The 57671-nt window shown below is 50.3% G+C and carries 50 protein-coding genes, 1 pseudogene and 1 CRISPR repeat array (2 of these 52 cut by a window edge); of the genes and pseudogenes, 8 read left to right on the forward strand and 43 right to left on the reverse strand.

Features of this window, described 5'->3' with window-relative positions:
* The 4 genes in view from LIZ87_RS01585 to LIZ87_RS01600 are tightly spaced (at most 33 nt apart) and all read right to left on the reverse strand, a layout consistent with a single transcriptional unit that may run on beyond the window.
* On the reverse strand, positions 1 to 931 hold the 5' portion of the coding sequence (locus LIZ87_RS01585; protein WP_178315243.1) for an NAD(P)-dependent oxidoreductase. 38 nt of this gene lie to the left of the window's left edge; 931 of the gene's 969 nt are visible here — the first part of the coding sequence; its start codon is at positions 929 to 931; the stop codon falls past the left edge of the window.
* 1 nt (position 932) lies between these two features.
* A complete protein-coding gene (locus LIZ87_RS01590) occupies positions 933 to 1328 on the reverse strand; it encodes a RidA family protein (RefSeq protein WP_178315241.1) in 396 nt (131 codons plus the stop codon).
* A 4-nt stretch (positions 1329 to 1332) separates the two neighbouring features.
* Complete coding sequence (locus tag LIZ87_RS01595; protein ID WP_178315238.1) at positions 1333 to 2529, reverse strand: MalY/PatB family protein; 1197 nt, start codon at positions 2527 to 2529, stop codon at positions 1333 to 1335.
* A 33-nt stretch (positions 2530 to 2562) separates the two neighbouring features.
* Positions 2563 to 2964: a PPC domain-containing DNA-binding protein gene (locus tag LIZ87_RS01600; RefSeq protein ID WP_227144980.1), complete on the reverse strand. Its 402-nt coding sequence runs from the start codon at positions 2962 to 2964 to the stop codon at positions 2563 to 2565.
* Positions 2965 to 3264: 300 nt separating this feature from the next.
* Here LIZ87_RS01600 and LIZ87_RS01605 point away from each other — a divergent pair, with 300 nt between their 5' ends.
* Positions 3265 to 3930 (forward strand): GntR family transcriptional regulator, encoded by a 666-nt coding sequence (locus LIZ87_RS01605; RefSeq protein WP_227144982.1) that lies wholly within the window; start codon positions 3265 to 3267, stop codon positions 3928 to 3930.
* Between the two features lie 13 nt (positions 3931 to 3943).
* Here LIZ87_RS01605 and LIZ87_RS22530 read toward each other — a convergent pair whose 3' ends face one another.
* The 3 genes from LIZ87_RS22530 to LIZ87_RS01620 all read right to left on the reverse strand — a co-directional run bounded on the left by LIZ87_RS22530 (position 3944) and on the right by LIZ87_RS01620 (position 8389).
* A complete protein-coding gene (locus LIZ87_RS22530; RefSeq protein WP_227144984.1) occupies positions 3944 to 5074 on the reverse strand; it encodes a M24 family metallopeptidase in 1131 nt (376 codons plus the stop codon).
* Between the two features lie 119 nt (positions 5075 to 5193).
* On the reverse strand, positions 5194 to 6768 hold the full coding sequence (locus LIZ87_RS01615) for an AbgT family transporter (protein ID WP_227144986.1): 1575 nt from the start codon (positions 6766 to 6768) through the stop codon (positions 5194 to 5196).
* Positions 6769 to 6949: 181 nt separating this feature from the next.
* Positions 6950 to 8389 carry a YfcC family protein gene (locus LIZ87_RS01620; protein WP_227144988.1) on the reverse strand — a complete coding sequence of 480 codons (1440 nt, stop codon included), beginning with the start codon at positions 8387 to 8389 and terminating at the stop codon, positions 6950 to 6952.
* 444 nt (positions 8390 to 8833) lie between these two features.
* On the opposite strand from LIZ87_RS01620, the gene LIZ87_RS01625 reads away from it, so the two are divergent.
* The 3 genes from LIZ87_RS01625 (at position 8834) to LIZ87_RS01635 (ending at position 12877) form a co-directional block, all read left to right on the forward strand.
* Positions 8834 to 10267, forward strand: a complete 1434-nt coding sequence (locus LIZ87_RS01625; RefSeq protein WP_227144990.1) for an amidohydrolase — start codon at positions 8834 to 8836, stop codon at positions 10265 to 10267.
* A gap of 73 nt (positions 10268 to 10340) precedes the next feature.
* Positions 10341 to 11381: a zinc-dependent alcohol dehydrogenase gene (locus LIZ87_RS01630; RefSeq protein ID WP_227144992.1), complete on the forward strand. Its 1041-nt coding sequence runs from the start codon at positions 10341 to 10343 to the stop codon at positions 11379 to 11381.
* A 209-nt stretch (positions 11382 to 11590) separates the two neighbouring features.
* Complete coding sequence (locus tag LIZ87_RS01635; protein WP_442912176.1) at positions 11591 to 12877, forward strand: S8 family peptidase; 1287 nt, start codon at positions 11591 to 11593, stop codon at positions 12875 to 12877.
* 134 nt (positions 12878 to 13011) lie between these two features.
* Here the strand turns inward: LIZ87_RS01635 and LIZ87_RS01640 are convergent, their stop codons facing one another.
* The 5 genes from LIZ87_RS01640 to LIZ87_RS01660 are packed head-to-tail and all read right to left on the reverse strand — an operon-like array spanning position 13012 to position 18370.
* The gene (locus LIZ87_RS01640; protein WP_227144996.1) at positions 13012 to 14424 is read right to left on the reverse strand and encodes an oxaloacetate decarboxylase subunit alpha; all 1413 of its coding nucleotides are present in this window, start codon (positions 14422 to 14424) and stop codon (positions 13012 to 13014) included.
* A gap of 39 nt (positions 14425 to 14463) precedes the next feature.
* On the reverse strand, positions 14464 to 15609 hold the full coding sequence (locus LIZ87_RS01645) for a sodium ion-translocating decarboxylase subunit beta (protein ID WP_227144998.1): 1146 nt from the start codon (positions 15607 to 15609) through the stop codon (positions 14464 to 14466).
* Between the two features lie 50 nt (positions 15610 to 15659).
* A complete protein-coding gene (locus LIZ87_RS01650) occupies positions 15660 to 16043 on the reverse strand; it encodes a biotin/lipoyl-containing protein (RefSeq protein WP_227145000.1) in 384 nt (127 codons plus the stop codon).
* Between the two features lie 39 nt (positions 16044 to 16082).
* Complete coding sequence (locus LIZ87_RS01655) at positions 16083 to 16901, reverse strand: OadG family protein (protein WP_178313721.1); 819 nt, start codon at positions 16899 to 16901, stop codon at positions 16083 to 16085.
* Positions 16902 to 16918: 17 nt separating this feature from the next.
* A complete protein-coding gene (locus tag LIZ87_RS01660; protein WP_227145002.1) occupies positions 16919 to 18370 on the reverse strand; it encodes an acyl-CoA carboxylase subunit beta in 1452 nt (483 codons plus the stop codon).
* Between the two features lie 218 nt (positions 18371 to 18588).
* On the opposite strand from LIZ87_RS01660, the gene LIZ87_RS01665 reads away from it, so the two are divergent.
* On the forward strand, positions 18589 to 19281 hold the full coding sequence (locus LIZ87_RS01665; protein ID WP_227145004.1) for a Crp/Fnr family transcriptional regulator: 693 nt from the start codon (positions 18589 to 18591) through the stop codon (positions 19279 to 19281).
* Positions 19282 to 19385: 104 nt separating this feature from the next.
* Positions 19386 to 20372: a D-isomer specific 2-hydroxyacid dehydrogenase family protein gene (locus LIZ87_RS01670; RefSeq protein ID WP_227145007.1), complete on the forward strand. Its 987-nt coding sequence runs from the start codon at positions 19386 to 19388 to the stop codon at positions 20370 to 20372.
* A gap of 179 nt (positions 20373 to 20551) precedes the next feature.
* On the opposite strand, the gene LIZ87_RS01675 is transcribed toward LIZ87_RS01670, so the two are convergent.
* From LIZ87_RS01675 to LIZ87_RS01780, 23 genes and pseudogenes are all read right to left on the reverse strand, one after another.
* Positions 20552 to 21766, reverse strand: coding sequence for an aspartate kinase (locus LIZ87_RS01675; RefSeq protein ID WP_227145009.1), 1215 nt, complete (start codon positions 21764 to 21766; stop codon positions 20552 to 20554).
* Between the two features lie 591 nt (positions 21767 to 22357).
* A CRISPR array of direct repeats spans positions 22358 to 22655; the repeat unit is 32 nt; unit sequence ATTTCTATTCACGCTCCCACGAGGGGAGCGAC.
* A gap of 208 nt (positions 22656 to 22863) precedes the next feature.
* Positions 22864 to 23154 carry a CRISPR-associated endonuclease Cas2 gene (gene cas2 / locus LIZ87_RS01680; RefSeq protein ID WP_178315560.1) on the reverse strand — a complete coding sequence of 97 codons (291 nt, stop codon included), beginning with the start codon at positions 23152 to 23154 and terminating at the stop codon, positions 22864 to 22866.
* Positions 23155 to 23165: 11 nt separating this feature from the next.
* Positions 23166 to 24197, reverse strand: a complete 1032-nt coding sequence (gene cas1c, locus LIZ87_RS01685; protein ID WP_227145011.1) for a type I-C CRISPR-associated endonuclease Cas1c — start codon at positions 24195 to 24197, stop codon at positions 23166 to 23168.
* The gene (gene cas4 / locus LIZ87_RS01690; RefSeq protein WP_178315556.1) at positions 24194 to 24859 is read right to left on the reverse strand and encodes a CRISPR-associated protein Cas4; all 666 of its coding nucleotides are present in this window, start codon (positions 24857 to 24859) and stop codon (positions 24194 to 24196) included. The genes cas1c and cas4 overlap by 4 nt, the downstream gene beginning before the upstream one ends.
* On the reverse strand, positions 24859 to 25749 hold the full coding sequence (cas7c, locus tag LIZ87_RS01695) for a type I-C CRISPR-associated protein Cas7/Csd2 (protein ID WP_178315554.1): 891 nt from the start codon (positions 25747 to 25749) through the stop codon (positions 24859 to 24861). Before cas7c ends, cas4 begins: the two co-directional genes overlap by 1 nt.
* Before the next feature lies 1 nt (position 25750).
* A complete protein-coding gene (gene cas8c, locus LIZ87_RS01700) occupies positions 25751 to 27538 on the reverse strand; it encodes a type I-C CRISPR-associated protein Cas8c/Csd1 (protein ID WP_178315552.1) in 1788 nt (595 codons plus the stop codon).
* Positions 27535 to 28194, reverse strand: a complete 660-nt coding sequence (gene cas5c, locus LIZ87_RS01705; protein ID WP_178315549.1) for a type I-C CRISPR-associated protein Cas5c — start codon at positions 28192 to 28194, stop codon at positions 27535 to 27537. The genes cas8c and cas5c overlap by 4 nt, the downstream gene beginning before the upstream one ends.
* A gap of 234 nt (positions 28195 to 28428) precedes the next feature.
* Entirely contained in the window at positions 28429 to 29916 is a 1488-nt protein-coding gene (cas3, locus tag LIZ87_RS01710) for a CRISPR-associated helicase Cas3' (RefSeq protein WP_330664516.1), read from the reverse strand.
* Between the two features lie 150 nt (positions 29917 to 30066).
* Positions 30067 to 30639: pseudogene (locus tag LIZ87_RS23045) on the reverse strand (CRISPR-associated endonuclease Cas3''); the annotation flags it as partial.
* Positions 30640 to 30871: 232 nt separating this feature from the next.
* Positions 30872 to 31534, reverse strand: coding sequence for a GntR family transcriptional regulator (locus tag LIZ87_RS01715; RefSeq protein WP_227145013.1), 663 nt, complete (start codon positions 31532 to 31534; stop codon positions 30872 to 30874).
* Positions 31535 to 31699: 165 nt separating this feature from the next.
* Positions 31700 to 32659: a transketolase family protein gene (locus LIZ87_RS01720; RefSeq protein ID WP_178315543.1), complete on the reverse strand. Its 960-nt coding sequence runs from the start codon at positions 32657 to 32659 to the stop codon at positions 31700 to 31702.
* Between the two features lie 14 nt (positions 32660 to 32673).
* Positions 32674 to 33531, reverse strand: a complete 858-nt coding sequence (locus LIZ87_RS01725; RefSeq protein WP_178315542.1) for a transketolase — start codon at positions 33529 to 33531, stop codon at positions 32674 to 32676.
* Positions 33532 to 33655: 124 nt separating this feature from the next.
* On the reverse strand, positions 33656 to 34315 hold the full coding sequence (locus tag LIZ87_RS01730) for an aspartate/glutamate racemase family protein (protein ID WP_227145015.1): 660 nt from the start codon (positions 34313 to 34315) through the stop codon (positions 33656 to 33658).
* 154 nt (positions 34316 to 34469) lie between these two features.
* Entirely contained in the window at positions 34470 to 35438 is a 969-nt protein-coding gene (locus LIZ87_RS01735) for a transketolase family protein (protein WP_178315914.1), read from the reverse strand.
* A gap of 13 nt (positions 35439 to 35451) precedes the next feature.
* The gene (locus tag LIZ87_RS01740; RefSeq protein ID WP_227145017.1) at positions 35452 to 36303 is read right to left on the reverse strand and encodes a transketolase; all 852 of its coding nucleotides are present in this window, start codon (positions 36301 to 36303) and stop codon (positions 35452 to 35454) included.
* Positions 36304 to 36411: 108 nt separating this feature from the next.
* Positions 36412 to 37431: a zinc-dependent alcohol dehydrogenase gene (locus LIZ87_RS01745; protein ID WP_178315912.1), complete on the reverse strand. Its 1020-nt coding sequence runs from the start codon at positions 37429 to 37431 to the stop codon at positions 36412 to 36414.
* Positions 37432 to 37458: 27 nt separating this feature from the next.
* A complete protein-coding gene (locus tag LIZ87_RS01750) occupies positions 37459 to 38418 on the reverse strand; it encodes a sugar phosphate isomerase/epimerase family protein (RefSeq protein ID WP_178315911.1) in 960 nt (319 codons plus the stop codon).
* Positions 38419 to 38491: 73 nt separating this feature from the next.
* Positions 38492 to 39778: a TRAP transporter large permease gene (locus tag LIZ87_RS01755; protein WP_178315910.1), complete on the reverse strand. Its 1287-nt coding sequence runs from the start codon at positions 39776 to 39778 to the stop codon at positions 38492 to 38494.
* Positions 39775 to 40272, reverse strand: coding sequence for a TRAP transporter small permease (locus LIZ87_RS01760; protein ID WP_227145019.1), 498 nt, complete (start codon positions 40270 to 40272; stop codon positions 39775 to 39777). Before LIZ87_RS01760 ends, LIZ87_RS01755 begins: the two co-directional genes overlap by 4 nt.
* A 119-nt stretch (positions 40273 to 40391) precedes the next feature.
* The gene (locus LIZ87_RS01765) at positions 40392 to 41456 is read right to left on the reverse strand and encodes a TRAP transporter substrate-binding protein (RefSeq protein WP_178315908.1); all 1065 of its coding nucleotides are present in this window, start codon (positions 41454 to 41456) and stop codon (positions 40392 to 40394) included.
* 56 nt (positions 41457 to 41512) lie between these two features.
* A complete protein-coding gene (locus LIZ87_RS01770) occupies positions 41513 to 41869 on the reverse strand; it encodes a cupin domain-containing protein (RefSeq protein WP_178315907.1) in 357 nt (118 codons plus the stop codon).
* A gap of 3 nt (positions 41870 to 41872) precedes the next feature.
* Positions 41873 to 42685, reverse strand: coding sequence for an SDR family NAD(P)-dependent oxidoreductase (locus LIZ87_RS01775; protein ID WP_178315906.1), 813 nt, complete (start codon positions 42683 to 42685; stop codon positions 41873 to 41875).
* Positions 42686 to 42996: 311 nt separating this feature from the next.
* Positions 42997 to 43782 carry a nuclear transport factor 2 family protein gene (locus LIZ87_RS01780; RefSeq protein ID WP_178317263.1) on the reverse strand — a complete coding sequence of 262 codons (786 nt, stop codon included), beginning with the start codon at positions 43780 to 43782 and terminating at the stop codon, positions 42997 to 42999.
* A 155-nt stretch (positions 43783 to 43937) separates the two neighbouring features.
* On the opposite strand from LIZ87_RS01780, the gene LIZ87_RS01785 reads away from it, so the two are divergent.
* Positions 43938 to 44837, forward strand: a complete 900-nt coding sequence (locus LIZ87_RS01785) for a LysR family transcriptional regulator (RefSeq protein WP_227145021.1) — start codon at positions 43938 to 43940, stop codon at positions 44835 to 44837.
* A 150-nt stretch (positions 44838 to 44987) separates the two neighbouring features.
* On the opposite strand, the gene LIZ87_RS01790 is transcribed toward LIZ87_RS01785, so the two are convergent.
* The 7 genes from LIZ87_RS01790 to LIZ87_RS01820 all read right to left on the reverse strand — a co-directional run bounded on the left by LIZ87_RS01790 (position 44988) and on the right by LIZ87_RS01820 (position 55719).
* Entirely contained in the window at positions 44988 to 47258 is a 2271-nt protein-coding gene (locus LIZ87_RS01790) for a glycoside hydrolase family 2 protein (protein ID WP_227145023.1), read from the reverse strand.
* An 11-nt stretch (positions 47259 to 47269) separates the two neighbouring features.
* On the reverse strand, positions 47270 to 48097 hold the full coding sequence (locus LIZ87_RS01795) for a carbohydrate ABC transporter permease (protein WP_227145025.1): 828 nt from the start codon (positions 48095 to 48097) through the stop codon (positions 47270 to 47272).
* Positions 48094 to 48990, reverse strand: a complete 897-nt coding sequence (locus LIZ87_RS01800) for a carbohydrate ABC transporter permease (protein ID WP_227145027.1) — start codon at positions 48988 to 48990, stop codon at positions 48094 to 48096. Before LIZ87_RS01800 ends, LIZ87_RS01795 begins: the two co-directional genes overlap by 4 nt.
* Before the next feature lie 10 nt (positions 48991 to 49000).
* Complete coding sequence (locus LIZ87_RS01805) at positions 49001 to 50398, reverse strand: ABC transporter substrate-binding protein (RefSeq protein ID WP_227145029.1); 1398 nt, start codon at positions 50396 to 50398, stop codon at positions 49001 to 49003.
* Positions 50399 to 50509: 111 nt separating this feature from the next.
* The gene (locus tag LIZ87_RS01810) at positions 50510 to 52060 is read right to left on the reverse strand and encodes a response regulator transcription factor (RefSeq protein WP_227145031.1); all 1551 of its coding nucleotides are present in this window, start codon (positions 52058 to 52060) and stop codon (positions 50510 to 50512) included.
* On the reverse strand, positions 52032 to 53876 hold the full coding sequence (locus LIZ87_RS01815) for a sensor histidine kinase (RefSeq protein WP_227145033.1): 1845 nt from the start codon (positions 53874 to 53876) through the stop codon (positions 52032 to 52034). Before LIZ87_RS01815 ends, LIZ87_RS01810 begins: the two co-directional genes overlap by 29 nt.
* A gap of 118 nt (positions 53877 to 53994) precedes the next feature.
* Positions 53995 to 55719 (reverse strand): DUF5722 domain-containing protein, encoded by a 1725-nt coding sequence (locus LIZ87_RS01820; RefSeq protein ID WP_227145035.1) that lies wholly within the window; start codon positions 55717 to 55719, stop codon positions 53995 to 53997.
* 199 nt (positions 55720 to 55918) lie between these two features.
* Between LIZ87_RS01820 and LIZ87_RS01825 the strand changes: the two genes are divergently transcribed.
* A complete protein-coding gene (locus tag LIZ87_RS01825; RefSeq protein ID WP_227145037.1) occupies positions 55919 to 56965 on the forward strand; it encodes an acyltransferase family protein in 1047 nt (348 codons plus the stop codon).
* A gap of 89 nt (positions 56966 to 57054) precedes the next feature.
* Here the strand turns inward: LIZ87_RS01825 and LIZ87_RS01830 are convergent, their stop codons facing one another.
* Positions 57055 to 57671, reverse strand: the 3' portion of a protein-coding gene (locus tag LIZ87_RS01830; RefSeq protein WP_178315294.1) for a MurR/RpiR family transcriptional regulator. The gene runs 238 nt beyond the window's last position; the window shows 617 of its 855 coding nt (coding positions 239-855); its start codon lies beyond the right edge, outside the window — the gene reads right to left on this strand; it ends in the stop codon at positions 57055 to 57057.

A 57671-nucleotide genomic window follows, 5' to 3' on the forward strand; every position in this document is an offset into this window, starting at 1 on the left:
ATCTTGGTTCATTTCCATCCAGCATGACATTGCAGATCTCGCGGTAGCAGTTTGCACCTGATTTTTCCAGAGACTTGTCGGAAAATGCCATGGCATGGGGAGTATTTACAAAGTTCTCCAGCTCAAGAAGCTTCTTGCCCTCCGGGTATTCCTCGTAGTTCACATCTGCTGCTGCTCCCGCAATGCGGTTGTTCTTTAAGGCATCATACAGATCATCATTATTTACCAGAATATCCCTTGCCGTGTTGACAAAGTAGGCCGTTGGCTTCATCTTGTCAAAGTAGTATTTGTTGATCATGTCCTTGTTGGTCTTTTCCCCCGGAATATGGAGGGAAACCACATCGGCCTGCTCGAATACCTCTTCCATGGTATCCACCATCTTGATAAAGGAGGGAACAAATGCCCTCTCAATGTAGGGATCGTAAGCAATGACCTCCATGTCCATTCCATAGTGCATCTTATGGGCAAAGGAACGTGCGATATTTCCCAGCCCCAGCAAGCCCAGTGTGGAGTTTTCCAGTTCAATGGCCATTTTCGCCCTCATGCCGCCGGGCTTTCTCACACCGATGTTATACTCACAGATATGCTTTGTCAGGGACAAGGTGAGAGCAACTGCTCCCTCTGCCACCGTGGTGTGATTTCCATAAGGAGAATATGCCACATAGATCCCGCGCTCTGCTGCCTTCTTACAGTCAACGTGGTCCTGATATCCAACTCCATGTACCTGAAGGAGCTTTAAATTCTTCGCAATGTCAAGAAGCTCCTCATCAAAGTAATGTACCCTGGCGATCGCCACATCAGCTTCTGCCATATACTTTTTCATCGCCTCCCTGGAATCCTCCCAGATACCGATGAACTCAAATCCCTTTTTCCTAAGATTCTCCATCGCCGTCTCACTCATTGGCTTCGGACAATAGATCTTATATCCCATTCTATTCCTCCTCCCTGCAGACAACGCCCAAGGCGTCGATCTCCACATCATATGGCCCTAAATTTACCACTCTGGCTGTGCGGGGCGGATAGGGCGCCGGCATGATCTCTGCATATGCCTCATTTAACAGAGGGAACTGGCTCACATCTGTCATATAGACATTGATCCGGAGCACATGATTTAGATCAGAGCCTGCTGCCTCCAGAATATTCTTCACATTGATCAGGGCCTGCTTTACATGGTCCTGGAAATCTCCCGGTGCCACCTCTCCTGTTGCAGGATCCAAAGGAAGCTGGCCTGCCACATATACCAGGCCGTCATGTACAAATGCCTGGCTGTAGGCACCCTTAGGCTGTGGTGCATTGGGTGTATCGATCACTTTAATTTCCTTGCTCATTCTTTTATTCCCCTTTCCTTTTATCAACTGCTGCCTTCAGCTTCTGGAGAGCATCCATAAGCATTGTCTTCGGGAAGGCGTATGCAATCCGGATAAAGCCCTTTCCCAGCTCCTCATCGTATTCAACCCCGTTGCCCATGAGGACCTCAGCGTCATTGGCAAAAAAGTCCATCATCTCCTTCTGGGACTCAAAACCCAAAGCGCTGCAGTCTGCCCAGCATACAAAGCTTGACTGCGGCTTTAATATCTTGATGGAAGGAATATTTTCCTCAAAGAAGCTGCAGAGCATCTCCCTAAGCTCTGCCACATAGGCCTTTGCCTGGTCCGCATAGTCGTCACAGCTTCCGTCATAGCAGGCCTCAAATGCTGCCACACCGGTGATCGTGCGGCTGATGCCCTTTACTGCTGCGATCCTTCTGTTGATCCTTGCCCTGGCATCGTCTCCCGGAACAATGATAGCGCCAGTGCGGAAGCCAGCCACATTAAAAGTCTTGCTGGGGTTCATGGTAAGGGCGGAATGGTTCTTTGCGTACTCGCCTACACTGGGATATGGAATGTGCTTTGCACCCTCGAACACGAAATCTGCGTGAACCTCATCAATGATGACAAACACGTTGTATTTCTGGGACAATGCCTCGATCTTCTTCAGCTCTTCCATGGTGCAGCATTTTCCTGTGGGATTCTGAGGATCGCACAGGATAAATGCGGTTGCCATGGGATCGCTGAACTTCTTTTCCATGTCCTCCCAGTCAAACTCTACCACACCTGTCTCCATGTCGATCTTTAAGGGGGAGGTGGATATCCGGCGGTCATTGTTCTCAATACAGCCTCTGAAGGGGCTGTAGGCCGGCGTATTGATGATGACCTTGTCGCCAACGCTTGTCATAGCCTGGATCGCAAAGGCAATGCCCGGCACGATGCCGTTTACAAACTCTACCCACTCCGGCTTCACATCCCAATCATGCCTGCGCTTCATCCAGCCGGCAGCTGCATTTGAAAAATCATCGGTAAAATAGGGATAGCCATAGATCTGGCACTCAGAGACCTTTCTGACTGCATCCAGCACCGGCTGGGGGCAGGTAAAATGGGTCTCTGCGCCGTGCATCGGCACCTGGCCCGGCTTTAAGGTACGGAAATCCCAGGTTTTTGAACGCTCCTTTGTCCTGTCAAGTATCTCGTCGAAATTATATGTTATTCCCATCTTCCTTTTCGCTCCTTCACATTCAAATATCATTTAGTCATTCTCTATTACGTAAACATTTAAAGCTCTCAGCACTGTTGCACTCCTGAAGCCTCCGCCGCACACGGTTCCGTTGGTGTGGGAGCAGGTCATATGGATATGTACGATGTAGTCAGAGGGCGTGTCCGTAAAAATACAGGGCATATTGGCCGGAGCGTTTTCCTTCTTGGTGATCTCTCCCATGAAGCTTGTCACCTCGCAGAGCTCGTCAATATGAGTCATCTGAAGTTTAGGCGGCACATCGTGGGAGATGGGATTGTTGAGAGTCACGTTCGTAATGGAACCGACTCCTGCTACAATAACGGCGCTCTCCCATTTTTTGTCCATCAGATACTCATGGATCCCCATGATGACATCCTGGCCTTTCTTTAACGAAATCGTATGAAATTTTGACATATTTTCTCCTTCCTTGTAATGTAAAACCACCCATTATACTCACTTTTTAATTGTAATGTTTTGTATACAATCTACAATACATTTCTAATTTTATCATCTGTCTTTCTCGCTGTCAATCATTTCTCGCCTTTTCTTTTTTCAATTTTTTCTGTCCCCCTTCTCTTCCTTTTGACAGGAAATTAACACTTATTTTTTTCAATAAACTGCTTTCCTTTTTTCTCAATATCTGTAATAATAAGGATACACATATAGATTACAAAGGCGCATTTATGTACTACGCCTTTTAGGAAGGATGCTTTTATGAGAACCCGCAAAATTGTTACAGATTCCATCAAGGACCAAATTTACGAACTGTTGAAGGAAGAGATCCTTACATGCAAAATCAAATCAGGAGAACGGCTTGTGGAGCAGACGATAGCAGATCGGATGCAGGTCAGCCGTTCTCCTGTACGTGAGGCCATCCAGCTGCTTGTAGGCGATGGGCTCGTAGTAAACATCACCAACCGCGGCGCATTTGTAAAAATGCCTTCCTTTGAAGAGATCAGCGATATGCTGGAAATGCGGCAGCTTTTGGAGATTTATTCCCTGCAGAAGGTAAACGAAAACATGACCGAGACAAAACGGAAAAAGCTTCTCTCCTTAAGGGATGAAATGACCCGCAGCAAGGACAGGGAGAACTACTTCATGACAGAGAAAAAGCTGTGGACCACCCTCATTGCCATGGCCGGCAATTCCTACATCATCAGCACCTATGGCAACATCTACACCATGCTTGAGAATTTCCGGGCCAGCATCTTCAAGCTGACTCCTGATTCCTATCTGTTCAACCTGAGGGAGCGCACGGTTATCATCGATGCCCTCCTGGAGGGAAACATCGATGAGGCCTGCAGACTGACCAAACTGCACATCCAGCATGCCGCCCAGATCATCCGGGAGGCCATGGAGCAGAAACAGAAGGCAAAATAGCGGTCTTCCCGTATCAGCCAAAGTTCAGCTCCCTGAAGGTCTTCGGGAAATCTGTCACATTCTCATACCCATTCTCTGTCACGATAACCGTATCTGAATGGCGGAAGCCTCCTACTCCCTCAATGTAGATACCGGGCTCAATGGTAAATACCATATCCTTTTGAAGCTCCAGATCCGAGTTGAAGATGAGATAGGGCTCTTCATGCCTGCCCAGACCCTGGCCATGTCCGATCCTGTGGATCGCATATTCCTCATAGCCGTACTTTCTCAGAACATCGCGCCCTGCTTTGTCAAGCTGGGCCGCGGTGATACCTGGACGCACCTTTTCCAGCACGGACAGCTGTGCCTCCAGCATAGCCTCAAAGGCCCTTCTCGCCTCCTCCTTTGGTCTTCCCACAAAAAAGGTCCTCTCCAGCTCCGCATAGTATCCGTTGATCGCAGGCTTCCTCACATGGATCACCATATCCCCCTCCTCGAACTTCCTCGTAGAGGAAAACACATGGGGCATCACCGTGCGTTCAGGCCCCGAGGGCGTGATACAGGCGGGAGAGGAAAAGGCATAGGGGTAATCCTTTCCCAGCATCTCATACAGAGCCTGGGTGCCGTACTGCTCAAATTCCATCTCGCTGATGCCCGGACGGGCGTGCTCTAGAGATTTTTCAAAGGCATAGCAGCAAAGGCGTCCCGCCTCCCTGATGTATTCCTTTTCCTTCTCCTCTTTCACATAGCGCATCTGCACCAACAAGCCGCCGATATCGGACAGCTCCATCTTCTTTTCCTTCAGGGCCAGGGCGACCTTAAGGGACAGGCTTCCATACTCCACTCCCAGACAGCTTCCGGGCTTTAGAATCTGTCCCAGGCACTCCAGAGCAGAGGCGGCTCCCTCTGCCATTTCCGGGTGCTCATAATAGACGTGAAGATGCTCCACGCTGGTGGAATCTAAGTGGGCGTGGGCCTTTTCCAAAGCCGGAATGATCAGATGGGTTGTCTCATGGTCGATGACGAACATGATGGGCCTTGAGTATGTGATCGCCTGGAAACCGCTCAGATACTGCATATTTTCAGGGCTGCACAGGATGCAGACATCCAAACCGTGCTCTCCCATGTACTTTCTTATATTTTCAATTCTGTGGAACGTATTCACCGCTTACCACTCTCCTTTCAATCCGGCAGGCGTGTATGCCGCCCAGTGACGGATATTCTTCTAAACAACCGTATCTGTAATAAAACAGCCGCCGCAAATGCCGCGGCGGCCAATTCCTTTTACACGAACAGGTTTGCTCCCGGGCCTATAGGAAGTCCAATGAGCAGCCATATAACAGCTACCAGAGACCATACGATCAGGAATACGATGGAGTATGGAAGCAGTGTTGCCACATAAGTTCCGATACCGCTGTCCTTCTTGTACTTCTGCATGAACAGCAATATAACAGGCAGGAAGCTGTTAAGAGGTGTCACACTGTTAGTGCAGCTGTCACCGATACGGTACATGAGCTGAGTCAACTCAGGTGCAATGCCCAGCTGGATGAACATCGGCACGAATACAGGTGCAAAGATGTACCATTTTGCAGTACCGGAGTTCATGAAAATATTCAGGAATGCTGTGATGATAACGAAAATCAGCAGCAGGACAATGTAATGGATATTCAGCCTTCCAATGAGCGCTGCTCCCTTAAACGCAAGGATCGATCCCAGGTTTGACTTTGCAAACCATTTCATGAACTGGCCTGCTGTCAGTGCAATCGCAAATACAGAGGATAACGAGCCAAAGGATTTGTAAATCTGTGCCACTACGTCCCTCTCTCCCTTAAAGATGCCTGTCTTAAAACCGTATACAAGAGACGGAATAAAGAACATCAGTGAAAGGATAGGGATCAAGGCGGACATCAGCAGAGAGCCGTTGATCAGGCTTCCTGTGTCTGGATTTCTGAAAATGGAGTTGCTTGGGATACAAAGTACCACAAGAATTGCCAGCATAGCGAACAGTGTAAGGCCAGCTGCCTTAAATGCCTTCTCCTCCACCGGAGAAACATCCTCAAGCTTTGTCTGGCTCAGATCCTCACCTGCATCCTTTGGATCATAAGTACCTAACATAGGCTCAACGATCTTCTCTGTTACCAATGTACAGGTAATTGCCAGTATGATAGCTCCTGCAAACATGAAATAATAGTTTGCCATAGGAGTTACCGTATAATCCGGAATCATGATATGGGATGCTTCCTGGGTAATGGCAGACATTACCGCATCTGTGTCTGTCAGGATCAGGTTTGCCGAGAATCCGGCTGTAACTGCTGCAAGAATACCCATCATACCTGCGATCGGGTGCTTGCCATAGTTCAGGTAAATAACGCCTGCAATGGGAACCAGGACCAGGGTTGCAGAGGAGGAAGCCAGGTTTCCGCAGACACCTACCAGCATCAGGATCGGGATCAGCAGCTTCTCAGGAGCTGACTTTACGATCTTTCTGATTGCCACTGCAATAAGGCCGGATCCGTCTGCCAGCCCAATTCCTAAGAACATCACCAGCATTACGCCCAGAGGAGCGTATGTGATCGTATTGTTCACGAAGTTGTTCAGCATATAGGTGATACCGTCTCTGCTTAACAGGTTGTATACGGTCACAGTGGACTCTTCCACTGCCTTTGTCTGGGCATTGTACATCTCTCCGGTTGCACTCCAGCCCAGTACGGAGCCGATGAAGGATAAGAGAACTACGATGATACACAAAATTCCAAACAGAGTAACCGGCTGCACCATCCTATTGCCGACAGTTTCAACTGTCTTTAAAAATTTGCTGTTTTTTAGTTTTAAACCTTTTTCTTCTGCACTACTGCTCATTAGCTTTTGAGTTGGCATTTGATATCATGCTCAACTCATACTCACCACCTTTCAAAATCACTTTTCATGCCTTTTTGACAGGGCATCTTCATCGCCCCATCCGCAATTATCCCTTTCCTCCTTTCACCTCTATGTACCAGCGGGCAGCGCCCGCAAATACTCTCTGCCTCTCATCAGGCCATCAAAAGCCCATCCAGCCCACATACTGTAAGCCCATGGTGACAAGGACTCCCACTGCCACCTCGATGGCAACAAACTTGAATGCCCACTTGAAATATCTGGAAAAGCTGACTCCTGTGATCGTCAGGCACCCCACCATAAGGCCGTTTAAGGGAGTGGCCAGATTACTCAGGCCGTCCCCAAACTGGAACGCCTGGACTGCCACCTGCCGGGTGATTCCCACAAGGTCCGCCATGGGTACCATAATGGGCATTACCACAGCTGCCTGACCGGAGCCCGATGGAATTAAAATATTGATCAGCGCATTGATGATAACCATGAAGCCTGCTCCCAGCACAGCTCCCATCTGCTCCAGAGGCTGGCTGAGGGCATTGATGATCGTATCCATTACCTGGCCCTGTGCCAGGATCAGGGACACTGCCGTACAGATGCCCACTACAAAGGATGAGAATACCATGGAGCCGCAGCCTTTGATGAACTTTTTTGCGATCTCATTCATGCTGAATCCGGAAATGATACCTACGATGACAGCCATTCCCAAGAACCAGGATGCGATCTGCTTTGCCGCCCAGCCAAACTTGATCGTCAGTCCCACACATACCGCAACTCCGGCCATGAAGAACAGAACGATTATCAGCTGGCGGTTTGTCAGCTTCTGTGTACTTCCATCATCTGTACTTCCGTCTGTATTTCTTATTCCCATATATTGGGATGGAACCAGGCCTGGCTTGTAATTTAAGCTCTTTGTCGGGTCCGCCTTAATTCTCTTGTAATAGCATGCTGTGACACCATACAAAAATGCGATGTTGGCGATGCAGCAGATAGCCCGTGGCAGGGTACCGGAAAAAATGGGCACCTCCGCCAGAGTTTGTGCCACGCCTAAGATGCTGGGATTGGCAAAACCTACGGAAAAACCTGACATCAATCCAAAATAGATCATTAGAAATCCCAGGAAATCATCTCCGCCCATAGCCCGTGCCAGAAAAACACCGATGGGAACAAGGGCAATGCCCAGGTTTCCAAACACACCTGCTGAGTTTCCTAACCCCAGTCCGAACATGATGACCGCAATGGAAAGGACTTCTTTTCCATGGAGCTTCTCCACCATTGCGCAGAAAGCCGTTGACAGGGACTTTGTCTCCTCCAACATCTTGATGGAAGCACCGCAGAAGAAGATCATAAAGATGGTGCTGGAACTGTTGATAAAGCCCTGGTATATACATTGCAGCAGATCCCACGGTGTTTGGGGAGAACTCTCTATGTAAGTAAAGCTCCCTGCCACCACGCGGTTGATTTTTCCTTCTGCCACACGTTCAAATGTACCTGCCGGAATGATCCAGGTCAGCACCATGGCAACGATACATATAAGGAACATCAACGCGTAAACATCCGGAAATTGTTTTACTTTTCTCTTATCTTTTACATTTGCTTCTGTTTTCATGGGTATTCCCCTTTCTTTGCAGGCGGAAGCTCCCAACTGATTACTGCCCGTTAAACAGGCAGACCGACCACTGCAGCCTCCTATTTTCGCTTGGAAGATCATTGAGACATGTCGTAATTGCAAAAACAAATTTCATTTTGTAGATTGTATACAATCAAAAAGTTGTTATCACTTTATCACTTTAAATACTTTTTGTCAATATTATTGCGCTATAGAATTTAATTATTGCCTGTTATAGTAGATTTTTTCATCCTTATTGTGGTTTCTTTCCGATTCATTTTAGAATACGGGCTTGATTTTCAGCCAAATACATAGTATCATAAATATCAAATAAATTGTATGCAATGTTCAATTTATAATAAAGTTTTTCTCCGTCAGCCGACTTTTTAGGTATCAGGCGGCAAAGCGGCGACAATACCAAAAATAAGAATGGAGGGTATGTAATTGAACACCAGGGATTTTATTGTCAACGACATTGAAAACAGCAGGGACACGTATATCGGTGTATCCTGCCGCATATGGGACCATCCTGAGCTGGCTTTCCACGAGGACAAGTCTTCTGCCTTGCTCCAGGATATGCTGAAAAATGCCGGATTTACCGTTAAGGCAGGTGTAGCCGATATGACTACTGCCTTTGTGGCTGAGTATGGTTCAGGAAGCCCTGTCATCGGTATTATGGGGGAATTTGACGCCCTGCCCGGTATGAGTCAGAGGTCAGAATCCGTTGAACGCGAGCCTTTAGTGGAAAATGGCCCCGGTCATGCCTGCGGCCATAACCTTCTGGGCACAGGCTCTGCGGCAGCGGCGATCGCAGTCAGGCACTATATAGAGTCAAACTCTTTAAAGGGAACCATCCGTTTCTACGGCTGTCCTGCCGAGGAGGGCGGAAGCGGTAAAGCCTATATGGCAAGAGCCGGGCTTTTTCACGATCTGGATGCGGCTTTCAGCTGGCATCCGAGCCGCTATCTCTCCCCCTGGATGGTGAGGATGAATGCCTGTATTTCTGCAGAATTCTGGTTTGAGGGCATTGCTGCCCATGCCGCCTCTGCTCCCTGGATGGGGCGGAGCGCCCTTGATGCCTGCGAGATCATGAACATCGGCATGAACTACATGAGAGAACACATCCCGGAGCACGCCAAGCTCCACTACGCCTACTTAAATGCCGGAGGCACTGCCCCCAACATCGTACCAGAGAGTGCCGGACTTCGATACATTTTCAGGGCCTCCAATGTGGAGGATGCCCTGGACATCCGTTCCCGCGCAGAGGACGCCGCAAAGGGCGCTGCCCTGATCACAGGCACAAAGGTGACCATCAAATACAGCGAAGGATATGCGGACTATATGCCCAATATTCCCCTCACAAAGCTCATGGGCAAGGCCGTGGAGGAGGTCGGCCCCATTGCTTATGATGAAAAGGATTATGAGCTGGCAAGGAAGATCCGTGCATCCCTCCCGGAAAACTGCACCAACAATATTATGTGGCAATACACGGGATTAAATGAGTCCGAGGCCAGAGAATATTTCAAAACCCATGTCCTTTATGACCGCCCAGGTAAGTTTATTGACACTGTCTGCAATGCTCCCGCCTCCTCCGATATGGGCGATGTAAGCCACTGCGTTCCCACTGCCCAGGTAGAAGTACCCTGCTACACCATCGGAACTCCCAACCACACCTGGCAGATGACCGCCCAGACACGCAGCACCATCGGCCAAAAGGGCATGCTGGAGGCGGCAAAATGCATCGGCCTCTGCGTGGCAAAGCTGTTTGAGGATACGGACGGGGAAATTTTAAAGAGCGCCAGGCAGGAATTCGACACCCAGATGCAGGGCAGAAGCTATGTGTGCACCTTCCCGGACACACTGATGCCGCCCAGGTAGGAACGAAGCAAAACAGCAGTGGTCTATACCACGCCTGCTGACATAAGAAAAGAATCAAAGGAGGTCACCGCTTATGAAAGCACTCTATAAATCAGCTCCAGGCGCCGGCAATGTCTCCCTGACGGATCGTCCGGTCCCTGTGCTCAACGAAACTGACAATGTACTGGTGCATGTAAAGGCCTGCGCCATCTGCGGCATGGATTTCCATATTTACCATGGCAAGTTCCCCTGCACTCCCCCATTTATCATGGGACATGAGTTTGTAGGAACAGTCACCGAGACACTTCCCGGTGTAACCGGATTAAAGCCGGGGGACCGGGTAACTGCCCAACCCCATCTGTACTCCTGCGGCACCTGCCCGGCCTGCCGGATGGGCCTTACCCAGTTCTGCGCTGACAAGCGCTCCATCGGCATCAACCGTGACGGCGCTATGGCGCCCTACGTGGCGGTACCGGAAAAATACCTTCACAAGGTGCCGGACAATATCCCGGACAAGCTGGCCTGCATTATTGAGCCCTTCTCCATGGTAGTGGGCAATTTCGGCATTCCCATCCGCGAGGAGCAGGCTCAGACTGCCGTGGTGATCGGCGCCGGACAGATCGGTTTATTGGGCGTTGTGGCTGCCAAGGGCTACGGCATCAAGCAGCTCATCGTCTCCGGTGTTTCCAATGATCTGGACTTCCGCTTCCCCACTGCCAAAAAGCTGGGCGCCGACGTCCTGGTAGACAGCACAAAGGAAAATCTGACAGAAACTGTCATGGAGCTGACAAATGGCGTTGGCGCCGATATCGTCCTGGAGGCCAGCGGCTCCCAGGCAGGCATCAACGATGCCATCTCCCTGGTAAAGCAGGGCGGTCTCATAAGCGTCATGGGAGGAACAAAAAAGGACGCCATCTCCGTAAACTGGGATGCCGCCCTTAAAAAGGCCATCCGCCTTCATTTCCACATGATGAGCAATTACCAGTACATGGACGAAGCCATCCGGATCTTCGCCGACCCCTACACAGACTTATCTCCCCTTATCACAAGGGAAGCTCCCCTGGAGGATTGGGAGGAGGTCTTTGGTCTTATGGCAGAGGGCAGAGGGCTTAAGAATGTTCTATATATTGATTGATCTTCTCCTGACAGCATAAATGCAGATAGCCGGGAAATGGTGCTTCTCCTGTTCCCAAAACAGGAACTGCTCCATTTCCCGGCTGTTTTCATGTTATCTTTCTATTTTCCCTGAGCCGAAAAGGATTCTTCATAAAATGTTCAGATTTTCCCCGCCATTTTATGCTATACTATACCAATGACCCACTACCAACCACAAAAGGAGTACATATGATGAGAAAATCAGCAAAAACGGCTTTCACTGCTGTCCTTGCAGCAGCCGTGGCAGCCGCCCCTTTTCATACAGTTTTTGCCTCTGAGGCCTTTTGCAAAGCCTCTAAAGCTTCTGCCGCCTTTGCCCTGCACTCGATCGGACCGGGGCTTAATAACCTGTCCCTGGAGGACGAGAATGCGGAATTCCAGTGGGCCTTTCAAAATGACGGCAACCTCAACGAGACGGAACGCAGGATCAACTTTGAATCCATCGATGACCTCTATGTCCATTATGGAAAAAATGGCATTGACGCCATTTCCATCCCTCCCCTGGGACCCAACAATTTCAATGCCGTTTCCACTGTGGCTGTGGCGGGAATCGACATCAATATCCGGGAGGCTTGGGATATCTACAGCCAGACAGAGAATAAGCGTCCTGTAACTGTAGCCCTGATCGATACAGGAGTGGACTTTACCCACAAGGATCTGACAAGCTGCATGTGGGTCAACGCAGATGAGATCCCTGATGACGGTATTGACAATGATGGAAATGGCTATATCGACGATGTGAACGGCTGGAATTTCCTGGAAGGAAACAACCAGATCTATACTGGCCGCGAGGACGTTCACGGCACCCATGCTGCAGGCACCATTGCTGCCTCCAAGGGCGATGGAGGCGTTGTAGGCATTGCTGACGGCAGCTATGTGAAGATCATGTCCCTGAAAGCTCTGGGCGGTTCAGAAGGCATGGGCTCTGCAGACAGCGTGATCGAGGCCATCCGCTACGCCGAGGCAAACGGTGCCCAGATATGCAACTTAAGTTTTGGCTCCAGGGAGGTTCCGGAGGAATTTATCTCCGTTGTCCGTGACTCCCACATGCTCTTTATCGTGTCAGCGGGAAACGGCGACAAGTACGAGATCGGCTTTGACATTGACAAATACCCTGTCTATCCTGCCAGCCTGACCTTTGACAACGTGATCTCCGTGGCAAACCTGTCCTTTAACGGAAAATTGGATGACAGCTCCAACTATGGCCCCTACAATGTGGACATTGCTGCTCCGGGCTCCCTGATCCTGAGTACCATCCCCGGCAATTCCTACGCCTTCATGACAGGCACCTCCATGTCCGCCCCCATGGTAACGGGAGCTGCTGCCATGCTCTACTCTGCCCGGCCGGAGCTCAGCCTCCAGGACGTCAAAAATATCCTCATGGCCTCCTCCCACAAGCTGGCATTCTTAAAGGGCAAGGTTCTCTCCAGCGGTATGCTGGACGTGACAGCTGCCATGAAGTGGGGCAAACAGTAAAAGCGAATCCCTTTACCGGGCCTGCGTCTTCCGAACGCGGAACAGGACCCGCAAAAAGGAGCTGTCTCTGACACTATCTGCCAGGGACAGCTCCCTTTCTTTGCATTCTATTTCATTCTGCAGGCCATCTGCTATTATACCGGATAAGCCTTGCTCTCCTTGTCAGCTACCGATACATCAACCTTTTTCTGCTGTGCATCGCGGTACTGGAAGAACTCCTTTGCAACTGCCGGGAACAGGGCGTAGCTGAGTACGTCCTCATCCTGCTGCTTCCACTGTGCGCACTCCTTCTCAAACTGAGGAAGCTGCGGCGGGATCAGGTCAGCCGGACGGCAGGTGATCGGTGTCTCATCGCCGATGATCTTCTTCTGAACCTCCGGGTTAAATGGCTTAACGGTCTGGCCGAACTCACCCAGCATGATCTTCTTGGATTCCTTCGGAACCATCTTGTAGCGCTCGCCCATGATAACGTTCATAACAGCCTGTGTTCCCACGATCTGGGAGGAAGGTGTTACCAGAGGCGGCTCACCAAAGTCCTTACGCACTCTTGGGATCTCCTCCAGAACCTCACGGTACTTGTCCTCCTGGCCTGCTTCCTTTAACTGGCTTACCAGGTTGGAAAGCATACCGCCGGGCACCTGATACTGCAGGGTTTTGATATTCACGCCCAGCACCTTCGGATTTAAGAGACCGCTCTTAAGAGCCTGCTCACGGATGGGCTGGAAGTAATCTGCGATCTCTGCCAGAAGGGTCTGGTCGAAGCCCGGGTCATAAGGTGTGCCGCGGAAGGTCTCTGCCATAACCTCAGTAGCCGGCTGGCTGGTTCCCAGTGCCAGAGGTGACATTGCGCAGTCAATGATCTCGCAGCCTGCCTCTACAGCCTTTAAGTAGGTCATGGAAGCAACGCCGGAGGTGTAATGGGTGTGCAGGTCGATCGGCAGGGTGGTTCCCTCCTTCAATGCCTGTACAAGCTCGGCTGCCTGGTAAGGCGTAAGCAGGCCTGCCATATCCTTGATACACAGGGAATCTGCGCCCATGTCCTCGATCCTCTTTGCAATGTCTCTCCAATAATCCAGAGTGTAAGCATCGCCCAGAGTATAGCACAGGGCGATCTGTGCATGGCCCTTTTCCTTCTTTGTTGCCTTAACAGCTGTCTCCAGGTTGCGGATATCGTTTAAGCAGTCAAAAATACGAATGATATCAATACCATTTGCAATGGACTTCTGAACAAAATACTCTACTACATCGTCTGCATAGTGGTTATAGCCTAAGATGTTCTGTCCGCGGAACAGCATCTGAAGCTTTGTGTTCTTAAAGCCGGCTCTTAACTTTCTTAAGCGCTCCCATGGATCTTCCTTCAGGAAACGCAGGCAGGCGTCAAATGTAGCGCCGCCCCAGCACTCTACTGCATGATATCCAACCTTGTCCATCTTATCAATGATGGGCAGCATCTGCTCTGTGGACATTCTCGTTGCAAGCAAAGACTGGTGTGCATCACGCAGGACGGTCTCCACAGTCTTTACTGGCCTCTTCTCTATCTCTGCCATAGTTATAATCCTCCTAATATCGTCAAATGTTTAAACCATTTATACTCCAAAGATCGCCATAAATGTACCAGCTGCAACAGCCGTACCGATAACGCCTGCAACGTTCGGTCCCATTGCATGCATCAGCAGGAAGTTGGTAGGATCGTATTCAGCACCAACCTTCTGGGATACACGTGCTGCCATAGGAACAGCAGATACGCCGGCGGAACCGATCAGTGGATTGATCTTGCCGCCTGTCAGCTTGCAGAGGATCTTGCCGAACAGAACGCCTGCAATCGTACCAAATGCAAATGCAACCAGACCCAGGATAACGATCTTGATGGTGGTCACGTTTAAGAAGGCCTCCGCGCTTGTGGTAGCGCCTACAGAGGTTCCCAAAAGGATAACCACGATGTACATCAATGCGTTGGACGCTGTTTCCTGAAGCTGCTTTACAACGCCGCTCTCACGGAACAGATTGCCCAGCATCAGCATACCTACAAGAGGAGCTGTGGACGGCAGGATCAGGCAGACCACAATCGTAACAATGATCGGGAATAAGATCTTCTCAAGCTTTGATACGGGACGCAACTGCTCCATCTTGATCTTGCGCTCCTTATCCGTTGTAAGCAGCTTCATAAATGGCGGCTGGATGATCGGTACCAGAGCCATATAGGAGTAAGCAGCTACAGCGATGGGACCCATGATCTGTGTCTGTCCCAGATTACTGCAGAGGAACAGGGAGGTAGGTCCGTCCGCACCGCCGATGATAGAGATAGCGGCAGCCTCCTTGCCGGAAAAGCCCAGCAGGATAGCCAAAAAGTATGCGGAGTAAATACCGATCTGAGCGGCAGCGCCCATGATAAAGCTGATAGGGTTTGCGATCAGAGGACCAAAGTCCGTCATGGCTCCCACTCCCATGAAGATCAGGGACGGCAGGATACTCCACTCATCCAGCTGGAAGAAATACCACAAAAGTCCGCCTGTTCCATTGGATGTCTGCTCCGGTGAGTACATAATGTCCGGGTAAATGTTTACCAGCAGCATACCAAATGCGATCGGCACCAGCAGCAGCGGCTCATATCCCTTTTTGATCGCCAGATATAAGAACAGCAAGGCCACACCGATCATAACATAGTTACCTCCCGACAGATGGAAGAATGCCATCTGATTCAGAAGGTTTGATAACAAATTGCCAAAATCCATAATGTTCCCTCCATAATGAATCCCATATTCCTATGGACTCATCTTCGTGCTTAGTTCAGAGTAGCCAATACCGCGCCGGCTTCAACGGAATCGCCATTGGATACATTAATGCTGGCAATGGATCCATCCTCTGGAGCTACGATGTCATTCTCCATCTTCATAGCCTCCAGAACCAGGATAACGTCACCCTTCTTTACAGCCTGTCCTACGGAGCTCTTGATAGAGATCACCTTACCTGGCATAGGAGCTGTCACGTTCACAGAGCCTGCTGCTCCGGCTGGTGCTGCAGGAGCTGGTGCTGCCGGGGCTGGAGCTGCTGCCGGAGCTGCTACAGGTGCTACCGGAGCTGCTGCTGGTGCTGCTGCTACTGCAGCGCCTTCCTCAACGGTTACTGCATATGCTTTTCCATTTACTGTAATTGTATAAGATTTCATGATTTGATTTCCTCCTAAATTATTCGTAGATAAATGCGATCATCTTCTCTTCGGGCCCTGTACACGGCGGATGGAACGTACCACCAGGCCGTTAGAAGAGGTTCCCTCATATGCAGCAATTGCTGCTGTGATCACGGCTACCAGCTCTGCATCATCAGACAGATCGCTGCCTGCCGCGGGTACTGCCGGGGGTGCTGCTACAGGCGCAGGCTTTGGAGCAGGTGCCGCAGGCGCCTTCTTCGCCTTTTCCTGATTTACCTCCCATTCATGGATAAACTTAAAGCAATAGATGATCAGGCTGATAAAGATCAGCACGGCAAATACGGTTCCAACACCAATAACAGTATAAACAGTTGCTGTCTTTAACAGGCCGCCGATGGAGGTATCCTCCTCCTCGCCTGCGGACATATCGGTAAATTCTGCCTTGATCTGCTGGGTTGCCATATTCAGGTTTAAAACATACTGCTTTGTTCCCTCTGTAAAGGTAACAGGGATCATAACCGTATAGCTTCCGTCTGCCAGAAGAACAGTGGATGCGGTGTCAAGGTCAACGCTCTTTAACTCACCCATCTCTTCTCTTACAGCAAGCTGCTCCTCATAGATCTCAGCGCTGGACATATCTCCCTGGGCCTCTGCCAGCTTCTTCTGTACAATGAGCTGATCCTTCGGCACACCCAGAGTCTGCGCTGCAGAAAGCATAATGGACTGTGACATGGCATCATCCACCGGCGTTCCGTCCATACTGATATGGGAAGCAGCCTCAGAGGCATCACCACTCTGCTTTGAGCAGGCCGACAGGCTTACCAGGCAGGCAGCCATGAGCACAGCTGCTGCTGTTCGTTTTATTAATCGTCTCATATACATGCCACCTCTCTTTAAACCGTGCCATGCTTCTTAGACGGACGGTCCTCACTTTTTGTAAACAGCATTTCAAAGGCTGCGATCACTCTCTGACGTGTCTCCGCTGCCTTGATGATATCATCTACATATCCCCTCTTAGCTGCTGCCACAGCGCTGGACTGCAGTGCCTTGTACTCTGCTGCCTTTTCATTGATCAGGGAGACTGCGTCATCTGCCTCTGCGATCTCCTTTGCATACATGATCTTCACAGCCTCAGCCGGATCCATCATGCCGATCACAGCGTTCGGCCATGCGTATACCATGTCTGCGCCCAGGCTCTTGCTGCCCATTGTCAGATAAGCGCTTCCCAGGGCATCCTTTACGATCACAGTCACCTTCGGAACGCTGGCGTTTGCGTAAGCATAGGTCAGGCGTGCTGCTGCCTTTGCGATCCTTCTCTCGCTGCACATCTTGGCCTTATAGCCCTTTACATTTACAAGGGTGAGCACAGGGATGCTGAATGCATCGCAGAAGTTGATGAACTCGGTGGCCTTATCACAGCCTTTTCCGGACAGGACAGCGTCAAAGGTCTCCTTCTTCTCACCATCCTCATATACCTCTGTACGGTTTGCCACACAGCCTACTGTGTTGCCGTTCAGACGGATGAAGGCGGTTACCATGGAAGGCTCATAATCCTTTTTCACTTCCATATAGAAATTGTTGTCAGAAATCATAGCCAGAGCCAGAGAGGTGTCACCTGCACATCCCTCAATGCCCTCGCACATGCGGTTTAAATCGTCCTGACACTCGCCGTAGGACATATCATCTTCATTATTCGCCGGGAGAATGGAAACCAGTGTGCGGATCTGAGCCAGGATAGAAGCCTCATCTCCGGTGAAATCTACCAGTCCTGCTTCCTTGCTCTGGAATGCAGCGGCAGAGGTATCGCACTTGCCCACATAATTACCGTCCAATGCATTAGGAGCATTGACAAACAGCTTTGCGGACTTATCTTCCATGAAGGTGAAATCAGAGATTCCTGCTGATACAGCCATGCCGCCGCCGCAGGTTCCGAAGATCGCTGTGATCTGAGGAATCACACCGGAAGCCATGGTCTGGCTTAAGTACAGCTTGCCGAAGCCGTCCAGGGCATCTGTTGCTTCCTGGAGACGCAGGCCTGCGCAGTCGATCAGGCCGATCACCGGCGCACCCATTTTCATTGCCATGGAATAAATGTTGCAGATCTTCTTTGCATGCATCTCGCCCATGGATCCGCCCAGTACAGACGCATCCTGGCTGTATACATACACCAGACACCCGCCGATGGTACCATAGCCAGTAACGACACCGTCAGCCGGGGTTTCCTGCTCAGTCATGTTAAAGTCTGTATTTCTGGCTGTGATATACGCGCCGACTTCAACAAAACTGTTCTCATCAAGCAGGGCTGCTATACGGCTGCTTGCTGAAGTTTGTGCTGAATTACTCATTTTCCAGTCCTCCATCATTCATTAGTTTACTATTTAGACGGCAGAAATTGCACATCCTGCCGCGAAAAGCAGAAATACTGCCATGTACAATTATAATAACATTCCTGTCAAATATCAAGTAAAAATGGCATAAAAAGGTGAAAATATTAACGATTTTTAAGATTACTTTTGCAGTTTTACTTCAAAACACGTATACTGGAATACAGGAAATACTTCTGATGCCAAAGACGTTGGCGGAAAGAGAGGCATCTATGAAGCCTAATGGCTTTACCTCCAGCGAACTCTTTTTGCTGGAAACGATCGGAAATACCATCACAGTTCCACCCGGGCATCCTATCTATCTGGCCGGAGATCCCGCAGACCGCTTATATTATATACGCAGCGGCCGGGTACGCGTGTTTGAGAATACTTCCTCCGGCAGGGAATTTACTCTGGATGTGATAAAGGCAGGCCACACCTTTGGGGAATCTGCCTTCGTGGAATACAATGTGCGCCCGGTAAATGTCCAGGCCGTGACGGAGACCGTGATGATCTCCTGCCGCACTGCGGACCTGGTTCCTTACTTTCAGAAGGAACCCTCCCTGGCTCTGCACATCCTCCAGATGTGCTCTGAGTCCATGGACCGGCTGGCAAGGAGGATGCATGAGCAGTGCTTTCTTGACCGATATGGGAAGGTGGCAAATTATTTGTTAGATATGACTGCCGCGCCTGCTCCCGGCGCTAAAGCTCTCATGTCTCTTCCTTATACCCATTCTGACCTGGCGGAATCTCTGAATCTCAGCCGTTCTACGGTTTCTTCCGTACTGCGGTCCTTTGAGGAAAAGGGCTGGGTGAAGAGCTGCTATGGCTCTGTGTCCATACTGGACAGAAAAGCTCTGTCTTCTTTTATAAAACAGCAGAAAAATCTCTGAATTGTCGTATAGACAACAATCTTCTTATTGAGAATATGCTATGATTTAATATATATATTATATATATCAGACATGCATGGACTGGATAAAGGAGGACTGCTGCAATGAAAATATTTGCGTACGAAGTGAGAGATGACGAGAAAAAAGCCTTTGAGAGGCTGGCAGAGGAATATGGGGTGGAGCTTACGATAAGCACTGACGTTCCCAGCCTTCAGAATGCCGGGGAGGTGGCCGGCTTTGATGGGATCACCATGCTAGGCCAGGGCAATATCAGCCGTGAGCTGCTGGAAGCATATAAGCAGGCAGGCATCCGCTTTTTATCCACCCGGACCATCGGATACAACCACATTGATCTGAAGGCTGCAAAGGACCTGGGCATCAAGGTATGCAATGCAAGCTATCCGCCCAACGGCGTGGCGGACTTTACCGTGATGATGATCCTTATGAGCCTGCGCCATTACAAGCAGGCTATGTGGCGCGGCTATGTCAATGACTTCTCCCTAAAAGGCCTTCAGGGCCGGGATTTAAAGGATATGACCGTGGGCATCATGGGTACCGGCCGCATCGGCCTTCAGGTGATAAAGAACCTGACCGGCTTTGGCTGCCGCATCCTTGCTTACGATGTATTTGAAAATGAAGAGGCAAAGTCTATGGCCCAGTATGTGGATCTGGAGACTCTTTACAGGGAATCTGATATCATCAGCCTTCACATGCCCCTTCTTCCTTCCACCCGCCATATCATCAATGCAGAGAGCATTGCAAAAATGAAAGATGGGGTCATTATTGTTAACTGTGCCCGCGGCGAGCTGACAGACAGCAATGCTCTGGTAGACGGCATTGAATCCATGAATATCGGCGCTCTGGGCATGGATACCATGGAAGGCGAGGAGGGTATCATCCACGCAGACCGCAGGACCGATATCATCGCAAACCGCAACTGGTTCTATCTCCACCAGTTCCGCAATGTCATCATGACGCAGCACATGGCCTTCTATACCGTGCAGGCCGTGGACAGCATGGTACGCTGCGGCGTGGAGGGCATTGTGAAAATGTCACAGGACGGAACCTATCAGACGATGCTGACAAAATAACTGCTGCAGGCCCGGAACCTGTTTTCCGGTTCGAAAACATACATTGGCGGAGGCTGCTCCCTTTTTCAGGAGCCAGCCTCCGCCTGTTAATTGTTCTCTGCCTGTTTTGTCTTTGCCGGCCTGGTTTTCTGCCGTTTCTGCCTTATCTCCTCTGCCCGTCCTGTACCCGTTCTCCTTTATCAGCCCATGGAAAAGAACTTATCGTGGATCACCTGTACCGCCTTTGCGGCATCCTTTTCATCCACCAGCACCGAGATCTTGATCTCACTGGTGGAGATCATGTTGATATTGATATGGGCATCATACAGAGCCTCAAACATTTTAGCCGCTACCCCCGGATTATTGATCATGCCTGCGCCTACCACAGACACCTTGGCAACCTCTGTGTTTGTCTCAAGCCTTGCGTAGCGGATGCTCTCCCTGTTCTCCTTTAACAGCTCTGCCGCCTTCTCTAAGTCAGACTGCGCCACCGTAAAGCAGATATCCTTTCCCTCTTCATGACCAATGCCCTGTAGGATGATATCTACATTGATATGGTTCTTTGCCAGCAGGGAAAATACCTTAAAGGAGGTGCCGATCTCATTGGGAACGCCGATCAATGCGATCCTCGCAATATCCTTGTCCTTTGCTACACTGCTGATATATGTCTTCTCCATCTGCTTTACGACTCCCTTCACCTTTGTTCCCGGATGGCCGGTAAAGCTTGACAGCACCTCCAGGTTTACATTGTATTTTCTTGCCATCTCCACAGACCGGTTGTGGAGCACCTGGGCTCCCAGGGTGGCTAACTCAAGCATTTCATTGTATGTAACCTCATCCAGCTTTCTTGCTCCCTTGACCAGCCTTGGATCTGCGGTGTACACACCGTCCACATCTGTGTAGATCTGGCATATATCTGCTCCCAGGGAAGCCGCCAGGGCCACTGCCGAGGTATCGGAGCCTCCCCGCCCTAAGGTGGTGATATCCTGGTTTCTGTTCACGCCCTGGAAGCCTGTGACAATCACGATCTTCCTCTGGTTTAACTCCGCCTCGATGCGCTCTGTGTCGATCCTCTTGATTCTCGCATTCCTGGCAGCAGTGTTGGTGTACATGCCTGCCTGCCAGCCTGTCAGCGATATCACAGGATACCCCAATGCCTCGATGGCCATAGCGCACAGGGCCACAGATATCTGCTCTCCTGTTGACAGCAGCATATCCATCTCACGGTTAGAGCCCTTTGGGTTAATCTCCTTTGCCTTCTCGATCAGGTCGTCGGTGGTATCCCCCTGGGCAGAAAGCACTGCCACTACCTGATTCCCCGCCTTATAGGTATCTGTGATGATCCGCGCCACATTGCGTATGCGCTCTGCATCCGCCACAGATGTCCCTCCGAATTTCTGTACAATTAAGCCCATAAATATTCCTTTCTCTCTTCCTTCAAGCCCAAAAGAGCAGCCGCCCCGCAAGGCTGCCGCTCCTAAGCGTTTCCTGCTTTTCTATTTTACACCAGGCGACTCATTTGTCAATTCCCTTCGTACCATTTTCTTACGTTCCTTCCTGTTAACTGATAAGTCTCCAAATACATTTGTATCTTCTGAAAGAATCATACGGACTTATTTACGTGAAGCCGCCCCAAACTTTCTTTGTACAGAAGGCATTACACCGGGAAATTGAACACATCATCGCCCCGGCGAACTCCAGCATGTCCCTTCGACAAGGTCACTGATAATGGCCAGGATCCCGAAAGGTCCGACTTTTCCCGGCTATCAAATATATTCAATTACCATTGACACTTTTTTGAAAAGGCATATTGATGGGATTCATTTACGAATGGTTAAGGAATGTGGTGAAAATATCTCCCATGGGACTCGCCTTCTTCCTGTTGGAAAGAGTCGGCAGCATTCTTATCATAGCAGAGCAACTACTCTTTTTCTACCCTTTTCCCTGCAAATGAAAAGCAGGAAATGTACCTACCTATGATTGGGTCTTTGGAAAGAATTTTGGCTATCTCTATCCGCGCTCCCACGAGGGGAGCGACGGTATCCAATTCAAATACTGGTTTTGTCTGGCAGATTTCTATTCACACTCCCACGAGGGGAGCGACGAAGTTTTAAAAGCATTAGCTGTGACATCCCCTGTATTTCTATTCACGCTCCCACGAGGGGAGCGACCTGTTGTCATTGTAAGGATGCCATCTTTAGACAAAATTTCTATTCACGCTCCCACGAGGGGAGCGACTAGGCATCCTGGTGAAGTCTTCCATAACGTAACCATTTCTATTCACGCTCCCACGAGGGGAGCGACAGCAAAATCATACAAACTTCCTCACAATTTACCTATAAAACCTCCACAAAATCCTCATTTTTCTATATCACCACTGCTCCATTCTTCCTAATCATAACATTCTGCCTCCATTTTGTGCACAATTCCTGGTGCGGATCCCCCAGGAATTTTATGGGCGCTCCCGAACCGCACTAAAAACTTTCATTTTTTAATAAGAACCTTATTCTCTCTAAAAGAAGATCGGTGCCTCGATATCCTTCCCTCTGTCCACGCCAATATGTTCCACCTTTGTTTTATGGTTGTTGCCCAAATAATAAAATCGGATACTGTCCACCTTCTCATCTATCATATCAGACAAGACCGCTTTCAGTTGTAGGCATTGAGCATTATCTAAAATGCACTCAAACACAGAATTTTGGACCCTCGTCCCGTAATTCACACATTGCTTTGCTACTTTACGAAGACGCCGTTTTCCTGAATCTGTCTCGGTATTCACGTCATAAGTGATCAATACCAGCATGTTTCCTCCTACTATTTCCAGAAAAATGGCGGATATTCCTCCAGATCGCCGCGCAAGTATCTCGCCAAGAGCATTGACTGCACAAAGGGAACCATCCCCCATTCCACCTTTTCATTTAGAAAGGGATGCGTGATTGTATCCTTTTTGCGCTCCTGCCACTCTGTCAATATACGCTTGCGTGCATCATCATCCATCAGTATCGCACCATTTTCTTTCTTAACAAAATCTCTTTTATTGACGATCCGCTTATTAATCAATGTAAGCACAAACCGGTCTGCCAAAACAGGTCTGAGTTCCTCTATGAGGTCTAAGGCCAGCGATACTCTTCCCGGTCTGTCTGTATGCATAAATCCTATGTAAGGATCCAGTCCTACTGTCTCTAATGCGGATGCTGTCATGCTCGCCAATAAAGTATAAACAAACGATAACATTGCGTTAACATTGTCAAGAGGCGGCCTTCGTGTTCTCCCCTTAAAAACAAAATCGCTTTTTTGCTGCTGAATCATCTCATTGAACACGCTAAAATAGATACTCGCTGCCTCTCCCTCCAGTCCACGCAACCGCTCCTGTCCCTCGCACGTTCGGACAGGCACCATAGCCTCCTGCAGAAATGCTGACGCCCTTTTTACCCGTTCCGCGTCAATCTGCATCCCATGCTCCCGGATTGCTCGTTCCAGCACCCATCTGGAATTGTATATCTTTCCGAGAATGCAGTTGCGAGCAATCAGAAGACTCCTGGCCGGATCATCCGATACCCTGCACTGTATTTTTCGAAGAAGGACATTCCCTCTCACTTTCCCAGTCACTCTGGCAAGAAATTTTCCCTGCGGTGTCAGAAAACATAATGAAATATTCCTTTCTGCGCAGGCTCCCATCAGAGCCGGGCTTGCTCCTCTATATCCAAAAGATACGATTGCCTCAAAATTGTGCAACGGAACCTTCCCAATCTCCTGCTCCCCATCAAGTACTACTGCATTTTCTCCATCAAGTGACAAATAGTGCCCTGGTGATGTCAAATAGAGCGTATTCAGCAACTTTTTCATAGAGTCTCCTCCCGTATATGGGTATCAATATAATGGCTTACCGAACCGGCCTTCCCAAGCTTTGGCAGACAGATGTCTTTTAGCGAGCAGGCATTACAGGCTTTACTCCACTTAACACGAGGCGTATAACCTCGCTGAAACAGTTCATGCATCTCCGTAAGCATTTTCCGCACTTGCTCGCGTAGCTCTGCAGTAATCTCAATATTTTCCCGTTTACGGATCTCTCCATAATAAACAGCTCCTGAAGGAACATCAATGGAAAACATCTCTTCCAAACACAACGCCTGCGCAGCCAGCTGAAGGATATCTATCTCAGAAGTTTTGGGCTTTCCCTTTTTATATTCTATGGGAAATGGACGATAATTCCCCTTATGTCCAAATATTGTGATGCCATCCTCGACGCAGCAAAACTCCACAACATCACATTCTCCACTGATCCCCAATTCTCTTGAATGTACAGGAAGCCCTCTTGTGATCAGAACGTCATTTCTTTTCTCAAAAGAAAACTTATCATGTGCTTTTCTGTGCAGCAACTCGCCTGAAACCGTATGCACATTTTCCTGCCATTGCTGCTCCAGATGAATCAGTGCCCATTGGCGTTTACAGAAGGCATAATGCTGAATCCCGGAAAGCATCAGATATTCTTCTTCCCGGTACTCCATCAGATCTTCCTCATAAGTTCCACCGTCTCGGGGATTGCCGAGTTGTCGATCCACACCTTATAATCGCTGTATTTCCTTGGTACCCCTGCATCCCCTTCCCGCTCTATCTTCACTGCATCAAACAATTTATATGCAGGGCAATCTCCCAACTCCCTGCTGTGTTTAAAAACGATCAATTCCCGCACAGCCATCTTTCCCCTAGCTGCAGAGCGATCGATTTCAAACATATTGATAATTGCCTCCCAAAGAAGCTCCAGATCCTCCTCTGAAAATCCTGTCACACGCCTGGCTAAATTTGCCGATATGAAACCTTCCGCGCGATAAAGTGCATATGGAACAATATTCTTCCGCCCCATTTCCGTTTTTTTCTCCTCAGCATCCTTCTCCGTGGTGATCGCCACACGAGTAATCGTGACTTCCTGTGTGCTGATGGGATCCACGCTTCTGGCAAATCCGATCTGTACTGGACCACGTACCTGTCCGCAATTCAGCGCCGCTTTTACAAAAGTAGTCATCACTGCTCCAAAGGTACGGATATCATAGAAATTGCTGCACATAAAATCACGGATTTTCAGATCGATATCGGGATCATTCTTTTTCGCCTCTTTGATCTTTTTATCATCTGTCTTTAACGCCTCATAGGCAAGGTTATCGCTTCGATTTAACGGAGTTTCTTCTTTGATATAAATTTTATAGCCATTCTGCTCTTCTTTGACTGCCTGTACATAGTTACGTATTTTTCGCTTCAGGCATACGTCCGTCACCAGGCCATACCCGCTTTCCGGATCAATACGAGGAAGATTCCCCGCGTCCGGGTCACCGTTCGGATTCCCATTCTCCACATCGAACAAGATCACAAACTCATATCTGTTTTTAATTGCCTCTGCCATATTATTTATCTCCCTTCTTTTCATAACGTTTCTGTGTCTGGTGGTAATACCCCATTATAAACATCCCCTGCTGATCCAACGTGAGCCGTTTAGGGCAGGCTACCGACTGTGTGTCTAAAATGGTTATCTTTTCCTGCAACTCTCCCAGGAGTTTTTCATAGTTTACTGCCTGTCCTTTATTGGAGATCTTCCTGATATGGCTATTCTTCAAACGGAATAGAATAGGAAATATCATAGCAGGGGTCGCGCAGGCCGAATTGAAATAACGATCCTTGATCGTTGCATTGATCCCCGGATTAGCTGCTTCCTGAATTGCCTCCAGCACAGCAAATTCTCTGCCCAATACATAGGCAATATCATTGTTTTCTTCGTTTAAGCCCACTGAGATATCCTCCTTATAGTTATTTACCAAATATGCTTTGATGATTGCTGCTCTTCCGGGTGTGATCTTCTGTGTCCTGCTATCCCTATCATCCTGTTCACTGCGGATTCGCCCCAAAACTGCACTGTACAAGCCCGCAGGATAACAGCCTCCGGACAAAATCGCTCGATAGGTCGCTGCTGAAACACTGGGATTTGGAGTTTTATTCTTTGATTTTTTATTTACAGTCTCCTGCATCATCCTCCAGATTCCCATATACTCCAGATTATCCCATGAAGGCCGTATGATTTGCATCCTTTTATAATGTTCTCCGATATGCTGCAGTAGATTTCCAAAGCTATCCTGATAAAAGAAACGCACGGAAAGCCGCGCCGCATTTGGCGCTATCCCAAGGATATAGAACGGTTCTGTCAGTGAAAGCTGCCCCTCTATCTCATCTATATCGATGGCCTTCTCATTTTCCAGATTTTTAAATACACTGTTCAGCAGATCCTGCGTGTCAACCTCTGCATCCGGATCCATTACATTCATAAACAGCTGCTGATATCCTGGGTCACCGCTCTTTGACCAGTAAACGATCACTGTGTCCCCCAGTGTAGCGCGATATCGATTTTCTCCGCTGCCCCGTCCGCTTCCGATCAAATAATTGAGGGCTGTCGTATATGCGTATACAGCATGTACTCCTACCGGCGCATTGTAGCTCTGTTCCTTGCCATAGGACTCAAAAGCCGGTGCATTAAAGGATACCAAAGCTGCACCGCTGGACTGCGCACCAGGCACTCCTTTGATCGGAGTATGAATACGAGCGATCTCATCTCTCTTTCCAGTCACCAAACACACTGCCTGATATCCGTCTGAGGCCTGTTCCCGATAGCCGTTCCAGGCATCAATCACCTTACTATCCTCTTGAACATACTGACCATCATAGATAAACACCAGATTCCCTCCGGTCAGGATATCCGGAAGATCCTCCTTCAAGGCTTCATGTTCAGCCGCTTTTTGTGGCTCCCAGCTTTCAAAGAACGCCTTTACAGCCTTTGCCGGCTCACTGGTACAGGATTCCAATATCTGAAGATGACGTTCCTTTGACGCCTGGAAGCATTGCAGAGTGCGTTCCGGCTTTCCTTTTCCATCAATCCCTAATAAATATCCGGAATGGTCACATAAGAAATTTGGAGAAATACCCACTGTTCTTGTCACGGGCTCCGGAACCTTGATCAATGCCGGATTCCATACGCTCTTCTTTCCACGCTTTTCCTCCTGCTTCAATGGGACCACTCGGAGCAGCTGCCCTTCTGATCCGATCTGCAATCCATGGGAAACCTTGGCAACACTCCAGCCCGGCCTGGTCACTGCTCCCTGTTCCGCCAGTCTTTCATAATATTCCACCAACGCCTGTAGGATCATCTGAGCACCTCGCAATCTCTCAGATCCAAAACCCCGTTTTCCAAAACAGCACGGAAAAACATAGGCTGTATATCCTTTGGATCCGTATAATCAAAGCCGTACAGCATATAGCCAAGATCGCGTCTTTCATCAGGATACGCCGTATCTACCACCTCCTGATCATATAATTCAAATCGGGCCGGGAATTCCCTGCAGCCAAAATAGGGCTGGTGGAAGCACTGGCCTCTTCTGAGCCTCCGCATGATGATGTCCTTAAACTTCCCGGGATTATCTGTATCGTTTGCCTTAGAAGTTAGTTCAAAATGGGCATCTATTACATAATCAACGTCGCGCAGGATCATAGATGCCCTCTGCACAATCTCTTCTCTACTGCTAATACTGATATCCTTCCCGCTTCCTTTCATGACGCTGAGTACATTTCCCGGTACCACTTTCGATTTTATTTCATTCCGGCGGACACTGGTAAATTGGATCGGTTTCCTGACATAGATCTTGTCAATCACCCACCGACAGCCAGGGTGCCAATACACCGCTTCAAGAAGTCCTTCCGCTGCTGATGGCGTTATTATGTCGTAGCTGCAGCGTTCTACTTTGAACTCACTTCTTGAGAAAAGCGCATAATCACCCCAGACATGGACTCGCACTCCGTACCCCATCAAATCACCTTCATAATTCATTTAGCGTTTTGTTCCTATTATCTACAGAATATAACAATACGAAAATTTTGTCAAGAAAAATCCGCGATATATTTGCGTAATCTGTGAATATATGATATGTTTTAGATGTTTCTCAATTTTTGGTCAGTCATTTAGACTGCGGGTTGAAATATTTACCGTTTTGTTCCTTCTGGAACAGGGCTGAATGGACCTTATCTCCATTCAGCCCTGCTTTCAGAAAAACACGGCATCTCCCCGTTCAGCCTTCACCTTTAACCCTTCTGCTTCCGTATACATCTCGGCTCTCTTCAGTATTGCAATCTGCTCATCTAACACCTCAAGAGCATCTTCCGCCAACAGGTTGCCATATACCTTCTCATATATATTTACACTATATCTTCCCACAGCGCGCATCACAGCTCTGCTCCGTATCCCATAGCGCAGCTGATCCTTCAAGCCTACTGCCTCCGGTGTATCCACAATAAAGATTGCTTTCGTATCGTTCTCTATCAGCTGAAATTCTTTTGCTACGGACGCAAAGGGTATCGTATCGATCCGCTGTTCATCGAGCTTTTTTATGATCCCTTTTTTATCCAGACTATCTCCCTGAAAATAGTGCAGGCGCTTAAAATATCCCTCTATTGCCTCTGGCGAAGTGATGTCCTCGTATTCCTCCAGGATCTGTTCGGACACACGGATTGCCAGTTTCAAGCCATCATTACGCTTCTGTTCTTCCTTTGCAAACCAGAAGATGTGGACGAGACTCTCCTCAGCCTCCCGCTTTCCCTCCCGATTGCAACGTCCGGCTGCCTGGATCATAGAATCCAATCCGGCAAGCTCCCGGTAGACTGTCTCGAAATCCAGATCTACCCCTGCCTCCACAAGGCTGGTAGCGATCACCAGGCAACGTTTACCTGCCTGCAAACTCGCCCTAATCGCTTGCAGCTTTCTCCTTCTATGCTCTGGATACATATAGGTTGAAAGATGAAAAACCCCTTCCTCCTCACATAACTCCTCATATATTTCTTGAACCTGATCTCTCGTGTTTAATATACAGAGCGCCTGGTGTTCATTCTTTAATCGGTGAATCAAACTCGCTTTATCCAGCTCGCGATCTATCACCATATGACTTCTCCGAAAGGCCAAAAATTGTTTTCTCACGTCAGGGCATATTTCCCCTTTTATGATCTTACTCAAAAACAATTCCTGAAGGGATGGCTGCGTTGCCGTACACAAAACCGCCGTGCATCCGTAATTCTGAACCAATTCTTCTATCACTTTTACACAAGGCAACAGATAATCGAATGGCAGCATCTGCGCCTCATCAAAGATCAGAACACTTCCCGCAATATTATGGAGTTTTCTGCATCTGGATGATTTGTTTGCGAACAATGATTCAAAAAATTGTACATTTGTCGTCACAACTACTGGTTTGTCCCAGTTTTCCGTGGCAAGACGAAGCATTTGAAATTCATCCCCATCATATTCCGCATTGCTGTGATGTTCCAAAACCTGATCCGTTCCAAGGATATTCCGAAATACTTCTGCATTCTGTTCAATAATACTTGTGTAAGGAATCACGTAAATAATTCGCTTTAACTCATGGACAACTGCATGCTCCAGAGCAAAAGCCATAGATGAAATCGTCTTTCCTCCGCCAGTAGGGACGGTTAGATGATAAATTCCCTGCTCTTTCTTCCCCGTCCTGATACATTCTTTCAAAATAGCGGTTCTCCGACCATTTAAAGATGTCGCTTCGTTTGAAGCCAACCAAAGAGAAATCTTTTGCCAAAGACGCCGATGCAATTCTTCCATAGAGGCATTTTCCAGTTCCCGTTCCATTCCCCTCATAAATGCCTCTGTATCCAGATAATCCGCATCAACCAGACAGGAAAATATCATGCGTATAAAGAATGCATAGCTAAAGCATCCTCTTGTTGTCGCCACAATTTTGGGCATATCTAATGGCGGAAGCCCTATCTCTTTGCCAAAAGCTTCATAAGGCGGGATTCTCTTTTTCAGCCTTCCTCTGAGAGTGGGAAGTGAGCCATCATCGGCCTTTCCACCGCCATCCGGCAGACCGGCGTGATGTCCTGCGACACAGTATGCGGCCGGATATGCCTTCATATTTTTTAGCTCAACAGCCCCGGCAGTTGCATGGTCTACTCTTTTCTCGCTGCCTCGTATCCGCTTCTGAAAATCCTCAGAATATTTTCCGATATCATGCGCCAATCCACAGACATATCCCCAATCACCATGACCAAATGCGCTGGCAAATTGTCTTGCTGTTTCTGCTGTTTTAATCAGATGTTCTTGAAGCGTTTGGTTTCTCCGCCTATCTTCGGATATATGGGCCAGGTATTGCTGATCAATTGATCTATTCTCTTTTAGCAAAATATTCCTCCTTCGTTCCCGCAAAGATATATATCCCCTAAACACACTCATTCGTATTAAAAGAATATCATATGTAATATCAAAAGTAAATCGCAGGATATAATGAGATAGAGTTTCTTGACCTGGATTGATTTATATCCCTAAGCCAGTAATTGAACAGCAGAGCGGAAGCGTGCCGAAAATTCTGAAATATCAAGGAATAGAAAAAGGGTGTCCCCAAAAGTCATAAAGTGACTTGAAAGATACCCTCTTTTTCTGCCCCTTCAGCAGCCGCCGCCCTCTGTCAGCCAAACCAGAAGGCCATATACTCATCCTGGGCATGCTGCACATGCCACTCCATGTCCTTGGCCGCCCCCTCGAAATCCCCGGCCAGCATCAGATCCACCAGTCTTAAGTGATCCTCCAGGACCTTCTTTTGATATTCCTCTGAGCTCAGCTCCTCGTGGAAGGCAGCCAGACGCCTGGCATCTGGGATGCGCTCGATCTGCTGCTCGCTGTACTCCAGCATGCTGTTGATGTTGCGGTTGGTGCATTTTTCCATCAGGAGCAGATGGGGGTGGTGACGCATGGAAATGCCGGGACGGCTGCGCTTTGGAGGTATCTCCTCTACGATTTCCTTGATCACCAGCTCCCTCTCATGCTCAAGCTCTTCTTTTGTAAGCTGAGGGCCGTAGGTGCGTATCAGCCACGGCTCAAGGAGCATACGGACCTGAAAAATATCCAGGGCATCCTGATAGGTAAAGGACAGCACCATGATCCCGCGCTTTGGAAGGATCTGTAAGAAGCCTTCCTGGGAAAGGGCGATCAGGGCCTCCCTCACGGGTGTCCTGCTGGTATTCAGCTCCTGGGCCAGTGCCTTCTCATCAATAAAGGTCTGTGCCGGGTAGGTTGCGTCCATGATACGCTTCTTTATGATCTCATATGCTTTATCCTTTAAACTGCTCATACTGACACGCTCCATCTTTCTTTTACTCTGCGGTTCCTTTTTTACAGGAGAATCTTGTATACATATTATATACTTCATGCTTCTCCTTTGTCAATGTAAAGAACATCCCACCTTTCTGCACTTTGTGCCTTTCTGCCGTCAGGTGCAGTGCAGAATGTTTAAGCATCAGGATCTCTTCTTTTTCTCCACCAGAGTCCTTGCTGCTTCTGTAATGGCCTCCACAGACAGCCCGTACTTGTCCATCAGAGCATCGTGATCCCCGGATTCTCCAAAGCAGTCCGGTATACCGACCCGCTTCATGGGGATCGGATACTGCTCTGACAGCACCTCCGCCACTGCGCTTCCCAGGCAGCCCATAATGGTGGACTCCTCCACAGTGACGATACAGCCAGTCTCCCTTGCAGCCTTTAAAACTGCCTCCTCGTCCAATGGCTTCACACAGGACATATCCAAAACTCTGGCGGATATTCCCTGCTCTGCCAGCACGTCCCGCGCCTGGAGGGAACGCGGGATGGTCGTCCCGCAGGCAATGAGTGTGACATCCGTGCCATCCTCCAGAAGATTGGCCTTACCGATGGTAAACCGGTAATTTTCATCAAAGACCTTCAGGAAAGGCAGCTTTCCCAGCCGGATGTAGGCGGGTCCCTCATGGGCTGCCAATGCCTTTACAATGACATTGGTGGATGTTGTATCTGCCGGGTAAACTACCACATTTCCTGGAATGGTCCTCATGATGGCCATATCCTCCGGGCTCTGGTGGGTGACGCCTTCATTTCCTGCTGACAGCCCTCCCATACCTCCTGCTACCTTTACATTGAGATGGGGATATGCGATGAAGGTACGGAACTGCTCCAGGGAGCGCATGGCCACAAAGGGGGCAAAGGAGCCTGCAAACACCTGAAAGCCCGTGGCTGCCAGGCCGGCAGCCACGCCCATCATATTCTGTTCTGCGATCCCGATATTGATCACACGTTCCGGGAACTCCTCGGACATATTCTTCATTCCCAGATTGTTGGTGGTATCTGCCCCCATTCCTATGATGGACGCATCCTCCCTTGCCAGCTCATGAACGGCATTTCCAAACGCATCACGGGTGGTCTTTTTTTCTCTTTCAAACTGTCTCATATCGTAACCTCCCCTCACATTTCGCCGCAGTCAATGGCTGCATCCTGAGCGTCCAGCTCTGTCATAGCCTGACGATACTCTTCCTCTGTGCAGACCTTGGCATGCCACTTGTTGTTGTGTTCAATAAAGCTGATGCCCTTCCCCTTCACCGTATGGGCGATGATGCAGACAGGCTTTCCTGCAAACTCCTTTGCAATGGAAAGCTTTGACACGATCTCTCCCATATCATGACCATTCATCTCCATCACATGCCAGCCAAAGGCCTTCCATTTTTCCACCAGCGGATGGAGGCAGTTGATCTCATCAACATCCCCGCAGCTCTGATAGTGGTTGTAGTCCACAATGGCTACCAGGTTGTCGATCTTTTTGTTGGGCGCTGCCATAGCGGCTTCCCAGACCATTCCCTCCTGTATTTCCCCATCTCCCAGGATGACATACACTTTGGAATGTACCTTTTTCTTTAGCTTCAGCCCCATTGCAATCCCCAGTCCGCAGGACAAGCCATTGCCCAGGGAACCGCTGGTCATATCCACGCCCGGAGTCTTTCCTAACACCGGATGGCCCTGAAGGCGGCTATTGATACCTCTTGCCGTCATAAGCTCTTCTCTTGGGAAATACCCCCTCTCTGCCAGGGCAGAGTAGAGAACGGCATAGCCGTGGCCCTTTGACAGGATGAATCTGTCCCTATCCTCCCACTCCGGCTCATCCGGACGGATCCTCATGATCTTAAAATACAGGGCGGCTACGATGTCCGTGGAGGACAGAGCCGGACCTACATGGATGGCGCCGTTGCCGGAATGGGCGCTTATCTCCATAATGTCACGGCGGATCTGCACCGCCTGCTTTTTCAGACGCTTTAATTCCTTCTCCATAAATGCTCCCTTCTTAAGAGTCTGTTTCCACAGCAGTCCGCTTCGCGGTATACTGCCTGTGAACAGTAACCTGTTCCATTCCCTTCCTGTCCTTTTGGCAGGAAGGGTCATCCAAATAGTTCTGTCACATGATCGTTTTCAGGTAAGCTGCACAAGTATCCGGGCTGTTCAGCATCGTTACATCTCCCAGGGCCGCCTTCAGCGCCTCTGCAAAATTGGACATGGATGCCTGGGCTAAAAGGACAATATCCGCATCGCTGCAGAGCTCCCTTGCCGTCTTAACCACAGCCTGGGCAGCTGCCTCCATGTTGCCGCCGATCATGGCCTCAAAAGCTCCCGGCGCAACTGCACTCACAACCTCCACCGGGCGGCCCGCTTCTGCCGCCAGCCTCTTTACAAGGCGTACAGAGGGCTCCACTGTCGTTGCAAGGGTTGCCAGGACAGCCACCTTTTTTCCGTTCTCCGCCGCATATTTTGCCATAGGATAATCTACCCGCAGGATATTGGTTCCCGGATTAGATGCCGCAAAGGCCTCTGCCGCCTCGCCGATGGAGGAGCAGGTGCAGACGACCACATCAGGCTGCGTCCCTGCCGCCGCCGTAAACAGCGCATCCAGACGCTCCTCTAACTGCAGGTTCATGCCTCCTGCAGCCACCATATCCCCGATGAGCCCGCTGTCCAGGATATGGTAGAACTTTGCCCCTCCCACAGCATCTCCAAACTTCTTTTCAATGATTCCGGGCAGTGCGCCCATACCTGTATGTACACATGCAATTTTCTTCATACAAACCTCCATTTCCGCAGCGCAGAGACGGACCTATGTCCGTATCCTGCGCCTGATCTCTACGTCCGCCTTGGCTTTTCTTCCAGGCCCGCTCCCTGCATCCGTTCCGGCCTTCCTCCCGTGCCTGCTCCCTGCGTCCGCCTTAAGCCTTCTTCTACGCCTGCGGCTTGCGCTTTATTGTTTCCAGTACCTTTGCAGCGATATCCTCTGCGGTGAGCTTGAATTTTTTCATGAGAAAATCAAGGCTTCCCACCTCTCCATACTGCTCATCGACACCGATAAAGCCCATGGGAACAGGAAGGTTCTCCACGATGCAGGCGGATACCGCATGTCCCAAGCCGGAGGCCAGGCAGTGATTTTCAGCGGTGACAATGCAGCCTGTCTTCTTCGCGGACTGGATGATCAGCTCCTTGTCCAGAGGACGCCAGGTGAACATATCCACCACACGCACGCTTACACCCATGGTTTTCAGCAGCTCAGCAGCCTTTAGGGCTTCCTTCACCTCTACGCCGCTGGCAATGATCGTAGCGTCGTCTCCCTCTGCAAGCACATTGCCCTTTCCGATCTCGAAGGAGGAGTCCGGTGTGTAGACGGCGTCTGTGCACCTCCTCCACTGGCGGATGTAAAAGGTGCCATAGGTATCTACGATCTGCGGCAGCAGGGCTGCCATCATATTGGCATCTGTAGGCTCCACAAGGGTAATATTGGGCAGGCTGTTATAGATGCCCATGTCCTCCATGCCCTGATGGGAACCGCCGTTGGTTGTCGCCACCACACCGCCGTCTGAGCCGATCATCTTCACATTCAGTCCCGCATAGCAGGCGCTTAGGAATGCCTGGTCAATGCACTTTCTGCTGGCAAAGCAGGAAAAGGTATGGGTAAATGGTATCACACCGCACTCGCTCATGCCTGCCGCCACGCCTACCATATTGGCCTCCTGGATGCCGCAGTCAAAGGTGCGCTCCGGATAGGCCTGCTGGAAGGCCTTTAAGCCGCTGGCCCCGATCAGGTCTGCATCCAGCACGGCAATCTTGTGGTTTGTCTTTGCAAGCTCTATCAGTGTCTGCGCGAGAACATCACGCATTGCTGCAGTTTTCGTATTGTTTTCTGCTAACTTAAACATTGTAATGCCTCCTCTACGCTCTGATCTTAGCGATCTTCTCATCCAGCAGCTTCATTTCTGTCTCATACTGCTCATCGCTGCATGGAAGGTGGTGGCAAAGTCCTGCTGCCTCCGCAAAGCTGCAGCCCTTTCCCTTAATGGTATTTAACACAATAACAGACGGACGGCCCTTGCAGGCCTTGCTGTTTTCAATGGCCTCATAGATGGCCCCGATATCATGGCCGTCAATCTCCTGGGCATACCAGCCAAACTGCCGGAACTTTTCTGTAATGCTTCCCAGATCACAGATATCCTTTGTCCAGCCATCTAACTGCTGCTTATTGTAGTCTATCAATACAGTCAGATTGTCCACCTTATGCTGGGCGCAGAACATGGCTGCCTCCCATACCTGGCCCTCGTCGCATTCTCCGTCTCCCACGATACAGTAGGTACGGTAGCTTCCCCCTGTGACACGCGCTCCCACAGCGCTTCCCACGGCAACGCTGATCCCTGTTCCAAGGGAGCCTGCGGAGTAATCCACTCCCGGCGTTTTCAGCCTGTCCACATGGCTGGGAAGAATGGTTCCTCCCTGGTTCATGGTAGTGAGCGCCTCTGCCGGGAAATACCCCTTTAAGCTCAGGGTCGCGTAAAGGGAGGGGCCGCAGTGCCCCTTGCTAAGCACAAACCGGTCTCTGTCCGCCATCCTCGGCTTCTTTGGGTCTATGTGCATCACCTTTCCGTAAAGGACAGCCAGGGCCTCCACCATGCTCATGGCCCCGCCGATATGTCCCATGCCGCAGCTGTGGATGGCTGTCAGCGTGCTTTTCCTGATTTCACATGCAAATATCTCTAATTCCTTTTTTTCCTGACTTGTCAGCATTTTCATCTTTCCTTCCGATTAAGCCTCCCGCCCTGTCAGGCGGTGAATCACAGTTACTGTTCACAGCCCGGCTAAAAAGCAGCCGTTCTGTGAACAATAACGAATTACAATCCCTTAGTCAAACACTACGACCACCTTTCCTGTCTCAGGGTTACGGGCATTGGCAAATGCAAATGCCTTATCGCTCTCCTCAAACGGGAAGGTATCTGTCACCATCTTATCCGCATGCTTTGCATACAGCTCATATCTGGCTATCACAGGGGCAAACTTGCCCATCTGAAGGCGGCTTCCGATGATCGTAAGCTGCTTTGCCATCACGGGGATGGGATCATCGATATGGACTGCAACCGGCGCTACAGGCACCAGCCGTCCTGCCGGAGAAAGCATTTCCACATTGTCATTCATCATACGTGCCAATCCGGCGCAGTCTAAGATCACATTGACTCCCTCGCCCTCTGTCACTTCCTTTACCAGTGCCTTCAGATCCTGCTCCCTGGGATCCACCGCATAATCAGCTCCCAGCTCCTTTGCCAGCTCCAGCCGTCCCTTCACGATCTCGCTGACGATCACCTTTGCTCCAAAATGCTTTGCGGTATCGCAGCACATAAGTCCGATCGGACCGCCGCCGTGGATCAGCACCACATCACCTGCCTCCACCTTTGCCTGGCTGCACACCTGGGCTGCAATGGTGTAAGGCTCCACCAGGGCTGCCTGTACCCATGTCATCCAGTCAGGGATCTTGTGCCATTGCTTTTCCTGGGCACAGTAGTATTCCTGCCAGCCCCCGTTGCAGTTGCATCCCGTTACCTTCAATGTTCTGCATACGTTTCCCTGGCCGTGCCTGCAGGCGTAGCATGTTCCGCAGTAATTGATGGGTTCATGCACTACCCTGTCACCCGGCTTTAAGTTCTTTACGCCAGGGCCTACCTCCACGACCTCCCCTGCAAACTCATGGCCCGGTATCCTGTCCACGCCCATGGACATGGAGTGCTCGCCCATATAAATGTGCAGGTCTGTCCCGCAGATGCCGGCTGATCTTACCTTTACCAGCACATCATCCGGCCTTGTGATCTGCGGCTTTTCCGTCTCTATGAAAAAGCAGTCCTCTTTTCCTCGAATAACAAATGCTTTCATGATATCTCCTTTCCGCCTGAAGGCTTCCTACTTCAATACTTCTTCTTCCCGTTCACGGAAGTATTCAAGGGTTGCCTGGGCGATCTCTGTTTTTATATGTTCAGGATAAGGGATAAAGGGATCAAAGCCTCCATCCCTTAAGCAGGCGCTTGCCGTGGGCTCTCCCACCGCATAGCATCCCTCCCTGTTAAAGCCGACCAAATAGAGTGCGCGGATCACCGTATCGAGATCCATCATACCTGTTCCAATGGCTCCTCCATTGCAGGTATCCCTCAGATGAAGGCATAACAGCTGCTTTCCGCAGTTCATGATGGCCTCCCCCAGATGGGGCTCCCCTGCCAGCAGATGCTTCATATCCCCGTAAATGTACTGTACATAGGGATGATCCACATCTTTCATATACTGCCTCGCCTCCTCAATATTGTGGCAGAAGGGCACGGCTCCTCTGTGGCAGATCTCAATGGCACAGCGGATGTCATTTTCCTCAAATATGCGGGCGTGCTCCTTCAGAAAGGCAACGCTTCTGCTGTAATCGCCGCTGTCTGCCGGATGCCCCACTCCCACAGGCCCCGGCGTGATCAGATAATAAGAGCCCCCTGCTGCTTTACAAAACTCTACATTATTCTTCAGGTAATCGAAAGCCCTCTGGCGGCCAAAGCTGTCTCTCTCCGTGAAGGCCATTCCCGGCAGAGTGAAAGGGCAGACGCCGGAGCATTTCATGTTCCAAGTCTCTAAGGCCTCTTTTATCTCCCTTAACCTGGTCTGATTCCCCGTATCCGGTCCTCCGTAATTTCCCGGAAGCTCTGCATATTGGTAGCCCAGCCTTCCCAGACGCTCAATGGAGGCCTCCACCGGCTCCAGTCCAAAGGCCGGAACAGAAAAGGACAGGTCGATGCGCCGCTTAAAGCGCTCCGGATGCTTCTCCTTTTGAAGCTCAAATTCGTCTCTGATATTCTGGCTGATCGCCTCATAGCGCTGTAATTTCATCCCAATCCCCCTCTTTCTCCTTGCCTGAAAGCCGGCTTTCTGGCTCTGGCAAAATGCATCTTCACACTTGGATTCAGAATACGGAGTAATTTGCCAGCACCGGCAGCGTCAAGGACAGCTGCGGCACAAAGCTTACAAGCAGCAAGGCGGCGATCATGGCTCCCATCCATGGGATATAGGCCTTTACCAGCCGCATAGCCGGCAGGCCGCTTAGCTTACTCATGACAAAGATCAAAATACCGAAGGGCGGCGTCATGGAGCCAATGCCCATGTTGAGAACAAAAATAATGCCGAACTGCACCGGGCTGATCCCCCACTCCTTTACTAAGGGAAGAAGGATCGGCACCAGAATAGTGATAGCTGCTGTGGCGTCCATAAACATACCCACTACCAGGAGGAATACGTTGATTAGCAGGATCAGTGCCACCCTGCTGTCCACTGCACCGGAGATCGCGGCAGCAATCTTCTGCGGGATCATGCTGCGCACCAGGATGCTTCCGAACATGGCAGAAAATGCAACTACCAGACCGATCGTCGCAGAGTCATGGACCGTCTCGATCACCATGGCTCCCAGATCACTTAAGCTTACCTCCTTATAGATAAACACGCTCAAGATCATGGCATAGATAACAACGATAGCCGCAGCCTCCGTGGCTGTAAAAATACCTGTATAAATGCCTAAAAGGATGATAACGACCGTCATAAGGGAAAGCACAGCCTCTTTAAAGCTGATTGCAGCCTCGCTTAAGGACGGGAACTTCTCCTTGGGATATTTCTTTATGACCGCATAGATGAATACCACGCCCATCATGATCAGGGCCATAAGGATCCCCGGAACAACGCCTGCAAGGAACAGCGCGCCGATGGAGGCTCCGGAAATCGTTCCGTAGACGATCATAGGAATGCTGGGTGGTATCATGGGGCCCAGCATGGAGGAGCAGGCCGTTACGCCGCAGGTAAACTCATCGTCAAAGCCGTCGTCACGCATGGCCTTCAGCTCAATGGCCCCAAGGCCTCCTGCGTCTGCCACCGCGCTGCCTGACATTCCTGCAAAGATCACACTGCAGATGACATTTACATGACCCAGACCGCCGGGAAGCCAGCCCACCAGATCCTTTGCAAACCGGAAAAGCCTTCTGGTGATGCCTCCTGTATTCATGAGCTTTCCTGCCAGCAAAAACAGAGGGATCGCTAAGAAAGTAAAGGAATTAATGCCTGACAGGCTGGAGGATGCCAGCGTGCCCCACTGGATCCCGGAATGGGCCGCCATACCGATAAGGGTTGCTATGCCGATGCTGTAGGCTACAGGAACGCCGCAGAGCATCAATAGAATAAGAACGATCAAAAACAGAAAATTCATTTTTCTCCTCCTGCCGGCTTCTGAAATGAAAGGATAATGTCCACAATGTGCAGTATTGAAGCAATGGTAATCAGCCCCGTAAGGATGCTCACCAGGATATAGTGCTGGCTCATGGAAATGGATTTTACCACGCTGAAGGTAACTCCCTCATATTTGGTGACCGCATTCACATACGCAAAGGTCATGATACCGGAAAATGCGGACACCGCCAGATAGATCAGGATCTCGATCCCTTTTCTTACTGCTCCCGGAAGCATATCCAGGAAAGAAGTGATTGCAATATGGCCTCCTGTGCGCGCCAGATCCACTGTTCCAAAGAGCACCAGATACACAAAAGCATACCTGGTAAGCTCATCTACCCACACCAGAGTACCGCCCAGCTTGCGGACCGCTACCTGTCCGGCAATCGCTGCGCAGATAAATACCAGCAGAAGCGCTGCCGCAGTCCTGCAGGCCGCATCCACAGCCGAAGTAAACTTATTTATTGTTTTCATACCAATCTCCTTTTGTTTCCTCCCGGATGGCCCCTGCCCGTTTTTTCACGGGCCGGAGTCCTGCTTCCCCGGTGCAGGCGAAAGCCTCCCTGGGGCTTATCCGGGATCCAGGCGGTGTGTTACTGCTCAAAATAACTCATCACATCGTCATAGGAGGAAGCCCATTCTCCCTTAGAAAATTTTTCTTCATAAACAGGGCGCATCTTTTCAAACAGGCCTGAAAAATCAATGCTGTCGTCATAGGTCATGCCGCCGTCTGTCAATGCCTTCCTGCTGTTCTCTGCATCCTCTGCGCACACCTTTGTTACATTGCCCATAACCTCGTCTGCTGTATCCATGATGATCCCCGCAATATCCTCCGGCATACTGTCAAGCCATGCCTGGCTGGCATAAATGAAATAGGGCTCTGTGACATGGTTGGTAGGATAGAGATAGTTTGTAACCTCCGCATACTTATCGCTTACACCCTGGTTGTAGGGGCCCTCACAGGAATTTACCACGCCTGTGGAAAGTGCGGAGTATACGTCCGCGCCGCCCATGATCTGTGTGGAGGCTCCGATGGTGCTCCATGCTGTGATATAGGTAGACAGGTCTGGCATACGGATAACAAGCTTGCTGATATCCTCCGGGCTGGTCAGCTGCTCTGCGGAATACAGGACGCGGCTTCCGCGCACGGATTTACCTAATACTGCGATATTGCTCTCAAGAAGCTTTGCTTCCATGTCCTTAAACAGCTGACCGTCCATAATGGCCTCAAGATGGCCCGCATTGCGGATCAGGAAGGGAGCAAACAAAAAGCCGTACTCTGTGGCAAAGTAGTCGGTAATAGAGCCATCCAGGATCAGCTCGATCTCATTGTTGGAAAGAGCGGTAAACATATCCTTCTGAGCTCCCAGTACATTGCTGTAGAATGGGTTTACGGTTACTCTTCCATCGGTGCGCTCGTTTACCAGCTTTGCAAACTCACGTATCTGGTCTGACACGATATTGGTCTCAGATGCAGGCGTGCTCAGAGAGATCTCCCAGGTCTGGCCGTCGTCCGCCTTATCAGCCTCCTCCACCGCCTCTGTCTGGGGAGCATTTGCCTCCGCCTTTGTATCTGCTGTCTTGGAACCGGAATTTCCACATCCGGTCAATGCCAACGCCATTACCAGTGCTGCTGCCATTAAGCTTCTTTTCTTCATTTTTCCTTCTCCTTTTTCTTTTCTTTTTCTCAAACAGCCTTTTTGCTGTCTTTCTCTTATTCATACAGGATCAGGCAGATATACTGCAAGGGTCCGTTCCCGGTATTTTTTAGCCCGTGCTTTTGTCCGGGCTCCACCTGGGTCATGCACCCCGGCCCCACCTCTATGATCCTGCCATCATCGTAATACTCCCCGCTGCCCTTCAGGTAATAGTAGATCTCCCGCTCTCCCACATGGGCATGAGGCCCTACCCAGGCTCCCACAGGAAGGCTTGCATGGGCGAATATCCTCCCGGCTCCGTTCAGCTCCCCGGCCCCGTTGAGAATGTGGGTCAGCTCAAGCACTCCCTCCCCCAGTCCTGCCGCCTTAAAGTCTGCCTCTGTATGTAAAAGCTCCGATGCCTGTCTTATCATAGCCTACATCTCCACCGGAGGCTTAATCACGGAAATATCGCCGTTCTGGCAGCCTCCGTCACAACCGATATTCTGACCCGTCACATAGCTGCTGGCCTCGCTTAAAAGGAATACCATGGTTCCGCATAAAAGCTCCGGACTGCAGATGCGTCCCTGGGGGATCGTGGAGCAGATGCGGGGCAGATAACCGGGATCGCTCTCTACCTGATGGCGATTGATATCCGTTACCACCATGACCGGGGATACGGAGTTGACGTTGATCCCCATGCGTGCCCACTCTGCTGCCAGAGTGAAGGTCAGGCCGTTGATCGCTGCCTTGCTGGGGGTATAGGCAGTGTAGCCGGGCTTTCCGTGGGTCGCCGCCAGGGAGCTGATATTGATGATGCGCCCCGCCTTGTTCTTTGCCATATATTTTCCTGCAATTTTACAGCAGATCACTGTCCCCTTCACATTCACATCCATAACGGCTGACCAGCGGTCCATGGGCATCTGGCTTAAGGGAGCCACATGGGAAATACCTGCGCAGTTGATCAGCCCGTACACCGAGCCAAAATCCTCATAGATCTTCTGGAATGCGGTGCCGGTACTGGCCTCGTCCGTGATATCCGCTGCATAGCCTCTGACCTCTGCCCCGTTTTTCTCTGCCAGCTTCTTTGCTGTCTCATCCAGCTTCTCCTGGTCCATATCCAGGAGGGCGATCCTCGCGTGGCGGGCAGCAAGCCCCTGGGCCAGTCCCATGCCGATTCCGCCGCAGCCTCCGGTGACTACCACCACTCTGTCCTCAATGCTGAATATGTCCTCTTTTCGATCGTTCATTGAATACCTTCCTTTCCTCCCCATAGGCTCCTTACAAAGCCGCCTTCCGTATTTTGCAGTCATCACAGCCTTAAGCGGGCGGTGGAACCAGCACTCTTTCCATCTGCTCTGTCTGGCAGCCTGTCTCCGGGAAGTTCGATATATGCCTTAAATATATGTTATATATAACTTATATATAAGATTATAATAACAGTATTTCTATTTGTAAATGTACATTTGTTACGATTCTTCTCAAATCAAATTGTGCACCTTTTACAATTACTATTGTTTTCCGCTAACGATTCTGTCATTCCAAGCATTTACTTCCCTGATCATAAGGGTTTCCTTTCGAACTTCCCGTTCCGGTTCTGCCAGGTGGATTCCTCCGCGATGGTCTCCATTACATCCCAGTGCTCGGCGATCTTTCCGTTCTCCACGCGGAACAGGTCATAATAGCTGGTATGCGCCCCGCCGAAGGTTCCTTCGCTGACTGCCAGGCCGTAATTGCCGTCTGCCAATACCATGTAGGTCTTATTGTAGATCATCTCAATGCCCTGTCCTGCAAGAGCATCAAGCGCAGCACCTAAGCCCGAAAGTCCGTCTGCAATGCCGGTGTTGTGCTGGATATAGGTATCTCCGTCAAAGTAGCTTGTCAGCTTATCGGGATCCTCGCCCCGGAGCACATCGCCCACAAAGCCGGAAACCACCTTACGGGTAGCCTCGCTGTCTACAAGCTTCTTCTCCAGCGTACCATCGGTCTGGGTATGGCCGGAGGGATTCGGCTCAGCCTTTGCTGCCAGATTATCCCAGTGCTCGGCGATCCTTCCATCAGCGTCAAATCGGAAGATGTCAAAGGCCACCTGCTCTCCTGCCCCTGCAAAATTATAGACTGTCTGCAGGAACACCTTATCGCCGTCCTCAAAAGCGCGGATATTCCGGACGGTAGTCTTCACAGGCGCACAAGCCAGATATGCAACAGAGCCAACAAAGGCCTCCCTTCCTGTACCGTAGGCCAGATTGTGCTGGATATAGCCCTCTGCCAGCAGATTGCCTGCAGCCTCTGTATCTCCGGTTGCGAATGTGTTGATGAGTGCGATTGCTTTGTCCTTATTTGTCATGATGGTTTCCTCCTTGGATATTGTATTGTTACTATTTGCTTTTCTCTTGCTGTGATTACAATATATCGCAGATCCTTCCCTGAAAAAACGACCGAAAAATTGTATTCTCCACAACTTGAAGTTGTGGTAAAATAAAGACAGTTAGGAGGTATTTTATGGAATTTAAGCACATCGAATACTTTGTTGAAACCTGCCGCCACAGATCCATGTCAAAGGCAGCAAAGGCTCTGTATATTTCTCAGCAGGCCCTCAGCCGCTGCATTGCCAATATGGAATATGAGCTTGGCTGCACCTTGTTCCACCGGACAGTGAAGGGGATCTCGCTGACAGAGGACGGAACCTATTTTTACCGCATCTTTTCCCCTCAGGTGGCACAATTTCAGACGTCCCTGGCAGAGGCCATTGCACATTTTGAGAACCGTCCTGTCAGCCTGCCCTTCTGCTGCGCCCCGCTGATCTTCCGCTGCCTGGACCCGGAGCTTTTGTTTGATTTTCAGGAGCAGTATCCTCATATCACCCTGGAGCTTTTAGAGCTGTCTGATACGGATTGCGATGCCTACGTGGAGGCGGACACCTCCCATTTCGGGCTTCTGGCGATCCCTGAAAACCGCCACGGGGAGCGCCTTCCCTATACGCCGGTCAAAACCTTCCCTCTCTATCTTTTTGTCCACAAAGATAACCCCTTGGCTTCCCAGCAGGAGGTCAATTTTTCCCAGCTAAAAGACGAAAGCTTTCTCATGCTTGATAAGAAATCCTATTACCGCAAGCTGGTCCGGCACTATGCCCGCAAATACCACTTCACTCCAAAAACCGCCTTTGAGTCCTCCGATGCCAACCAATTGATCAGCCTGGTAAATAAGGGACGCGGCATTGCACTGAGCCTGGAACCCATGCTGGATAACACGGTCTATGAAAATGTGGTCATGGTCCCTTTTGACGATGCCACGATCACATGGTGTATTGCCTTTATCTACCAGGATTATGAGAAGCTCAGCACGGTAGCGAAGAAATTTATGTCCTTTCTCATCGAGCAGGTGAATACTGCAAAAAAATAGGCCTGCCGAGGCAGCAGACCTATTTTTACATCTCTATTCAATTTTCCGGTTCTCCACACTGCCTTCAGCGGGCAGGACCGCCCACACTGCCTTCCGGATATGTTCACTCCCTCATCGGAGTATCCGGGTCATGGCATGGCACCTGGCAATTCATCCCACGTCCATCCCGGATTTTTCAAGCCGGATCTCTATTGCCTTTTCCTCCACTCCCGTATTCAAAAGCCGCACCAGCACCTTCGCCGGCTCACTGCTTCCTGAAAATGCTCCCGGCCTTGTCTTTATCCAGAAGGCCCCGTAGCCTCCGGACACCGGAAGGATATCCGGGCCAATGACCTCGATATTCCCCTCTGTCTTGATCTGAAGAACTCCCTTAAAATACACCAGAGTCGTCCCTGCCTCGTCTCTCATACGGCAGACAATGCGGGTGGCATCCACATAATCGCCGTACAGCGACTGATCATCTGCCGTGACCTCCAGATCCGCCAGGCAGGAATCCCGCAGAAACCGCTTCACTGCAACAGGCTTTCCCTTGTAATAGCCGGTGATCTTTCCGTCCTGCCACAGATCCTGCCATACACCGATCTCCTCCTCGATCTCAATAGGAGGATGGGCCAGGCCAATGTAGCGGCTGTCGGGATAGTACCTCACGGGTGCCTTTCCGTACATCTCCACCTCGATGTAATCACAGTTTGTCAGCACCATAAAGGGCGATACCAGGCGGTTTCCCTTGTTGTCTCCGCGGGAAAACTCGGTAGTAGGCTCCATGACGATCTCCTCATCCGGATCCTTCTGACTGCGGAACACGTAGGCTGCGTATTTTGGAATACGGAACATATCCATGACACCGTGGTAGCAGATCTTGTCTCCGGAGCCATAATCCCCATGGGTATTGTAGTCAAAGGCGCACCAGCCGATGATCCCTGCCATCTCCTTTGACAGGCAGGACTGGTTTAACACCCTGGCATAGGCCCTGGCATGGGTGGTGCGCTTGTCTGCGCTGTCCCAGGCCTTTGTGGGGAAGGCGGTGCCAGAAAACTCTGTGATCATAAAGGGCACCGGCTCTAAAAGCCCTGTTGCCTCACTGCGCCCACGGAACAGCTTCGTGGCATCTAAGTCACAGTCCGAGTAGGTAAAGTCATTGAGGGCATACACGTCCTCCAACAGATGGCTGTTGCTGATATATCGCACTCCCGTGGTAGGTCTGGAAGCATCCAGCCCGTGGGCAAGGGCATTGGCCTTCTCATAAAGCTCATCGTCATCCAGGGATTCGTTGATGCGGATGCTCCAGATGAATACGGCAGGATGATTGTACTGCGTCAATATCATGGACTCCACATCCTCAAGCATCACCTGCTTAAAGCCGTCGCCGCCGATAAAGCCCCAGCCCGGTATCTCAGAAAAGACAAGAAGACCCACCTCGTCGCACTTATCCAGAAAATATTCCGACTGCATGTAGTGGGAGGTGCGCACCGTGTTGACGTTCAGAAACTCCTTTAAAAGCTCTGCATCCTTTTCCTGTGCCCGCTTTCCCATGGCATAGCCCATATACGGGAAGGACTGGTGCCTGTTAAGGCCCATGATCTTTATCTGATTTCCATTAATGAAAAGGCCCTCCGGTCGGAAATCCACTGTGCGGAAGCCCGTCCTTACCCGGTGGACATCCACTGTGCCGTTTTCCTTCTCCAGGCGTACCTCCACGGTATAAAGATACGGCTCTTTGGGGTTCCACAGCTTAAGCTCCCCTACAGGCTCCGGCAGGGTCACGCAGCTTCCCTTTCCTGAGCCCACCTGTACCTTCTGCTCATAGGAGTGGACCAGCTTTCCCTCCACATCCAGCAGGGAAATTTGAACAGTCCCCTCATAGGCCTGTCCTCTGTTGTCCGTCAAAAGCTCCGGCCTTAAGGTTACCTTACCGTCCTTCAGATCATAGCGCGCCAGCACCTGACTGATAAAGCTTTCACCGCACCGGTACAGCCACACATCCCTGTAAATACCTCCGTAGGTCATATAGTCAATGGCATAGCCAAAGGGCGGTATGTCCTCCCGCTCCCTGCTGTCCACCTTCAGGACAACGCGGTTTTTCCCTGCCTGGCACTGATCTGTGATATCAAACATGCTGCGGGAATAGCCGCCCTTGTGCTCTCCTACCAGCCTTCCGTTCACATACAGCTCAAAGCAGGCCATCACGCCGTCAAATACCAGGATCAGACGCTCCTTCGGTTCTTCGGAAAGCGTAAGCTCCTTTGCATAGGTGCTTATCATAGCCGTCTCATTGTGGCTGAAATAGCTTAAAGGCAGCTCCTTTACTGTGTGGGGAAGGTTCACTCTCACTGCCTTCCCTTCATCGTCCTCTGTCTTATAGTTCTCCTCAAAATGATCATAAAAATTCCAGTTCAGATTCCATAATACAGGATGTTCCATGCTCTCACCTCTTATTCTTTTACTGCGCCCGCAGCAATGCCCTCAATAATGTGTTTCTGGAAAAAAATGTAAAGTATCACCGTAGGCAGGGCCACCACAATGATCCCCGCTGCCAGAAGAGGCCAGGAGTTCTGCTGGGCCCCCGCATAGCGCATAAGGAAGGTAGTCAGCGTCTTGTTCTGGTTCTTCGGCATGTAAAGATAGGGGATGTACATATCATTTACAATGGATACCGTCTTAATGATCACCAGCGTCGCTGTGGCAGGTGTCAGAAGAGGGAAGATGATCTGTCCGAAGATGCGGAAATACCCGCAGCCGTCCAACATTGCGCTCTCATCCAAAGATACCGGGATCCCACCGATAAACTGCCTGTAGATATACAGCTGCATCAGATTGGCCGCAATATAAATGATAATGGGCGCCCCGATGGTATTGTAAAGCCCCAGGCCGCGGATCACCTGGAATCTGGCGATCTCCACGATATTGGTGGGGACCATCATTGCCAGGTAAAACAGGACATAGATGATCTTCTTAAAGCGGAACTCAAAACGCTCCAGACAGTAGGCCGTAAGGGACCCTAGCATCACATTGAATACAATGCTGACAACCACGATCTTCACCGTGTTCACCACTGCCCGCACCAGGTATTTTTCCTGAAATACCTTTCTGTAGTTGTTAAGCGTCATCTGAGAGGGTGAGAGCCATAAGGGAGACTGGTTATCCAGGCTTCCGGGCATTTTAAGGGAGCTCACCACTGTCACCAGAAGGGGCAGAAATACGGCAAGTATCAGGACAAGGGAAACTGCATATTTTCCCGCAAGAACTGCTTTTTTCTTCATGCATTTCCCTCCTTTCTCCTCACCCTTCCTGTGATAAAGCGCTGCACAAGCTGCACTGCCACGATCATGGCGATCATGACCACTGCCATGGAGGAGGCCATGCCGAAGTTGTTGTATTTGAAGGCAGTGTCAATGGTGTAAATGGAAAATGTGTTGGAGGCTCCGCTTGGTCCCCCGGCTGTCATGATATAAGGGATATCAAACATCTGAAGGCTTCCGTTGATCACGTCAAAGAGCATGAAATCAATGACCGTGCGGATGGCCGGGACCTGGATATAGCGCAGCCTCTGCCAAACACCCGCTCCGTCCACGATGGCAGCCTCCAGCATATCCTTCGGCACAGAAGCCAGCCCTGCCATAAACAGGACGATGTGGAAGCCCATATACCTCCATATGGACACGGAGGCCAGTACATAATTCAAGATCTTCGGGTCTGAAAGCCAGCTCCTTATAAGGCCCTCCATTCCCAGCTTTGTCAGGATATAGTTAAATCCGCCCTCCACCGGTGAAAAGAAATAGGAGAAGGAATAGGATATGCCGACTCCGTTGATGATAAAGGGAAGAAAGATCACTGCCTTTACAAAGGAGGAGCCCTTGAATCTGCTGGAAAGGAGCACTGCCAGCGCAAGCTCTATGGGCATCATGATCCCATGAATGATCAGATAGGTCAGGTTATTGCGGAAGGCCTGCCAAAATTCCGGTGATTGAAAAAAGAGCTGCCGGTAGTTCTCACTTCCGATAAAGGTACGAACCGAGGCAACTCCATCCCAATCCTGGAAGCTCATATGGATGAGCTCCCAGAACGGATACACCACAAAAATACATAATAAGATAACCGGAATTATGAGAGACAGGCTTAGAAAATACAGTCTTTTTTTACTCAGCCTGTTCATACTCTCCTCCTTACTGCAGACCCAGCTTTGCCCTTGCTGCTGTCCAGGCGGCATTCAGCTCCTCGCAGCGCTTGTCAAAATCAAAGCCTTCTGTCAGCATCTCCACGCCCAGCTGCTTGCAGTCAAACTTTGTCTCGGAGACCATGTTGATAAAGTCGCTCTCGCCTGCACCATAGGTAACGAAATTCACCTCCGGCTGCCGCTTGGACGCTGTCTGGAGCACTGGATCCAACCCCTTTGCAAAGGGGACCATGGTGCTGTCGCTGCTGATGGAGTCAATGTAATCAGGATACCACTTATCGCTGAAATAGAATTCCAGGAAGGCCTTGGCAACCTCCGGATGCTCGGAATGCTGCGTCACGCTTAAGAAGCAGTCACCCTGGGCCACAAGGTTGAACTCGCTGCCTGCATCATCCCGGAAGGGAAGATAGAAGGTCTCCATACCTGTGGTGTCATAGCCGTCTGCCTTGTAGGCTGTCAGGAACATGGGGCTGTTTAAGCACATAGCGCCCTTCTTCTTTGCAAACAGTGCGCGGCTCTGGTCATAGGTAACACCCAGCGGATCCTTGCCCAGCACGCCCTTTTCAAAGAGGCCAAATATCTTCTTGTAAACAGTGTTGATGGCTGTGCCCTCTGCAAAAGGAGCATCCTCCTTTGTCATGGCATCCCAGTAGTAGCCATTTCCGCTCTCAGCAGCAGGTCCGTATTCCATCAGAGGATAAGTGGGCCATGCGTCCTTTGCGCCCATGCAGATCGCTCCGAAATCAGGATCCTGCGGTCCGAAGCAGGCCTGGAGCTTCTCGCTGGCCTCCACAAATTCTCCCCATGTCTCCGGCACCTCTACGCCGGCCTCCTCAAACATATCGGTCCAGTAAAATACATAGTCATTGGCCTTTCGGTCGGGAACGCCTAACACCTTCCCGTCTACCTGGTACTGGGAAGCCAGCTGGTTGTTCTTGTTGGCCTCTGTGTCTGTCAGATCCACCAGGTACTCCTTATACTGGTTCATGCTGTCAGACTTGTGGAACATCAGGTCAGGGAGCTCTCCTGCGGAGGAGCGGATCTTCATGGAGTTAAAATACTCCGGTTCTGCGTTAAACTCCTCAATGTCGATCTCCACATTGGGATAAAGCTCCTGGAACCTGCCCTCCAGGTCCAGCTCCTCAAAGGTCTTAGCTGCCGCCACATCCCAGGTTGCCAGGGTCAATGTACAGGAAATGTTTCTGTCCTCCACGGAAGCCCCTGCCTCATCCCCGGCCTCTGCCCCGCTGCCTGCTGCCTCTGATCCGTCCTTGCCTGCAGCTGCCTGCCGGGCTGTCTCTTTCTCTGCAGGGCTGCTGCCGGAACAGCCTGTCACTGCCATCGCTGCAGCCAGCCCAATGATACCCAAAACCTGTCTTTTTTTCATTGTCTTCCTCCTTTGAAAACCGTTATCAGTTATATTTAGTTTAACAAATTCGTCCAGACAAAAAAATGAACTATGGTACGATTCACTGCACATTGGTTTGGTAATTCAGGCTTAGGACTGATACTTTTTCCGGAATACAGAAGGGCTCATCCCTGTTTCCGCGGAAAATACTCTCACAAAATATTCCACGCTGTTGTATCCCACTGCCTCACTGATCTCCCGAAGCTTTCTGTGGGAGCCCCGCAGAAGCAGCTTTGCATGGTGGATACGAAGGTTTTTCAGGTAGGAGGAAAAGGAGGTTCCTACCTTTTTGTTAAACAGGGTGCTGAAATATTTCTCGCTGAAGCCTGCCTTGGAAGCCACCTCATAGAGAGTCAGATCCTGCTTATAGTAGTGGTCATTGATATAATCCAGGGCAACCTGGATCTCATCAGGAAAGTGGAATTGGTAATGGGACTGGAGATAACGCTTCATGTCATTTAAAAAATTCACTGTCCAGATGCATACCTCCTTGCTGGAAGCGATACCGGATATCTCCTGAAACAGGTCAGTGGTATAAATGTAATCCGAATCCTCCAGCTGGTGGACCAGCGCTGCCGCTATGTGGTACGCCAGATACAGCGCCTGCCTCTTTGCCTCCTCTTCGTCTGCCCGCTGCATGACAGCCAGAAGCCTGGACTTTTCCTCTTCATAACCCATCCCGTCCCCTGACTTCAGGGCCTGGATCAGTTTCTTATACTCCCCCTCCTTTGCCCAGGCATCCTCCAGCGGAAAGTGGATGTATTCCTCCTCTGAAAAGAGGCTCCGGGATTTCATCACATATTTCATGGTAAGGTTCATATTGGCCTCTCCCAGACGCATTTCAAATTCCTCTGCACCGTGAGCCAGACGGCTCACCGCCCCTGTCATGTCCACATTCATATAATTCTTCCATGACCGCAGCAGGCGGGTACAAAGCCGCAGAACCGCGAGAAAGCCCTCTTCCCCCTCCTTCTCCTCATAAACCATTACAAGGCCCGTATCATTTGCAGGCACCAAAAGGCCATGCCTTGCGATCTGCGGAAGCTGGTCCGCCAGATTCAAAAGACCAGGGAAAAAGGTCTTCTGAAAGTCACTTCCAAAGCTCTTTACAATGCGCTGATACTCCTGTATGGAAAAGAAGGCCACATAATATGTTTCTGGAAGCCCTGCCTCTGACGGTTCGATCTGTCCGCGAAGGAGGCCTGCCAAAAGCTGCTTTTTATCCTCCTCCTTCAACCGTTCCCCGTCACCGGCCCTTCCGCACTCCCTCAGGCGGTCCTTCATGGCCTTTAAGTGCTTCTTAAGCAGCTCCTCGCTGATCTCCCGCTTCAGGCAGTAATCATAAATACCCATTTTAAAAGCCTGACGCACATAGGGGAAATCATTGTAGGCGCTTAAGACAAGGATCTCCGGCTGGAGCCTGCGCTCCTTTACATGACTGATCAGTGCAAGTCCGTCCACTACAGGCATCTGTATGTCCGTGATCAGTATGTCTATCCTGCATTTGTCCATCCACTCCAGTGCCTCCCTGCCGTTGGCCGCACAGGCCACCAGGTTCAGCTCCTGCCCCTCCCAGTCAATCATAGAATGGAGCATCATCCTCACAATGGATTCATCGTCCACGATCAGTACATTGTACATCGTCCTTATTCCCTGTCCTTTCTCCCTTTTCCGTCCGCGTCTCTGTGCTGCCGCCCGCATTATCCTCCGGCCTTATGACCGGCAGGATCAGCCGCACTGCCGTAAAGCTTCCGGGCTCTGACTGGATATCCACCCCGTATTGCGGACCAAAATTCAGCTTAATGCGCCTGTCTGTATTGCTGACTCCGATGGTCCTCCGTCCTTTCGGCTTTCCAGGCTCTGTGAGGATCCTGGCGATCTGTTCCCTATCCATGCCCTTTCCGTTGTCTCTGACCTCCAACACCAGCCTGTCCTCCTCTATTCTTCCATTGATCACGATAAGGCCCAGCTTCTCCTCCAGCCCGTCAAAGCCATGAGTAATGCTGTTCTCCACAATGGGCTGCAGGATCAGCTTCGGCACCTTGCACATAAGGGCTTCTTCACTGATATGGATATCCACTTCAAAGCTGTCCATATAGCGGAACTGCATGATATAGATATAGCTGTCCAGCACCGATTTCTCGTCTGACAGCCGGTAAAAGCCGCCGTCCCGGTTAAGGATCGCTGCCAGGATATTTTCCAGCGCATCCACCATATCCCTCATGCCGTCAAAGTGAGCGGAGATCGCCATGAATTTCAGCGTGTTTAAGGTATTCATGAGAAAATGGGGGTTCATCTGGGACTGGAGGGCGTGGAGCTCTTCCTGATACTTTTCTTTCTCCGCGTGCTCCTTTTCCAGTATCAGCTGCCTGATCTGGCCTACCATGCTGTTAAAAATGGAGATCATACTGGCAATGTCCTCCTGCCTGCACATATCCACCCGCACGTCCAGATTATGGCGTTCTACCTCCTTCATTCCCTCCGTAAGGCCTCCCAGAGGCACCAGAAGGCGGTCCATATACCATCTGAAATATACAATGAACAGCAGGACCACGCCAAAGATCACGATCAGGCTCACAAGAGAAAACAGGCCGAACTGCCCCAGCATTTCCCACTGGTCCACCAGGCTTACCACATATCTGCCGGACTTCGGGATCTCTCTGGCAATATAACGGATACCGCCCCAGGATACCTGGATCTCCTCTGCTTTGCTCTCCCTCAGCTTTTCCATCACCTGCTCCGGCACGATCTGTCCATTAAACTCTCCCGGCAGGGAGACGCCGTACTGATTTACCACATATATCTGCCCGATACCGCCGCTCCTGTTATATTTTTTCAGGGTATCCGGTATCTTGGAGAGCTTATAGAGGGCAACACACTCGATCTCAGGCATATCCTCCGGCACAAAGGCTGCCACCAGCATAGCCTCCTGGGAGGAACGTATCCGGTAGAAATAATCCTTGTCCTCCAACGTGCAGTATACCTGCCCCGGCTGCTTAAGAGCTGCCTGATACCAGGCTTTCTCCCTCAATTCCTCCTGGGAGTAGCGCATCTGCCAGCGGGGGATGACGGCCGTCTTGTCCTTCCGGTAGATCTGGATATCAAGGAGGCTGTATTCCGGGGCGGCCAGAAGATGGAACATGGTATCAAGCTGCTTTAAGGCCTCCTTTTCCTGCTCCCCGCCGTTCTGCTTTGCCGCTTCCCTTATGGTGGTTCCCCCGTTCATGTTTACCACATGGGACAGCGCAATGGAGGTGCTGCGTATTTCGTCCTCGTAAAGCGCAAGCACCGAATTTTGGGCCACTGCCACGGAGTCCATGGCGGCGCTGTAGATATACCGGCTTGCCACAACAAAGGCGATCCCCAGCACGATCATGACAGGAAATACGATCATCCAGATATAGCTGGTGACCACATCCCTCACCAGGCTGCTTTTAAATACCTTTTTCATTCCCATAGAAAAGAGCTGTTCCAGACGGAACAGCTCACCCTCCTCTTATGCTTCCGCCCATCCATCCCGGCGGCGTTTACTTTTCCAGACCCTTTTATAATATTATTGCATTTTCAGGAGAAAGTCAATTTTCCAGACTTCTCCACTTAAAGTTTGGCACCACGTCGGACCATTTCTTGATCCCAATGATCTCCTTTGCAAACTCCGAGGCCTCCAATGTGGCATTCTTTTTGTCAATATCCCGGAATACCTGCCATATCTTCTTTCTCTTCGTGGCAACGATCAGGTTGGGCTGGTTCATGTCGCACTCCCAGAGGCCAAAGCTTAAGCCCGTATTCACCTCGGCCGGAGCGTCCACCTGGCGGCTCACGGTGTAGGCGTCAATGTAGGGATTGCTGTCCACGATATAGTAGGAATACGCATAGGCTGCTGCCTGGATCTCCGGCACGCTGCCTCTTGTAGCGCTTGTGGAGGTAAAGCCCTGCTCTGTCAGGATGATGTGCCGCACATGGCCGGAGGGCGCCCGGAAGGCCTCCTGGCAGAAGTAATCTGTCAGCACATTCAGGTTGGCAAAATTGATGACCGGCGAGTTCACATCGTCTGTCACAAGCCCAGTGGCCCTGTCATCCCAGAACTCCGGCTCAGAGAGAGGATGGGGATAGGGATGATATGCCAGGCCCCAGTCCATCTGCCCCTCCACATTGGCAATGGAGTTAAAGGTATCCACAATATCCTTGCCCTTGTAGTTCAGGCCATTGTCCTGGTTCTCATAGGGAAGCCCCCACCAATAAGCCAGGGAGAAATACACCCTGTCATTGGCACTGGTGCTCTTGATCGCCGTATAGAAAATGCGGAAGGCCTTCTGATAGGCTCTCACATAGCTTGCCACATCCGTCACACCCATATAGTTCCACACCTGGCAGTTGATCTCATTTCCAATGATCCAGTTGGACACCTTTCCGTAGGAGGAATTTTCCCCGCTGTAATGCTCTGCCAGGAAGGAGGCAATGGCCCTGGTCTGCTCAAATCCAGCCTCTGTGGCCCCGTTGAACATGTAGTAATAGGCCGTGGACTCCTTCTGCGTTCCCGGATAAATGAGGTCCGGCGTATTGGGATTCCAGTCGTTGAGAATGATGGCTGTCACCGTCATCCCCTTGTTTGACAGGGCGCTGATGGTCTTGTCATAGGCATCCATCACCGCCTTGTTAAAATGATAGATTTTTCCGTCATACTCATACTCAATGCCGGTTCCCATGATCTGGGAAAACGCAATGTTGGTAGTCACATGCTTTACCCCCAGGTCGAAGGCATCGCTCAACATGTCGATCTCGATGTTGAGGCCCTTCTTTGTCAGAGGATCCTTAAACTCCGCTGTGTTTTTTGCCACCGCCTCCGGATTGGTGATATAGCGCGGCTCGCTGATCTCCCGGAAATGTGTGCCGTCATATGCAGCCAGCACGAACCGGCTGTAAAGGCGGTCCCGGGAGGTTCCTCTATTGAGCGCTGCCGTGATGGTTCCTCCGCCTCCGGCAGCTGCCTGACCAATATAATCCTTTCTGCTGCCGATCTCCTCCTCATAGGGCTTTAACTCAAACACATAGACCTTCCCGTCCGTACCTGTTCCATCGCCGCTGCTTGAAAAGCTGACCGCGATATTATTTTTATCCGCTGTGATCACACAGGAGGAGATCCATCCCTGAAGATTGATGGCAGGGGCTGCCTCCTGTTCTTCTGCTGCCTGGGCTCGTGCATCGGCTGACGCATCCGCCAATGCCGTTCCTGGGCCCGCCAGTGCCATACCACAGGCCAGCACAGCAGCCAGTATCCACATTTTTCCTGTTTTAACCATTTTCAATCACGTTCCTTTCTGTCAAACACTATAACTGCCTATACACGATACATCTTACAAAAACAGGACTTAGGATTCAATAACGTTTTTATTACATGTCTCTTAAAATATATGTACGGAATAAAATGGGAATTCTTGATTTTATGAAAGGGTTCTGATAGAGTAGAATGAGATTTACATGAGAGGGAGCTTCTATTTTATGAAGAATAAACGGATATTTGCATTCGATTTTATACGTGTCCTTGCCATGATCATGATCGTGGTGTTTCATTACAATGCATACTGCATTGATTTTTCAGTACAGTCAGAGCCTGTTTTGTTTATCCAATATGCCAATGGGACAATGGGCCATATCGGCGTCTCCCTGTTTTTTATCCTTTCAGGGGCCTCCCTCATGTACTCCTATGGCAGAAAGCTGGAGCTTAAAACCTATTTCAAAAAACGCTTTCTGTCCATTTATCCCTTGTATTGGATCACCTATGCTGCTTTTTTCACCCATTTTTATATTATCAACCGCTTCCCCATGCAGATTTCCAGGAAGACTCTCCTGCTCACCCTTTTTGGAATGGATGGATACCTGTATTACAAGATCCCGAATTATTACCTTGTGGGGGAATGGTTTGTGGGCTGCATCGTCATCCTCTATCTGCTGTTCCCGCTGCTGCGCCGGTGTGTGCTGAAGGCTCCTGTGGCCACTGCTGTTGTCACGGCAGTGCTTTACATACCTTATCTGGCCTTCTATCCCTTGCAGATGGAGGAACAGCGGTTCTTCCTGTCGCGGATCCCGGAGCTTTTGTTTGGAATGTATATGGTGGCCTATGGGTACAGGGCCTGCGGGGCACTGGCGGGCAGCCCCCGCCCTATCAGCTGGAAAGCCGGCCTTCCAGCCTTGGCAGCCTTCCTGTACATCCTTTTCGTTCCGGTACAACTGCCCCAGCTTTATCTCATCATGTGGACAGGCGCATCCGGCTTTGTGGCCCTGGCGTGGATCTCCCAGTTTCTGGAATTTCCATGGCTCACCAAACCCTTTCAGACCGTCTCCGCCTGCTCCTTTGCCATTTTCCTGGTGCACCATGTGCTCATGTCGCGGTTCATCGTGCCTGTGAGCGGAATGAACCTGGACTTCTGGCAGAACCATATACTGTTTTTCAAATATTTTATCTTTACCTGTGTCACAGGCTTTCTTTTCTATTTCCTGTCACAGATAGGCGTAAAGCTGCTGTCGCCTCTGTTAGACCGCCTCTGATCCGTTGTGCTGCCATGTCCATTTTCAAACGAATGGCGCAGATGAAAATTCAGGCAAGTCATTCGTTGAAGCATAAACGTTTCAGTACACTAGCAGAGCTTCTCCATAACGGACGCCGAGGTCCTCTCATTGTTTACACAGCAGGTCTCGAAATACCGCCTGTAGTATTCCGTATACAGCAGGTCGATCAAAAACAGCTGGCTGATCTCTGCTGAGGAGGAGCCCGCCTGCAGGGGGCTCTCATTGGCTCCGCATAAAAGCACCAGGTCCGCGTAGGCAGTCAGCGGTGATTTCACAAAGCGGGTCACACAGATAATATCCGCCCCTGCTGCCTTTGCCAGCTGAGCCACGTGAATGGTATCCTTTGTTGCCCCTGAGTAGGAAAATATCACCGCAGCTTCCCCCTTGGTCATGGTGGAGGCCATCATGGCCTGCATATGGGAATCGCTTACACAGTACACCTTTGGCTCGATCTTCAGGAACTTGTCTGCCGCCTTCATGGCTGTGGACATACTGGTTCCCACGCCGTAAAAGCAGATCCTCTTTGCCCTGTAAAAGCACTCGATGACCCTGCTGAAATTTTCTTCTTTTAACAGGGAATGTGTCTCCTTCAGGGCATTGATGTTGGAATTTAGTACCTTCTGGGCCACCAGTCCAAAGTCATCCTCCAGGCCAATATTTCCCTCCATCTGTCCAAATCCCTGTT

Origin of the sequence: Lacrimispora sp. 210928-DFI.3.58 (genome assembly GCF_020554865.1) — a bacterium.
GTDB lineage: Bacteria > Bacillota > Clostridia > Lachnospirales > Lachnospiraceae > Enterocloster.

Bases quoted from the DNA above. Each gene is read 5' to 3' on its own strand.
- LIZ87_RS01800 (WP_227145027.1), bottom strand. From the start codon at position 48,990: ATGAACAGGCTGAGTAAAAAAAGACTGTATTTTCTAAGCCTGTCTCTC.
- LIZ87_RS01595 (WP_178315238.1), bottom strand. From the start codon at position 2,529: ATGGGAATAACATATAATTTCGACGAGATACTTGACAGGACAAAGGAG.
- cas8c (WP_178315552.1), bottom strand. From the start codon at position 27,538: ATGATCCTACAGGCGTTGGTGGAATATTATGAAAGACTGGCGGAACAG.
- LIZ87_RS01665 (WP_227145004.1), top strand. From the start codon at position 18,589: ATGCCAAAGACGTTGGCGGAAAGAGAGGCATCTATGAAGCCTAATGGC.
- LIZ87_RS01785 (WP_227145021.1), top strand. From the start codon at position 43,938: ATGGAATTTAAGCACATCGAATACTTTGTTGAAACCTGCCGCCACAGA.
- LIZ87_RS01770 (WP_178315907.1), bottom strand. From the start codon at position 41,869: ATGATAAGACAGGCATCGGAGCTTTTACATACAGAGGCAGACTTTAAG.
- LIZ87_RS01620 (WP_227144988.1), bottom strand. From the start codon at position 8,389: ATGAAAACAGAAGCAAATGTAAAAGATAAGAGAAAAGTAAAACAATTT.
- LIZ87_RS01600 (WP_227144980.1), bottom strand. From the start codon at position 2,964: ATGTCAAAATTTCATACGATTTCGTTAAAGAAAGGCCAGGATGTCATC.
- LIZ87_RS01805 (WP_227145029.1), bottom strand. From the start codon at position 50,398: ATGAAAAAAAGACAGGTTTTGGGTATCATTGGGCTGGCTGCAGCGATG.
- LIZ87_RS01820 (WP_227145035.1), bottom strand. From the start codon at position 55,719: ATGGTTAAAACAGGAAAAATGTGGATACTGGCTGCTGTGCTGGCCTGT.
- LIZ87_RS01790 (WP_227145023.1), bottom strand. From the start codon at position 47,258: ATGGAACATCCTGTATTATGGAATCTGAACTGGAATTTTTATGATCAT.
- LIZ87_RS01655 (WP_178313721.1), bottom strand. From the start codon at position 16,901: ATGAGACGATTAATAAAACGAACAGCAGCAGCTGTGCTCATGGCTGCC.
- LIZ87_RS01670 (WP_227145007.1), top strand. From the start codon at position 19,386: ATGAAAATATTTGCGTACGAAGTGAGAGATGACGAGAAAAAAGCCTTT.
- cas4 (WP_178315556.1), bottom strand. From the start codon at position 24,859: ATGGAGTACCGGGAAGAAGAATATCTGATGCTTTCCGGGATTCAGCAT.
- LIZ87_RS01640 (WP_227144996.1), bottom strand. From the start codon at position 14,424: ATGGCAGAGATAGAGAAGAGGCCAGTAAAGACTGTGGAGACCGTCCTG.
- LIZ87_RS01675 (WP_227145009.1), bottom strand. From the start codon at position 21,766: ATGGGCTTAATTGTACAGAAATTCGGAGGGACATCTGTGGCGGATGCA.
- LIZ87_RS01645 (WP_227144998.1), bottom strand. From the start codon at position 15,609: ATGGATTTTGGCAATTTGTTATCAAACCTTCTGAATCAGATGGCATTC.
- LIZ87_RS01755 (WP_178315910.1), bottom strand. From the start codon at position 39,778: ATGAATTTTCTGTTTTTGATCGTTCTTATTCTATTGATGCTCTGCGGC.
- LIZ87_RS01730 (WP_227145015.1), bottom strand. From the start codon at position 34,315: ATGAAGAAAATTGCATGTGTACATACAGGTATGGGCGCACTGCCCGGA.
- LIZ87_RS01810 (WP_227145031.1), bottom strand. From the start codon at position 52,060: ATGTACAATGTACTGATCGTGGACGATGAATCCATTGTGAGGATGATG.
- LIZ87_RS01660 (WP_227145002.1), bottom strand. From the start codon at position 18,370: ATGAGTAATTCAGCACAAACTTCAGCAAGCAGCCGTATAGCAGCCCTG.
- LIZ87_RS01760 (WP_227145019.1), bottom strand. From the start codon at position 40,272: ATGAAAACAATAAATAAGTTTACTTCGGCTGTGGATGCGGCCTGCAGG.
- LIZ87_RS01775 (WP_178315906.1), bottom strand. From the start codon at position 42,685: ATGAACGATCGAAAAGAGGACATATTCAGCATTGAGGACAGAGTGGTG.
- LIZ87_RS01725 (WP_178315542.1), bottom strand. From the start codon at position 33,531: ATGGAGAAGGAATTAAAGCGTCTGAAAAAGCAGGCGGTGCAGATCCGC.
- cas2 (WP_178315560.1), bottom strand. From the start codon at position 23,154: ATGCTGGTATTGATCACTTATGACGTGAATACCGAGACAGATTCAGGA.
- cas5c (WP_178315549.1), bottom strand. From the start codon at position 28,194: ATGGGGTACGGAGTGCGAGTCCATGTCTGGGGTGATTATGCGCTTTTC.
- LIZ87_RS01745 (WP_178315912.1), bottom strand. From the start codon at position 37,431: ATGAAAGCATTTGTTATTCGAGGAAAAGAGGACTGCTTTTTCATAGAG.
- LIZ87_RS01615 (WP_227144986.1), bottom strand. From the start codon at position 6,768: ATGAGCAGTAGTGCAGAAGAAAAAGGTTTAAAACTAAAAAACAGCAAA.
- LIZ87_RS01590 (WP_178315241.1), bottom strand. From the start codon at position 1,328: ATGAGCAAGGAAATTAAAGTGATCGATACACCCAATGCACCACAGCCT.
- LIZ87_RS01750 (WP_178315911.1), bottom strand. From the start codon at position 38,418: ATGAAATTACAGCGCTATGAGGCGATCAGCCAGAATATCAGAGACGAA.
- LIZ87_RS01630 (WP_227144992.1), top strand. From the start codon at position 10,341: ATGAAAGCACTCTATAAATCAGCTCCAGGCGCCGGCAATGTCTCCCTG.
- LIZ87_RS01605 (WP_227144982.1), top strand. From the start codon at position 3,265: ATGAGAACCCGCAAAATTGTTACAGATTCCATCAAGGACCAAATTTAC.
- LIZ87_RS01815 (WP_227145033.1), bottom strand. From the start codon at position 53,876: ATGGGAATGAAAAAGGTATTTAAAAGCAGCCTGGTGAGGGATGTGGTC.
- LIZ87_RS01650 (WP_227145000.1), bottom strand. From the start codon at position 16,043: ATGAAATCTTATACAATTACAGTAAATGGAAAAGCATATGCAGTAACC.
- cas7c (WP_178315554.1), bottom strand. From the start codon at position 25,749: ATGGCAGAGGCAATTAAAAACAGATATGAGTTTGTGATCTTGTTCGAT.
- cas1c (WP_227145011.1), bottom strand. From the start codon at position 24,197: ATGAAAAAGTTGCTGAATACGCTCTATTTGACATCACCAGGGCACTAT.
- LIZ87_RS01715 (WP_227145013.1), bottom strand. From the start codon at position 31,534: ATGAGCAGTTTAAAGGATAAAGCATATGAGATCATAAAGAAGCGTATC.
- LIZ87_RS01720 (WP_178315543.1), bottom strand. From the start codon at position 32,659: ATGAGACAGTTTGAAAGAGAAAAAAAGACCACCCGTGATGCGTTTGGA.
- LIZ87_RS01780 (WP_178317263.1), bottom strand. From the start codon at position 43,782: ATGACAAATAAGGACAAAGCAATCGCACTCATCAACACATTCGCAACC.
- LIZ87_RS01735 (WP_178315914.1), bottom strand. From the start codon at position 35,438: ATGTTTAAGTTAGCAGAAAACAATACGAAAACTGCAGCAATGCGTGAT.
- LIZ87_RS01740 (WP_227145017.1), bottom strand. From the start codon at position 36,303: ATGAAAATGCTGACAAGTCAGGAAAAAAAGGAATTAGAGATATTTGCA.
- LIZ87_RS01765 (WP_178315908.1), bottom strand. From the start codon at position 41,456: ATGAAGAAAAGAAGCTTAATGGCAGCAGCACTGGTAATGGCGTTGGCA.
- LIZ87_RS01795 (WP_227145025.1), bottom strand. From the start codon at position 48,097: ATGAAGAAAAAAGCAGTTCTTGCGGGAAAATATGCAGTTTCCCTTGTC.
- LIZ87_RS01825 (WP_227145037.1), top strand. From the start codon at position 55,919: ATGAAGAATAAACGGATATTTGCATTCGATTTTATACGTGTCCTTGCC.
- LIZ87_RS01635 (WP_442912176.1), top strand. From the start codon at position 11,591: ATGATGAGAAAATCAGCAAAAACGGCTTTCACTGCTGTCCTTGCAGCA.